Origin of the sequence: Lampropedia puyangensis (assembly GCF_004833285.1) — a bacterium.
Taxonomy (GTDB): Bacteria; Pseudomonadota; Gammaproteobacteria; order Burkholderiales; family Burkholderiaceae_C; genus Lampropedia; species Lampropedia puyangensis.
Genome location: NZ_STFG01000016.1, coordinates 1 through 57,671 on the forward strand (window position 1 = coordinate 1; position 57,671 = coordinate 57,671).

The 57,671-nt window shown below is 56.4% G+C and carries 51 protein-coding genes, 1 tRNA gene and 1 riboswitch (1 of these 53 running past the window's edge); of the genes, 16 read left to right on the top strand and 36 right to left on the bottom strand.

Going from position 1 to position 57,671, the window contains the following annotated elements; translation table 11 throughout:
* On the top strand, positions 1-203 hold a 203-nt coding region (locus tag E9531_RS17655; protein ID WP_211343436.1), incomplete at its 5' end, for a hypothetical protein.
* Between the two features lie 154 nt (positions 204-357).
* Here E9531_RS17655 and E9531_RS12930 read toward each other — a convergent pair.
* The 14 genes from E9531_RS12930 to E9531_RS12995 all read right to left on the bottom strand — a co-directional run bounded on the left by E9531_RS12930 (position 358) and on the right by E9531_RS12995 (position 15,174).
* Positions 358-1,545, bottom strand: coding sequence for a protein-glutamate methylesterase/protein-glutamine glutaminase (locus E9531_RS12930; protein ID WP_136574193.1), 1,188 nt, complete (start codon positions 1,543-1,545; stop codon positions 358-360).
* 142 nt (positions 1,546-1,687) lie between these two features.
* The gene (gene cheD / locus E9531_RS12935; protein WP_136574194.1) at positions 1,688-2,326 is read right to left on the bottom strand and encodes a chemoreceptor glutamine deamidase CheD; all 639 of its coding nucleotides are present in this window, start codon (positions 2,324-2,326) and stop codon (positions 1,688-1,690) included.
* A complete protein-coding gene (locus E9531_RS12940; RefSeq protein WP_244610104.1) occupies positions 2,313-3,197 on the bottom strand; it encodes a CheR family methyltransferase in 885 nt (294 codons plus the stop codon). Before E9531_RS12940 ends, cheD begins: the two co-directional genes overlap by 14 nt.
* A gap of 26 nt (positions 3,198-3,223) precedes the next feature.
* A complete protein-coding gene (locus tag E9531_RS12945; RefSeq protein ID WP_136574195.1) occupies positions 3,224-3,748 on the bottom strand; it encodes a chemotaxis protein CheW in 525 nt (174 codons plus the stop codon).
* Between the two features lie 4 nt (positions 3,749-3,752).
* Positions 3,753-5,798, bottom strand: a complete 2,046-nt coding sequence (locus E9531_RS12950) for a chemotaxis protein CheA (RefSeq protein WP_136574196.1) — start codon at positions 5,796-5,798, stop codon at positions 3,753-3,755.
* 15 nt (positions 5,799-5,813) lie between these two features.
* A complete protein-coding gene (locus tag E9531_RS12955) occupies positions 5,814-6,212 on the bottom strand; it encodes a response regulator (protein ID WP_136574197.1) in 399 nt (132 codons plus the stop codon).
* Positions 6,209-6,676 carry a hypothetical protein gene (locus E9531_RS12960; RefSeq protein WP_136574198.1) on the bottom strand — a complete coding sequence of 156 codons (468 nt, stop codon included), beginning with the start codon at positions 6,674-6,676 and terminating at the stop codon, positions 6,209-6,211. The genes E9531_RS12955 and E9531_RS12960 overlap by 4 nt, the downstream gene beginning before the upstream one ends.
* Before the next feature lie 241 nt (positions 6,677-6,917).
* Positions 6,918-7,133 carry an acyl carrier protein gene (locus tag E9531_RS12965; RefSeq protein ID WP_136574199.1) on the bottom strand — a complete coding sequence of 72 codons (216 nt, stop codon included), beginning with the start codon at positions 7,131-7,133 and terminating at the stop codon, positions 6,918-6,920.
* A 239-nt stretch (positions 7,134-7,372) separates the two neighbouring features.
* Positions 7,373-7,981 (bottom strand): ATP-dependent Clp endopeptidase proteolytic subunit ClpP, encoded by a 609-nt coding sequence (clpP, locus tag E9531_RS12970; RefSeq protein ID WP_136574248.1) that lies wholly within the window; start codon positions 7,979-7,981, stop codon positions 7,373-7,375.
* Between the two features lie 263 nt (positions 7,982-8,244).
* Positions 8,245-9,576, bottom strand: coding sequence for a trigger factor (gene tig, locus E9531_RS12975; RefSeq protein ID WP_136574200.1), 1,332 nt, complete (start codon positions 9,574-9,576; stop codon positions 8,245-8,247).
* 135 nt (positions 9,577-9,711) lie between these two features.
* Positions 9,712-9,798: transfer RNA gene (locus E9531_RS12980), tRNA-Leu, on the bottom strand.
* Between the two features lie 163 nt (positions 9,799-9,961).
* The gene (locus E9531_RS12985) at positions 9,962-10,621 is read right to left on the bottom strand and encodes a VTT domain-containing protein (protein ID WP_136574201.1); all 660 of its coding nucleotides are present in this window, start codon (positions 10,619-10,621) and stop codon (positions 9,962-9,964) included.
* Between the two features lie 114 nt (positions 10,622-10,735).
* Positions 10,736-13,990, bottom strand: coding sequence for an efflux RND transporter permease subunit (locus tag E9531_RS12990; protein WP_136574202.1), 3,255 nt, complete (start codon positions 13,988-13,990; stop codon positions 10,736-10,738).
* Positions 13,987-15,174: an efflux RND transporter periplasmic adaptor subunit gene (locus E9531_RS12995; protein WP_244610105.1), complete on the bottom strand. Its 1,188-nt coding sequence runs from the start codon at positions 15,172-15,174 to the stop codon at positions 13,987-13,989. Before E9531_RS12995 ends, E9531_RS12990 begins: the two co-directional genes overlap by 4 nt.
* Positions 15,175-15,868: 694 nt before the next feature.
* On the opposite strand from E9531_RS12995, the gene E9531_RS13000 reads away from it, so the two are divergent.
* On the top strand, positions 15,869-18,961 hold the full coding sequence (locus tag E9531_RS13000) for a beta strand repeat-containing protein (protein ID WP_211343437.1): 3,093 nt from the start codon (positions 15,869-15,871) through the stop codon (positions 18,959-18,961).
* A gap of 88 nt (positions 18,962-19,049) precedes the next feature.
* On the opposite strand, the gene E9531_RS13005 is transcribed toward E9531_RS13000, so the two are convergent.
* From E9531_RS13005 to E9531_RS13030, 6 genes are all read right to left on the bottom strand, one after another.
* A complete protein-coding gene (locus E9531_RS13005) occupies positions 19,050-20,399 on the bottom strand; it encodes an OprD family outer membrane porin (RefSeq protein WP_136574203.1) in 1,350 nt (449 codons plus the stop codon).
* 37 nt (positions 20,400-20,436) lie between these two features.
* Positions 20,437-20,880 (bottom strand): pseudoazurin, encoded by a 444-nt coding sequence (locus E9531_RS13010; RefSeq protein WP_136574204.1) that lies wholly within the window; start codon positions 20,878-20,880, stop codon positions 20,437-20,439.
* Between the two features lie 3 nt (positions 20,881-20,883).
* Positions 20,884-21,675, bottom strand: coding sequence for an ABC transporter ATP-binding protein (locus tag E9531_RS13015; protein WP_136574205.1), 792 nt, complete (start codon positions 21,673-21,675; stop codon positions 20,884-20,886).
* On the bottom strand, positions 21,672-22,712 hold the full coding sequence (locus E9531_RS13020; RefSeq protein ID WP_136574206.1) for a FecCD family ABC transporter permease: 1,041 nt from the start codon (positions 22,710-22,712) through the stop codon (positions 21,672-21,674). The genes E9531_RS13015 and E9531_RS13020 overlap by 4 nt, the downstream gene beginning before the upstream one ends.
* Positions 22,713-22,754: 42 nt before the next feature.
* Positions 22,755-23,777 (bottom strand): ABC transporter substrate-binding protein, encoded by a 1,023-nt coding sequence (locus E9531_RS13025; protein WP_136574207.1) that lies wholly within the window; start codon positions 23,775-23,777, stop codon positions 22,755-22,757.
* 144 nt (positions 23,778-23,921) lie between these two features.
* Positions 23,922-24,148, bottom strand: a riboswitch (cobalamin riboswitch).
* A gap of 68 nt (positions 24,149-24,216) precedes the next feature.
* The gene (locus tag E9531_RS13030) at positions 24,217-24,636 is read right to left on the bottom strand and encodes a GFA family protein (RefSeq protein ID WP_136574208.1); all 420 of its coding nucleotides are present in this window, start codon (positions 24,634-24,636) and stop codon (positions 24,217-24,219) included.
* A gap of 161 nt (positions 24,637-24,797) precedes the next feature.
* Between E9531_RS13030 and E9531_RS13035 the strand changes: the two genes are divergently transcribed.
* The 3 genes from E9531_RS13035 (at position 24,798) to hpnC (ending at position 27,365) form a co-directional block, all read left to right on the top strand.
* Positions 24,798-25,700 carry a GGDEF domain-containing protein gene (locus tag E9531_RS13035; RefSeq protein ID WP_136574209.1) on the top strand — a complete coding sequence of 301 codons (903 nt, stop codon included), beginning with the start codon at positions 24,798-24,800 and terminating at the stop codon, positions 25,698-25,700.
* Between the two features lie 32 nt (positions 25,701-25,732).
* Positions 25,733-26,254 carry a GNAT family N-acetyltransferase gene (locus E9531_RS13040; RefSeq protein ID WP_136574210.1) on the top strand — a complete coding sequence of 174 codons (522 nt, stop codon included), beginning with the start codon at positions 25,733-25,735 and terminating at the stop codon, positions 26,252-26,254.
* Positions 26,255-26,474: 220 nt separating this feature from the next.
* Complete coding sequence (hpnC, locus tag E9531_RS13045) at positions 26,475-27,365, top strand: squalene synthase HpnC (protein WP_136574211.1); 891 nt, start codon at positions 26,475-26,477, stop codon at positions 27,363-27,365.
* Between the two features lie 32 nt (positions 27,366-27,397).
* Here hpnC and E9531_RS13050 read toward each other — a convergent pair whose 3' ends face one another.
* The 8 genes from E9531_RS13050 to atzD form a co-directional block, all read right to left on the bottom strand.
* Positions 27,398-28,198, bottom strand: coding sequence for an alpha/beta hydrolase (locus E9531_RS13050; protein ID WP_136574212.1), 801 nt, complete (start codon positions 28,196-28,198; stop codon positions 27,398-27,400).
* Positions 28,195-28,992, bottom strand: coding sequence for an ABC transporter ATP-binding protein (locus tag E9531_RS13055; RefSeq protein WP_244610106.1), 798 nt, complete (start codon positions 28,990-28,992; stop codon positions 28,195-28,197). The genes E9531_RS13050 and E9531_RS13055 overlap by 4 nt, the downstream gene beginning before the upstream one ends.
* The gene (locus tag E9531_RS13060; RefSeq protein WP_244610107.1) at positions 28,985-29,902 is read right to left on the bottom strand and encodes an ABC transporter permease; all 918 of its coding nucleotides are present in this window, start codon (positions 29,900-29,902) and stop codon (positions 28,985-28,987) included. The genes E9531_RS13055 and E9531_RS13060 overlap by 8 nt, the downstream gene beginning before the upstream one ends.
* 101 nt (positions 29,903-30,003) lie before the next feature.
* Positions 30,004-30,942, bottom strand: a complete 939-nt coding sequence (locus tag E9531_RS13065) for an ABC transporter substrate-binding protein (protein WP_136574213.1) — start codon at positions 30,940-30,942, stop codon at positions 30,004-30,006.
* Between the two features lie 92 nt (positions 30,943-31,034).
* On the bottom strand, positions 31,035-31,463 hold the full coding sequence (hpxZ, locus tag E9531_RS13070; protein WP_136574214.1) for an oxalurate catabolism protein HpxZ: 429 nt from the start codon (positions 31,461-31,463) through the stop codon (positions 31,035-31,037).
* A 47-nt stretch (positions 31,464-31,510) separates the two neighbouring features.
* A complete protein-coding gene (locus tag E9531_RS13075; protein ID WP_136574215.1) occupies positions 31,511-32,902 on the bottom strand; it encodes an AtzE family amidohydrolase in 1,392 nt (463 codons plus the stop codon).
* Between the two features lie 11 nt (positions 32,903-32,913).
* Positions 32,914-33,123 carry an AtzG-like protein gene (locus E9531_RS13080; protein ID WP_136574216.1) on the bottom strand — a complete coding sequence of 70 codons (210 nt, stop codon included), beginning with the start codon at positions 33,121-33,123 and terminating at the stop codon, positions 32,914-32,916.
* Entirely contained in the window at positions 33,120-34,229 is a 1,110-nt protein-coding gene (atzD, locus tag E9531_RS13085) for a cyanuric acid amidohydrolase (RefSeq protein ID WP_136574217.1), read from the bottom strand. Before atzD ends, E9531_RS13080 begins: the two co-directional genes overlap by 4 nt.
* A 138-nt stretch (positions 34,230-34,367) precedes the next feature.
* On the opposite strand from atzD, the gene E9531_RS13090 reads away from it, so the two are divergent.
* The 5 genes from E9531_RS13090 to E9531_RS13110 all read left to right on the top strand — a co-directional run bounded on the left by E9531_RS13090 (position 34,368) and on the right by E9531_RS13110 (position 40,929).
* Positions 34,368-35,255 carry a LysR family transcriptional regulator gene (locus E9531_RS13090; RefSeq protein WP_158291783.1) on the top strand — a complete coding sequence of 296 codons (888 nt, stop codon included), beginning with the start codon at positions 34,368-34,370 and terminating at the stop codon, positions 35,253-35,255.
* Positions 35,256-35,423: 168 nt separating this feature from the next.
* Complete coding sequence (gene hglS / locus E9531_RS13095; protein WP_136574253.1) at positions 35,424-36,848, top strand: 2-oxoadipate dioxygenase/decarboxylase HglS; 1,425 nt, start codon at positions 35,424-35,426, stop codon at positions 36,846-36,848.
* 124 nt (positions 36,849-36,972) lie between these two features.
* Positions 36,973-37,974 carry a Bug family tripartite tricarboxylate transporter substrate binding protein gene (locus E9531_RS13100; protein WP_136574219.1) on the top strand — a complete coding sequence of 334 codons (1,002 nt, stop codon included), beginning with the start codon at positions 36,973-36,975 and terminating at the stop codon, positions 37,972-37,974.
* A gap of 362 nt (positions 37,975-38,336) precedes the next feature.
* The gene (locus tag E9531_RS13105; RefSeq protein ID WP_211343439.1) at positions 38,337-39,746 is read left to right on the top strand and encodes an FAD-binding oxidoreductase; all 1,410 of its coding nucleotides are present in this window, start codon (positions 38,337-38,339) and stop codon (positions 39,744-39,746) included.
* 277 nt (positions 39,747-40,023) lie between these two features.
* Positions 40,024-40,929, top strand: a complete 906-nt coding sequence (locus E9531_RS13110; RefSeq protein ID WP_136574221.1) for a LysR family transcriptional regulator — start codon at positions 40,024-40,026, stop codon at positions 40,927-40,929.
* A 36-nt stretch (positions 40,930-40,965) separates the two neighbouring features.
* Here the strand turns inward: E9531_RS13110 and E9531_RS13115 are convergent, their stop codons facing one another.
* The 4 genes from E9531_RS13115 to E9531_RS13130 all read right to left on the bottom strand — a co-directional run bounded on the left by E9531_RS13115 (position 40,966) and on the right by E9531_RS13130 (position 47,434).
* A complete protein-coding gene (locus tag E9531_RS13115; RefSeq protein ID WP_136574222.1) occupies positions 40,966-42,663 on the bottom strand; it encodes a thiamine pyrophosphate-binding protein in 1,698 nt (565 codons plus the stop codon).
* A 163-nt stretch (positions 42,664-42,826) separates the two neighbouring features.
* Entirely contained in the window at positions 42,827-43,993 is a 1,167-nt protein-coding gene (locus tag E9531_RS13120) for an alpha/beta hydrolase (protein WP_136574223.1), read from the bottom strand.
* A gap of 26 nt (positions 43,994-44,019) precedes the next feature.
* On the bottom strand, positions 44,020-45,066 hold the full coding sequence (locus tag E9531_RS13125) for an alpha/beta hydrolase (protein WP_158291784.1): 1,047 nt from the start codon (positions 45,064-45,066) through the stop codon (positions 44,020-44,022).
* Between the two features lie 7 nt (positions 45,067-45,073).
* Positions 45,074-47,434, bottom strand: coding sequence for a TonB-dependent siderophore receptor (locus E9531_RS13130; RefSeq protein WP_158291785.1), 2,361 nt, complete (start codon positions 47,432-47,434; stop codon positions 45,074-45,076).
* 538 nt (positions 47,435-47,972) lie between these two features.
* On the opposite strand from E9531_RS13130, the gene E9531_RS13135 reads away from it, so the two are divergent.
* A complete protein-coding gene (locus tag E9531_RS13135) occupies positions 47,973-48,614 on the top strand; it encodes an RNA polymerase sigma factor (RefSeq protein ID WP_136574226.1) in 642 nt (213 codons plus the stop codon).
* A 46-nt stretch (positions 48,615-48,660) separates the two neighbouring features.
* Here the strand turns inward: E9531_RS13135 and E9531_RS13140 are convergent, their stop codons facing one another.
* Genes E9531_RS13140 through E9531_RS13155 form a run of 4 tightly spaced genes read right to left on the bottom strand, consistent with a single transcriptional unit; the run spans position 48,661 to position 51,248 of the window.
* A complete protein-coding gene (locus E9531_RS13140; RefSeq protein WP_136574227.1) occupies positions 48,661-49,623 on the bottom strand; it encodes an aspartate carbamoyltransferase catalytic subunit in 963 nt (320 codons plus the stop codon).
* Between the two features lie 9 nt (positions 49,624-49,632).
* On the bottom strand, positions 49,633-50,148 hold the full coding sequence (gene pyrR, locus E9531_RS13145) for a bifunctional pyr operon transcriptional regulator/uracil phosphoribosyltransferase PyrR (RefSeq protein WP_136574228.1): 516 nt from the start codon (positions 50,146-50,148) through the stop codon (positions 49,633-49,635).
* Positions 50,145-50,600, bottom strand: coding sequence for a Holliday junction resolvase RuvX (gene ruvX / locus E9531_RS13150; RefSeq protein ID WP_244610108.1), 456 nt, complete (start codon positions 50,598-50,600; stop codon positions 50,145-50,147). The genes pyrR and ruvX overlap by 4 nt, the downstream gene beginning before the upstream one ends.
* Before the next feature lie 57 nt (positions 50,601-50,657).
* Positions 50,658-51,248 (bottom strand): YqgE/AlgH family protein, encoded by a 591-nt coding sequence (locus E9531_RS13155; protein WP_136574229.1) that lies wholly within the window; start codon positions 51,246-51,248, stop codon positions 50,658-50,660.
* Positions 51,249-51,452: 204 nt separating this feature from the next.
* Here E9531_RS13155 and E9531_RS13160 point away from each other — a divergent pair, with 204 nt between their 5' ends.
* The 5 genes from E9531_RS13160 to E9531_RS13180 form a co-directional block, all read left to right on the top strand.
* Positions 51,453-54,494, top strand: coding sequence for a DUF2339 domain-containing protein (locus E9531_RS13160; RefSeq protein ID WP_158291786.1), 3,042 nt, complete (start codon positions 51,453-51,455; stop codon positions 54,492-54,494).
* Positions 54,495-54,499: 5 nt separating this feature from the next.
* Positions 54,500-55,960, top strand: coding sequence for a DUF3999 family protein (locus E9531_RS13165; RefSeq protein ID WP_158291787.1), 1,461 nt, complete (start codon positions 54,500-54,502; stop codon positions 55,958-55,960).
* A 290-nt stretch (positions 55,961-56,250) separates the two neighbouring features.
* A complete protein-coding gene (locus tag E9531_RS13170; protein WP_136574232.1) occupies positions 56,251-56,703 on the top strand; it encodes a YiaA/YiaB family inner membrane protein in 453 nt (150 codons plus the stop codon).
* A 130-nt stretch (positions 56,704-56,833) separates the two neighbouring features.
* Positions 56,834-57,355 carry a hypothetical protein gene (locus tag E9531_RS13175; RefSeq protein ID WP_244610109.1) on the top strand — a complete coding sequence of 174 codons (522 nt, stop codon included), beginning with the start codon at positions 56,834-56,836 and terminating at the stop codon, positions 57,353-57,355.
* Positions 57,356-57,379: 24 nt separating this feature from the next.
* Positions 57,380-57,671 carry the 5' end (the start) of a DUF2145 domain-containing protein gene (locus E9531_RS13180; RefSeq protein ID WP_425293594.1) on the top strand. It continues 527 nt past the right edge of the window, so only the first 292 of its 819 coding nucleotides appear in the window; its start codon is at positions 57,380-57,382; its stop codon lies beyond the right edge, outside the window.

Sequence of the window (57,671 nt, forward strand, 5' to 3'; positions counted from 1 at the left end):
AGATTCAGCCTCCACGGATACCGGTGCGATTCAAAGGTGGCATCACCGTTTTGTTCGTAGCCAAACACTTGCATGATCAATGTATTGCCCTGCACATCAATAGCCAAGCCTCGACCTGGTTTGCCGTCTACTTCTTCGCTGATGACCCAAGTACCAGCCTGGGGTGTGAAATCCCTTGCTGCTCAATTCCCAAGGCAAGTTAAGACAAGCAGCGAGGCCAAAACTGTTGGACGTAGGGTTTGTGAGGTTTCGGTATTTTTCATGTCATCTCCTCTTTTTACTAATTCTCAGACAGTATAAATGCAGGTTTTTTTGTTTCAATATTGATTGATTTGATAGAAGTTTGACACTGCAGTGTCATGGCTTCATGTGGTGGACGATTGCTTGTCCGATATGCTGTAGTGGCAAGATGCTGCAGGTAGCACCCAATGCTGCGGCTTCGCGAGGCATGCCGTAGACGATGCTGGTTGAGGCATCCTGCGCAATGGTGTAGGCGCCGCCGATTTTTAGTTCGAGTAGTGCGGCGGCGCCATCTGTTCCCATGCCGGTTAGAAGTGCAGCGATGCAGTGTTGTGCTCCGATGGCGCGGGTGATGGAGCGAAACAGCGCATCGACAGATGGGCGATGGCGGAGCACGGGGCTGTCTTCGCTGATTTGTGCGTAGAGGTTGCCTGCGACGTGTGTGACGCGAAGGTGCTTTCCTCCTGGGGCGATGTAGGCATGGCCGCGTTGTAGTAGTTGGCCTTCCTCTGCTTCACAGACATGCATTGAGCACACGGAATCGAGTCGCTCTGCAAAATTGCGTGTGAACCCCGCTGGCATGTGTTGCACGATTGTGATTGGAGGGCAATCAAGCGGTAGCGCTTGCAAGATAGTGCGAATCGCATCGGTTCCGCCTGTAGATGCACCGATTGCAATAAGCTTGATAGGGGCAGGCTGCGTATTGTGGCGTTGAGTTTTATACGGTGTCGGCCTGCTTGGTTGGCGGGGCTCCAGTCGCTCTGGTTGTGTGATGACTGCTTGCCAAGAAATGAGCTCGGTTTCTGGAGTTGAACGCGAGGCGCTATTGCAATTGTTGTCGTAATTCGTAGTGTGGTGCGTAGGCAGTTGCGCGTGCGCTGCAGCTCGAATTTTTTCAACGACCTCTTGAGCAAGTTGTATAAGTCCATCGGCGACACCGATACTGGGTTTTGCAACAAAATCAATAGCACCCAGTTCGAGGGCTGTGAGGGTGGTTTGTGCTCCGTCATGTGTTTGTGAGGAGATCATGACCACAGGCAGGGGTTGGGATTGCATGACCTGTTGGAGTAATTGCAAACCGCTGATGCCAGGCATTTCGACGTCCAATGTCATGACGTCAGGTCGCAGCTCACTGGCCATGCGTATGGCCATTTCTGCGTGCTTTGCGATGGCAATACAGGTCATATCTGCCTGTGCATCAATAATGGTTTTGAGGAGTTGGCGCACTAGCGCTGAATCATCTACGACCAATACTCTGATTAAGTTTGATGATGGGGTGTTTGTCTGTTGTGATGCAGGGATCATGGCATGTGCACGCAATGCTTAGAGCGTGTTTAGTATTTCCACGCAGACCACGTTGGAGTCCGAAAAAACGCCCCTTGCACAGCCTCTTTTTTTTTTTGAGTCTTGCGCGACTGTGTAGAGATCGTGAACATGTTCTTAGGTCTCAAGAGACGTTGACTGACTGGTCAAAGAGTTCGACCGAGCCTCCTGCATTGCGCGCAGCCAATTGCAGAGCACTGTTGCGTTGTTGCGCGATGTCTTGAGGGGATAGCGTGGATTCGCCAAGGCGTTTGATGAGGGCTTGACCTGTTTGAGGAAAAAAAACCAAACGCCTCGGTTGCCTGCCCAGCAGGTCTTTCGCGACAATGGGGATGCGCTCGGTCATCAGGTAATTCTCTACAAATGTGGCATTGCGCTCTCCCACGTTGCCTGTGCCATTGGGCTGTATCAGTTGTGCCCCGCCGAATATTTTGGCCTGCAGTTGTGTGCGAGGTACGCCCAGTTTCATCAATGCGTTGATGAGCAACTCCATGGCCATGATGCCGTACAGACCTTGTGAGAGCGGATCCGAGGTTTCGGATTCAGGCAGCATGAAATGGTTTATGCCGCCAATGCCTTGTTGAGGTGACCAGATGCATGCCGAGATGCAGGAGCCCAATACCGTGGAGATTAAAACAGGCTCGGCAGTGGCGGCATAGCCACCGGGATAAATCTTGATAGCTGGCCTGCCAAATTCACGATCAAAGTAGCGTTGGGTGGAGCCTTGGCAAAATGTGCGTCTGGGGTGCTCAGCGTTTGACATACACGGTCTTGCCTATAGGTGTAAAGAGGTCTTCATGCTTGCCTAAATGTTCGGCGTGCCCCATGAATAGATGCCCTGCTGGTGTGAGTGCTTGGTGCAGTTTTTCAAGCACTAGCCGTTGTGTGCTTTCCTGAAAGTAAATCAAGACATTGCGACAAAAGATCGCATCGACCTGAGCTACTTGGCTGGGCCAGCGTGGCTCTTGAAGGTTGATCTGGGCAAACGTGACCCAGTCGACTAGCCAAGGCTGGATACGGACTTGGCCAGTATGCACACCGGTGCCTTTTTGGAAATAATTCTTCAAAAATTCCGGCTCCAGACTTTGAACCTTGCTTGCTGGGTAAATGCCTTCTCGCGCCCGGGCAAGCGTTTGTGTATTGATGTCACTGGCCACAATGCGGATCCGTTGCGTCGCGTTGGGCAGTGCGCTGTCGGCAGTCATTGCAATGGAATAAGCTTCTTCGCCGCTTGCTGCTGCGCAACTCCAGATGGTGCAGTTTGTCTGTGGCGATAGTGCTTGTAACCATTGGGCTAAAACGTCGAAATGGTGTGCTTCTCGAAAAAATCCGCTGAGGTTGGTGGTGAGTGCATTGGTGAAAAACTCCCACTCCGGCGCGGTGGCTGCGCGATCGAGTTGATCTAAGTAGTCGCAAAAACGGCGATGTCCCGTCAGTCGTAATCGCTTGGATAGGCGGTTGAATACCATGGCACGCTTACCATCGTGCAGGTGAATACCAGCACGCGCAAAAATCATGGCGCGTATGCGTTGAAAGTCGTGCTCTTGATAGTCGAGCTCACCACCGATCACCGTGGCCTCTGACTGCGGCATAGGACCGGTTGTGCGTTGAGTAAAGCTGCGAGAGTCAGGCACGGCAACAGGGGGTAGGAAGAAGGGAGTCAGGTCGTGAGAGCTGTCGTCTCTGAAGCCGCCTCATGGGCTTGCAGCCAGTCATCTACTTCTTGGATGAGGCGATCTGCATCCAGCAAAATCAGCATGTGCGTTTCACGTTGTACCAAACCGGTAAAGCAACTGCTGTGGATCACGCTGCGCATGGCGGGAACGGGTTCGATTGCGGAGGGCAAGACGTCTGATACATCGGTCACGCTATCGACGACTACAGCCACCATACGGGCGCCTAGTTGCAGCACTACCATCACGGTAAAAGGGCCATACTCAGCCTCGGCGCATTGGAAGCGGATACGCAGGTCCATCACAGGCACGATGGCGCCGTGTAAATGGAGTACCCCTTTGACGAAGTCTGGCGTATTGGCGATGCGTGTAGGGATTTGATAGTGGCGAATCTCGCGTACAAAAGCCACATCAACGCCATACGTTTCCTGCGCCAAGGTGAAGCTGAGGTACGCACTTGTGCCATCAGCGGGCTGGGCGAGAGGGATGGAGAAGCTGGTGGTTGGGCTCATGGCTTCAAACTCCTGCGGCTGTTGTGGGGCGCAACGTACTGGGCTGCGGTGTGGCTGTGTGATTGGGCGCTTGATCGGTGGTGCGCATGTTTTCAGGCCGAATCCAGCCATGGGGGTGGCGAATAGTGGCCAGTTGTGCGACATCCAAAATCAGGGCGACCTGGCCATCACCCAATACCGTGGCTGCCGCAACGTAGGGGATTTTGCGGTAATGGGTTTCCACGCTCTTGACGACGACCTGTTGTTGACCAATCAGGGCGTCGACCAATAGCCCTACTTGATGAGTACCCGCTTGCAGTAGCAGCAATGTGGCGTTGCGTTCTGGCGCGGGCGGCGATTGGCGTGTTACGGCAAAAAGCTGGTCAAGTGCCACTACCGGGTAATACGTTTGGTTGATGTGCAACACGCTGGCGCTATGGCCAATCGTTTCTATCCGTAGGGGTTTGGCAGGCATGGATTCTTGCACTGCGGCTAAAGGGAGGATGTATTGCTCTGAAGCAACCTGTACGACGAGCCCATCGGTGATGGCAAGCGTTAAAGGAAGGCGCAGCGTGATGGTCGTGCCTTGCTGGGGGATGGAGTCAATATCAACGCGCCCCCCCAGATTCTCGATATTGCGTTTGACCACATCCATGCCGACACCACGGCCTGAGAGATCGGAGATGGCCTCAGACGTGCTAACGCCGGGCAGGAAGGCCAGATGCCAAATGTGGCTATCGGGAGCATGGTCAGCCACAACCATTCCGTGCTGTGCCGCACTGGCAAGCAATTTGTCTCGCGACAGGCCCCTGCCATCATCTTGAACCTGGATGACGATTTGGTTGCCATCGGTCTGCGCACGAATCCATAAAGAGCCTTCTGCAGGCTTGCCTATGCGCAGGCGTTCTTGTGGTGTTTCAATGCCATGGTCCATGCAGTTGCGCAGCAAATGCATTAAAGGATCAGTGATGTGCTCGATGATGGCTTTGTCCAGTTCAGTGGCGTCGCCTTCGGTAATAAGGCGCACTTGTTTGTGCAGCCGTTCGGACAAATCGTGCACCAGTCTAGGAAAGCGTTTGAAGAGCTGCGAAACGGGCACCATACGAATGTGCATGACCGTCTCGCGCATGTTGCGAATCAATTCCTGCTGGATATCCAATTGAAGTTGTAGGGCATCGCGTTGATTTTTTTCTAGTTGCAGCACCATTTGTTGCAATGCAGTTTGTGACACGATCAGATCACCCAGAAGGTTGACCATCGCATCTACTCGCTCCATCGGGACGCGCACACTGTGCAGTCCGCTCTCTGCATTGGAGGTTCCTGCCGCTGTGCGCAGGGATGGTGGTGCATCAGCATGGAGATCGGAAATTGGTGGCGCAGCCGAAGCGGGGTCTCCATTGCCGAAGGTTATGGTTTGTGCGTTGGTACTTGCCGCACTTGAAGCCGTTGCTCTAGGTGTTGTGGCGATGGGTTTGGGCGCGCCCGGTGCGCCAGCAAAAAAACCAAAATCATCGTCCTCTATGGGAGAGGGCGTTGGATAAGGTGTGGTTTCGGTTGGCCCAGCTGCAAGCTCTTGTATTGGCGTAGGGGTGAGGGCTGGCGTTTGTGCATTACTCACCTGCGGCTGTGGTGTGCTGGCTTGCCCATCGTGCAGCTGCAATGCCGCAACGGCATGTTCCACCTGCGTAAGCAGCGGGGTTTCAAGTGGCCGGTCTTGGGCATGGTTGGCGACCATCGTACGGATCAGATCCGCGGCGGCCAACATGTGGTTAATGGCTGTGGGCTCAGGGGCGATTAGCCGTTTGCGCCACAAGTCCAGCAAGGATTCCATGTGGTGCGAAAGTTGGGCAATCGCATCGAAGCCGAATGTCGCGGCACTGCCTTTGATGGAGTGCGCGCAGCGAAAGAGCGCGTGAAAGTCCTCATCTGCTGCATGGCCCCAATTGGTCGCCAGCAGCATGCGCTCGAGTTGATCGAGGTTGTCTTGTGTTTCTTCAAAGAACAGCCGGTAGAACTGCCGAAGATCAATCTGCGGCGGTGTGAAGTCCGGTGCATTGAACCGATCAGGCATGCGTGTGCGCGGTTGTTATGTTGCTGAAGGCTCAGCCGGGGTGGTGACTCTGCGAATCACATCCACCAGTCGAACCGGATCAAAAGGTTTGACCAACCAACCGGTGGCGCCTGCGGCCCGTCCAGCTTGCTTCATCTCGTCGCTGGACTCTGTGGTCAAAATCAAAATGGGTGTTTGGCTGTAGCTGGGCAAGTTGCGTAATTGGCGCGTCAGGCCTAAACCGTCCAGGCGGGGCATGTTCTGATCGGCCAATACCAGTGCAATGCTACTGTGCTGCTGTGCTTTTTCCAAGGCATCCTCACCATCCACAGCCTCAATGACATGAAAGCCAGCTTCTTGCAGCGTGAAGGCCACCATTTTTCGCATGGACGGTGAATCATCTACGGCCAATATCTGTATCGGCTCGACACTCATGGGGTTTCTCCTTGAATTCGGGAATGGGTGGGCCAATCGAACAAATCAATACTGCCTGCATCCATGCTGGCTTGTGTGACTGGCCCATGGGCAGGTGGCAATACGCTGGCTTCGTGCGTCTGTAAACCATGTGGCTGCGGTTGCTCCATTAAATCAGTACACGCTTGCAGCCGCGATTGGCAATGGCTAAGCATTTGCGATGCAATGTCTTGGAACTGCATATTCAGCACCGCTTGCGAGAGCAATTGTTTGGCCTCTTGAATATGCCCATCTGCACAGCCTTGGTCTGTGGCTGCTGCGTGGTTGAGGGCGCTGATTGTTCCTTCAAACGCCGCAATCAAGCCCTCGCAGTGGTGGTTGAGCATCACATCGAGTTGGTGCAGGTCTTGATGGGTTGCTTGCAGTGCATCCTGAATCGCTTTCAGGGCAGGCGAGCTGGGCACATGGGCTTGGGTGTAGGGCACAAAAGATTCCGCTCAATCGAGAAGATGCAGGCGTGATCGGTGTCAGCGTACGTTGCAAGCATCATAAGGGCAACGGTAACGGAATGATAACAATCAATGGGCTTTGTGCGTACCCTGCTGATACAGGGCACTCTGCAATGCTCACCTTTTGCTAGGTGGTCATGCGATGGATTTTGCCCTTTGCTGGGTGCATTGAGTAATGCAGCGCCGGATCAAGCAGGGGCGCATTTAATTTTTTGGTTCAGCAGGTAGTTTTTACCAAGTCCAGGTACTCTGCGATGCTGCGGCACTGACTTGCTGATTGTGTGCTGATATTGATGTTGAGTGCCAAGCATGTCTCATCATTGATGGTGGTTTTGTGGCCCCAGTCACGTAGCGGAGCGTCTAATTCCAGCTCTTGCGGGCCCACGCCCATCACTTCTGCTGCAATTTGAATGACTTGCTGATCAATACTCATAGGCGGCTATTGTGCACTCTTTTTGGCAGCGCTGCGTGGCCTCGTGATGCCCCGTTCAAAGATGGTGACAATGCGCGAGTGCTGTGACTGCGCACAAGAATTAGGATCACGTCACAGTATGTGATCATTTATTAATAGGAATCAGACAAAAAAACGCTTGCCTGGATGTGTCCAGGCAAGCGTTCAATACGGAGTTGGTTGTCGTTAGCCGCTGAATTGTGCGATGACAATACTTTTTATTAGCCGCGTTTTTCAACCACCGAGTCGACTAAGCCGTAGTCTTTGGCCTCTTGGGCTGTCATGAAGTAGTCGCGTTCGGTATCGTGCACGATTTTTTCATAAGGCTGGCCTGTGCGGTCAGCCAGAATCCGGTTCATTTGCTCTTTAGTGCGCAAAATATCGCGTGCGTGGATTTCAATGTCTGTAGCCTGACCGCGTGCACCGCCCAAAACCTGATGGATCATGATTTTGGAGTTGGGCAGGGAATAGCGTTTGCCCTTGGCGCCTGCAGCCAGCAAGAAAGCCCCCATGCTGGCTGCAAAGCCCAGGCACATGGTGGAAACATCGGGTTTGATGAACTGCATGGTGTCGAAAATCGACATGCCAGCTGTAACGCTGCCGCCAGGCGAATTAATGTAGAGCGAAATGTCCTTGTCTGGGTTCTCGCTTTCCAGAAACAGGAGCTGGGCCACGACCAGATTGGCGGTTTGGTCATTGACCTCGCCCACCAAGAAGACGACACGCTCTTTCAAAAGGCGGGAGTAGATATCAAAAGCTCGCTCGCCACGGCCAGATTGTTCAATGACGGTGGGGATCAGCCCCAGATTTTGGGTTTCCAGCATGTTCACTTTGGAATCTCCTGTAGATGGAATGACGTCGGTGTTCTGATCAAACAAGGTACAACCCAAAGGCTGCAACAGATGCGTGCATGGTACATGAATAGCGCGCACCTCAGTGGTCAGCGCTAGTCGAACAGGTGTGGCCAACTATGTGGCGTTACATGCCCTTTGGTTTGCCGCAATGCCCAATAAATAAGGGCTTGTGCATTAAACACAAGCCCTTGCTTTTGAATCAAAACGTGGCAGCAGTTCGCTGCCCGTTTATGCAGCCATTAAGCTTCTTCTGTCGCTGGCGCTTGTGGGTTCATCAGCTCTTCAAAACCAATGGTCTTGTCTACAGCTTTGGCTTTTTGCAGCACAAATTCGGTCACGTTGTTTTCAATCACAACGGCTTCTGCATCGGCCAAACGGTTGCGGTCGCTGTAGTACCACTGCACCACTTCTTCAGGCTTCTCGTAGCTGGCTGCCAGTTCTTCAACATGGGCACGCAACTGTTCAGGCGTAGCTTGCAGCTCATTGGAGCGAACCAGTTCAGCCACAACCAAACCCAAACGCACGCGGCGTTCAGCTTGTGGGCGGAAAATTTCAGCAGGGATAGGAGACTGGTCCACATCCTTGATGCCGCGCTGACGCAGTTCTTCGCGGGCGCCTTGCTCCAAACGGGCAATTTCGCTTTGAATGCTGGCGTTTGGCAGGTCCAGCTCGGCCTTGGTCAGCAATGCATCGAGAACGGCTTGCTTGTTGCGAGCTTGCACGCGGAATTTGACTTCACGCTCGAGGTTTTTGCGAATGTCGTCACGCAGACCGGCGACAGTACCAGCTTCAACTCCTAGGGATTTCGCCAACTCGTCGGTCACTTCGGGCAGATTGGCTGCTTCAACCTTGTTCACAGTCACCAAGAAGTCGGCTGTTTTGCCTGCCACTTCAGCACCATGGTAGTCGGCTGGGAATGCCAGTGGGAAAGTTTTGCTTTCGCCCACTTTCATGCCGCGCACGGCATCTTCAAATTCCTTGAGCATTTGGCCTTCGCCGACCAGGAATGCAAAGCCTTCGGCTTTGCCGCCAGCGAATGCATCGCCATCAATCTTGCCTTCGAAGTCCACAGTCACGCGGTCGCCATCTTGAACCGCATCTTCTTTACCGCGTTGGGCAAATGTACGGCGTTGCTTGCGCAGGATGTCGATGGTGCGGTCAATGGCGGCATCGTCCACGTTCACGTTCACGCGGTCGATTTCCAAATCGCTCAGGTCGGCAATCTTGACTTCAGGGAATACTTCGAAAATGGCTTCAAAGTCAACAAAGCCTTCAGCAGAGCCTTCTTTTTCGCTGATGCGAGGCTGGCCTGCCACGCGCAGTTGTGCTTCATTGGCAGCTTGGTTGAAAGCGGCGCTGACTTGGTCGTTGAGCACTTCGTACTGCACTGAGTGACCGTAGCGCTGGGCGACAACGGACATCGGTACTTTGCCTGGACGGAAGCCGTCCATTTTGACTGTGCGGGCCAGACGTTTGAGGCGCGACTCCACTTCGCTTTGAATGGCGTTGACAGGCACATTCAGCGTAATTTTGCGCTCGAGTTTTTCCAGTACTTCAACATTCACTGCCATGAGATGGGTCCTATAAGGCAGAGCGGTGAGGGCCCATGAGATCACCGCTGCTGCAATGGCCCCTATGTTGTCTTCACGCACTCAAAATATGTGAGCGCACCTGCAAAAGCAGTGGGTGCGCTTTCTTGTAAAAGGTGGTGCGCGGGGGGGGACTCGAACCCCCACACCATTGCTGGCGTCAGGACCTAAACCTGGTGCGTCTACCAATTTCGCCACCCGCGCACTTATTTTCGCTAAGCCACCCTTACTTGACGCAACAAAACGCCAGTAAGGAAAATCTGACCCAGTAAAACCGGGCAATTCTACAGAGGTTTGTGCATCTCGTCGCGTAATTTCCCTATTAAATCTGTAAATTGCTTTCTTTTGCTTGTCTTGCTTGGGCGCTTTACGGCTGGATTGGTGCGGTTTGTTCTTTCCTGCCAGCACGCCAGGCACCAAAAATGGCCAGCAAACCGGGGACCAGGATCAAGCCCCAAATAATTTTTTCAAGGTGCTGCTTTACCCAGGGCAAATTGCCGAAAAAGTAACCTGCCGTGCAAATGCCTACAACCCACAGGAATGCGCCCAGTACGTTAAAGGCGGTGAAGGTTGGGCGATGCATGCGGGCAACGCCGGCAACAAACGGGGCAAAGGTACGCATGAAAGGCATGAAACGCGCCAGTACCACGGTGATGCCGCCGTAGCGTTGGTAGAAGGCATGGGCGCGTTCAAATGCTTTGCGGTTGAACCAGCGTGAATTTTCCCACTGGAAGACCTTGGGGCCGAGGTGGTGACCGATTTGGAAGTTGCATTGATCACCCAGGATGGCTGCTACGAGCAAGACTGGGATAGCGATGGAATAGTGCATCAGGCCTGCGCCACACAGCGCGCCAACGATGAACAATAGCGAGTCGCCTGGTAGAAAAGGCATGACGACCACACCTGTTTCTACAAACACGATTAAAAAAAGAATCAGATATACCCACGCACCATAGTTGGCAACGAATGCCTCCAAATATTGGTCAACATGGAGAATGAAGTCGATCAGAAGTGAGACGATTTCCACAATAACTGTCCTGGTTGGCAGCGCCGCACTAGCGGGCTACCGTATTTGCATAAATGGCGGGGAGGGCACGATTGTGCACGTGAATCGGTGGCTAGGACCCACTCCCGTCGTGTTTCAGCCGTGAGCTGCTTCTGGTACTACGCCGGGTGTGTCGCGGCGAATTTTGAACCATGCCGCGTACATTGCAGGTAAGGCCAGCAAGGTCAAGATGGTGGCGATGATCAACCCCCCCATGATGGAGATTGCCATAGGTCCCCAGAACACACTGCGCGAGAGAGGGATCATCGCCAGCACTGCGGCCGCAGCGGTCAGCACAATCGGGCGCAGGCGGTGCATGGCTGCGTCGAGAATGGCTTGCCAAGGGGCAATGCCTTCGGCGCGTTCGAGTTCAATCTGGTCAATCAGAATGACGGCATTACGCTGGATCATGCCCATCAAGGCGATGACACCGAGCAGCGCGACAAAGCCAAAGGGCTTGCCTGAGAGCAGCAGCGCCACCGCAATGCCTGCAATGCCCAGCGGACCAGTTAAAAAGACCAGCATGGCACGCGAGAAACTGTGCAATTGAATCACCAGCAATGTAAAGACAATGAACAGCATCAGCGGGATACCGGCTGCAATTGAGGCGGAGCCTTTGGAGCTTTCAGCAATGGCACCTGCAACTTCGATGCGGTAGCTTTGGTCGCCTTTAGCGTGCCACTGGGCCTCAAGCGCTCGCAGTTGCGGCAGCACTTCGTTGGTAACGGTAGCGCCTTGCATGCCATCAATCACATCGCCTTGCACGGTAATGGCGTACTCTTTGCCGCTGCGCCACATTACGCCCCATTCCCATTCCAGTGCAGGTTCTGCAATTTGAGACAGCGGAATTGCACCGCCTGTGTTGGTGCTGATGTAAGCGTTGCTCAGGGCCGAGAGTGACTCGCGTTCATTCAGAGGTGGGCGTAGAACGATGCTGATGAGCTTGTCGCCTTCACGGTATTGGCCGATGGTTTCGCCCTCCAAAATCATTTGCGTGCCGCGCGCGATGGACTGGCTGTTCACGCCCAGTGCCAATGCCTTGTCTTGATCGACATTCAAACGCCAGGTTTTGATACGTTCATTCCAGTTGTCGTTTACCCCTCGCAGATGGGCGTTGTTGGTCATGGTGGTTTTGACTTCATCTGCGTATTGGCGCAGCGTTTGAGGGTCTGGGCCAATCACTTTGAACTGCACCGGATAAGGCACTGGCGGTCCCATGGGCAGCAGTTTGATGCGGGCGCGTACTTCAGGAAAGTGCGCGGCCATGAATTGCGGCAATTGCGCCATCAGGGCATTGCGCTCTTTTAGCGAGGTGGGTTTGACAATGAACTGCGCCACATTGGTTTGCGGAAAGATTTGATCGAGTGGCAGGTAAAATCGTGGCACGCCAGAGCCGATCCAGGTCGCGACATTCTCCACCCCGTCCATGGCCATCAATTGCGCCTCAGCGCGGGTCGCTACTTGCTCAATTCCGGTGAAAGAGGCGCCTTCGGGCAACCAAATGTCCAGCATGATTTCGGGGCGACTGGAATCCGGGAAGAACTGTTGCTGCACCTTGGTCATGCCCAATAGTCCGGCGGCAAACAGTGCCAGCGTTGCCACAATCGTGGTCCAGCGGTGTTCCACACACCAATCGACCATGTTTCGGAAGGTCTGGTAAAAGCGCGTGTTGTACACATCGTGCTCATGCGTAGAAGTCTCTTGCGCTCCTTCTGCCGCAGTTGCAACCGCTTGGTTTTTGCCATTGGCCGGGTGGTTGGCGTATTCATCGTCTTCGCGGGGCGCAACGTGTGCCGGGGGCTTGAGCAGCCAGACCCCGAGATACGGCACAAAGTACACCGACACAATCCACGACAGCAGCAACGCCACCACCGTCACGCCAAAAATTGCAAAGGTGTATTCCCCGGTCATCGACTTGGCAATGCCAATAGGCAAAAAGCCTGCTGCCGTGATCAAGGTGCCAGTCAGCATGGGCTTGGCTGTAATGTCATAAGCAAACAGCGCAGATCGGAACTTGCTGTAGCCTTCTTCCATTTTGCGCACCATCATTTCTACGGCGATGATGGCGTCATCCACCAGTAAGCCCAGCGCAATGATGAGTGAGCCCAACGAAATCTTGTGCAGGCCAATACCCCAATACAGCATGGCTAAAAAGGTCAGCGCCAAAACCAAGGGAATGGTGATGGCTACGACCAAACCTGGGCGCACATCCAAGACGTAACGGCGCCAGAGTGGGTGTTGCCCTGGACGTTTGTGCAACCCAAGACTGAGAAAACTCACCGCCAGCACAATGGCCACGGCTTCAATCAGCACCTTCACGAACTCATCGACCGCAGTAGTCACGGCGTCGGGTTGGTCTTGCACATTCTGCAATTGCATCCCTGCTGGCAAGTTGCGGCCAATGGTATCGGCCAAGCCATGCAGTGCTTTGCCCAAGGCCACAATGTCGCCGCCTTTGGCCATGGAAATGCCCAGCGCAATCACCGGTTGGCCTTGAAAGCGTACTTTGACAGATGCCGGGTCTTCATAGCCACGCCATACCTGGGCAATATCTCCCAAGCGCAATTGTTGCCCAGAAGCGGCGCGAATGGGCATGGCGCGCAGGTCCTCCAGCGCATCGAACTGGCCTTCCACGCGAATGCGCACTTGTTCGCCCACGGTGTAAACGCTGCCCGCCGGTGAGACGGCATTTTGCCGCCCCAGTTGTGCAAGCACTTCAGGCATGTTCAAACCCAGCTGCGAGAGCCGCTGCTGAGGGGCCTCAATGAACAGGCGCTCCTCTTGTTCGCCAAACAACTCGACTTTGGCCACATCGGGCACGCGCAGCAATTGCTGGCGCACGTCATCGGCTTGGGCTTTGAGCTCTGCATAGCTGTACCCTTGGCCTGAGAGCGCGTAAATCACGCCATACACATCGCCAAAGTCGTCTATGAAGAATGGCCCCTGCACCCCTTGTGGCAATTGGTAGGCCATATCACCGATTTTTTTGCGCACCGTGTACCAGATGTGCTGCACCTCAGAAGGTGGGCTGTTTTCTGCCAACTGGAAGATGATTTGCGAGACACCTGGTTTGGAATAACTGTCGATCTTGTCTGCGTAAGGCACTTCTTGCAGGGTGCGTTCCAAGCGGCTGGTGACTTGCTCGGCCACTTGCTCTGCTGTGGCGCCTGGCCACTGGGTTTGCACCACCATGGCGCGGAATGTGAAGGGAGGGTCTTCATCCTGCCCTAGTTGGAAATAGGCAAAGCAGCCCAGCACCATCAGCACGATCAGTAAATATCGCGTCAGTGCCGGATGGTCCAGCGCCCATTTCGAGACGTTGTGACGGGAAACTGCAGGGCTGGTGCTCATGGCTGGCCCCTTGCAGTGTTTGCTGCATTTGCGCCTGCGTTTGTGTCTGTCTTATTCATTGCTGCTGGGGTATCTGGAATATCGCCTTTGAACACACTGACTTTTTCCCCCGCTTGCAGCACATGCACGCCTGCCGCTACCACACGTTCGCCCACTTGTAGCCCGCTTTGCACCACCCATTCATTGCCATCGGCGCGGGCAATGTCGATGGTGCGCGCTTGCACGGTTTGATCGTTGCTATCAAATACCCATACCGCGCTTTGCCCTTTAGGATCTTGCCAGATCGCAGTGCCCGGAAGACGAATACTGTTGGCGGTGGTGTTGGCCACCGGCCAATCAACAGTAACGGTTGCCCCCAATGGGGGCTGGGATTCACCCAGAATCTCCACCTTCACCGCAAATGTGCGCGTCGCTGGGTCGGCACTGGCGGCGATTTCGCGCACGCGCGCAGCTTGTGGCGCTTGGTTAGCCGCCCACGCGCGTACGGTCACTTGCTGGCCCGCCTGCACTTGCGCCACCCGTTGCTCAGGCACGGCGAAGCTCACATCGCGCGCGCCGTCCAGCGCCAAACGCACCACGGGTGTGCCAGCTGCCACTACTTGGCCAGGCTCTGCCAAAGTGGCAATCACAATCGCGTCGGCATCAGCCTCAAGCTTGGTGTACTGCGTTTGGTTGCCTTGCGCGGCCATTTGGGCCTGGGCTTCTGCTACCCGCGACTCGGCAGCTTTCAGGCCTGCTGTGCGACGGTCCAGTTCGGCGGCGCTGATGAAGTTTTGCGCGCGCAATTCTTGGAAGCGTTTCAAGTCTGCTTGCTGCAAGTCACGCTCCGTGGTGGCTGCACGCAGTTGCGCTTGCGCCGCTGCCGCCGAGAGCTGGTAGTCCGTCGCATCCAGTTGGGCCAGCAGTTGGCCTTTGTGTACAGATTGGCCTTGCTCTACCGGGCGAGAGAGCAATTTTCCAGCAACGCGAAAGCCCAATGCGGTTTCCGTACGCGCGGTGACGGCACCTGCATATTGAATGGCACTTTGCTGGCTGCTGGGCCCTACCGTTACCAGCTTGACTGCCCGCACCGGTGGCGCGACTGCTTCTGGTTTAGAGCAGGCCATTAATGCAATGCCAACCAGTGCAAAACAACTCAAACGCAAAGAGAAGCGGCGAACAAGGTGCAGAGGCATATGGCGCATGTCTGTGGTTTCTGAATGAAAAGGCGTGTACCAAAAAGGAGGCACAAGGCTGGAGAGGAAGCCGTGAATAGGTTGCGAGATTTTGGCTGATTTCATGCCGATAAACAGGTTCCGTAAAACCCGAAGGGGTTTGTCGCGCATGTCTGCGGCCAGGCAATTCGCAAAGGGGGCAACGCTACACGCAGTGGTGTGGCCCGTCAATACATGGGCAGATGTCTGCGTAGGCCTGCTTTGTCTCGCACGCCAAGCGTGTTGCTCTGTATGCCGAACATGCGCCACCAGTGTTTGGCCATTGTTGGGCGCTCTCGCGCTCTAATTGGGCTTGCTTGGATGTGTGTGGACGCCATGGCACGTTGGCTATGGGCTCGCCGCATGCTTGGATTGCCTCGCTGCGCAAGGGCGTCCCGTGTAGACGAGACTTGCACTATTTTCATTCGAGGATACGTTTTAATGACAAATTACGTTTAAAGTATCTAATTGTTAAAAATCGCGACGGCGAACCATGTGCAACGCGGTAAATACACACCACTGGCAGCAGTGTTGGTACTTGTTTTGCTTTCGTATACACAGTGCGGCACAACCAGCCCCAACGCCGCAGCAATCCATTGAAAAGACAATCTTCATGCCATCAACTGCCATTCATGCCAGAACTTTCGCAGTAAAAGCCGTAAGAATGCTTTTACTTTTATGTTGGATGGCGTTATTTACTGGCCACGCATTGTTTGCCAATGCCGCGGTCGCAGCCCCAGTCGTTACCACATCTGGCGGCACCACTGCCTATACCGAAGGCTTTCCTGCAGTGGCGATTGACCCCGGCCTGGTACTGACCGACGCCGACACGCTCTACATGGCTTTTGCCACGGTTTCCATAATCGGCAATTTCCAGAGCGGGCAGGATGTATTGGCTTTTATTGCCCAGAACGGCATTAGCGGCTCCTACAATTCTGGAACCGGTGTACTGACTCTCACGGGGAATGCCACCATCGCCCAGTATCAGGCGGCGCTAAATTCTGTGACTTACCACAACAGTTCCAACAACCCAAACACCAGCAACCGAACCATCAGCTTTGTGGTAAATGACGGCACAAGCAACAGTGCGCCTGTCACCAAAACCCTTAGCATAACCGCGGTAAACAGTGCGCCAACATTGACAGCTACACCAGCTAACCCCTCCTTTACTGAAGGTAGTGGTGCGGTCACCTTGTTTAGCGCCGCTTCAGCCAGCACCATCGAGTCTGGCCAGAGCTTTCAATCCGTCACGCTCACGGTCACTAACCTGAGTGATGGCGTCTCTGAACAGCTCGAGGTGGATGGAACGTCCATTGCCCTTGTTAGCACAATGAATCCAGGAACAACAGTAACGAATGGCCTGACCTACAACGTGAGTCTGGCAGCGGGTACGGCAACGGTCACGTTGAGCAACGGTACGTTAAATTCCACCCAGTTACAGACTCTGGTCAATTTCATAACTTACCGTAACATCTCGCCGGATTTCAACAGCTTGGCGCCTAGGGTGGTGACCATTACCAGCCTGCAGGACAACGGCGGCACAGCCAATGGTGGGGTGGACACCATCAGCCTGTCGCTGGCAGCAATCGTGTCGATGGACGCCGTGCCTCCCGCAGTGCTAGGGATTACCATCGCTTCTCCTCCCGGGAACGGAGCATCGCAGGTGACCTTCCATGTTGATTTCAGCAAGAGAGTCTCGAATGTCGATGTAACGGATTTTGAGCTAAGCTCGACTGGCTCAGCATCGGGGACGATTAGCTCAGTCATCCATTCAGCTAATCAAGCGGATGTGACCGTTACTGATTTGAGAGGGGTGGGTTCTCTCAGGCTGGATTTGCGGGCGACCCATAATATTGTGGACCGTTGGAATAGTTTTATTTACGGGGGTTATACCGCGGGTGCTATCCATAATGTCCTGGTTTCTATGGCCCCGCCTGCGCCAACCATAGGCACTGCCACTGCAAGCAATGGACAGGTTTCGGTTTCTTTTACTCCCCCGGGTAACAATGGCGGCTCGCCGATTACTGGGTACACCGTCACGGCCAACCCCGATGGCATCACAGCGAGCGGTCCGGGGACACCGCTCACTGTGACAGGCCTGACCAATGGTACTACCTATACCTTCACGGTAACGGCGACTAATGCGGTTGGAACCAGTACGGCATCGGGAGCTTCCAATGCTGCCACGCCAAAAGGTAACCAGACGATTACCTTTGCCAATCCCGGGGCTCAAAACTTTGGTACTCGACCAACACTGACTGCTACATCAAACTCCGGTTTGCAGGTTTCCTTCAGTTCAGCAACGACTGGCGTGTGTACGATTACCTCGGATGGAATCCTCACCTTTGTGGGCACAGGTTCTTGTACTATTGAGGCACATCAGTCAGGCAATAGTGCCTGGAATTCGGCAACAGTGAGTCAGACCTTTACGGTAAATACGGTGGCACCTGGCGCACCCACCATAGGTACTGCGATAGCGGGTAATCGCCAAGCAGACGTAACCTTTACTGCTCCCGCCAGTAATGGTGGGGTGAATATCACAGGGTATACCGTGACCTCTAACCCTGGTGGTTTTACTGGAACAGGTGCAAGCTCGCCGATTACGGTGACGGGGTTGATCAACGGTACGGAATATACCTTCACGGTCACTGCCATTAACGAGGCCTCATTGACGGGGAGTGCGTCAGCAGCTTCCAATGCAATTACCCCAGCGTCTCCGCAAACCATTACGTTTGCCAACCCTGGAGCGCAGAACTTTGGCACATCGCCAACGTTGACCGCAAGCTCCACCTCTGGTTTAACCGTTAGCTTCATTTCCTCTACCACCAACGTTTGTACTATCACGAGCGGTGGTGCATTGACCTTTTTACGTGCCAGTACTTGTACCATTTATGCTAATCAGGCAGGGGATTCATCCTGGTTTCCAGCCCAGGTGTCCCAGACCTTCACGGTCAACCCGGTAACTCCAGGCGCTCCCACCAACGTGGCGGCCACTGCGGGTAATGGTCAGGTGAGTGTGGCCTTTACCGCACCAACCAATACGGGGGGTGTGGCGATTACCGGTTATACCGTTACTACCAGTCCGGCAGATGTACCGCCTGTTATGGGAGACGACTCACCGATAGTGATCACTGGTTTAACCAATGGCACGTCTTATACCTTCACGGCCCAGGCCACTAATGAGGTTGGGACAAGCGCCAGTTCTGCGCCCAGTGAACCTGTTGCGCCGGTGTTGTTGGAGGTTGAATCAGCCGATGGAAGCGTTCCTGGGATGGCGGGTGTAGCAAGTGCAACGCTGTCAGGAGGTGGTGCCACTTGCACCTTGACTTCTGAGAGTGGCTTTGGTGAAGTGACAAACGTACCGCCCAATACCACCTCCACCCCCCATGGGCAGTTTTACTTTACCGCCACATCGTGTGTGGGGGCTGTCACTGTCAGCCTGAACTACCCAGAGCCATTGCCTGAAGGCGTGCGTTTCCGTAAGGCAGATCCCCAAAGGGGTTGGTTTGATCCGCAAGATGCGGCGACCTCGTTGGACCTGACGCTCAGTGCAGACCGCCGAACGGTGACTTACAGCGTGACGGACAATGGACTGGGCGACAGTGCGCCTGACCAACTTGGTGTGATCGTCGATCCATTGGTCCCGGTATTGGTGGCCGCACCAGGTGCGCCTAATCCTGTTGCGGTACCCGTGTTGGATGTCTGGAAACTGGCGCTGTTGTCTGCACTTGCTGCTTTGATGGGGGTGCGACTGGGGCGACGCCGTCAAGCTGCATAAACTCGCCTCAAACAAAAAAGGTGACTGAAAGCGGTGGAGGGGCCATCAAGGCCTTGCATTCACCGCTTTTGTCTGTGCGGTAGCCACATCAAAACAGCTTGAACGGGAACTCGGCCTGTAACTTGATTTGGTCGATGTTGGCTTCGCCTTGCGCAGCGTTGGTGCGATGCATGCTGTAGCGCAGTTGCAGGTTCAGGCCCTTGGCCCTGCCGCTAGGCACGGCATAACGCAGCACTGCATCGCGTTCCCAGTGCTTGCCGTTGTGGCCGCTGTAACCCAAGTAGTTGGCATACACACTGTTGAGGTGGTTGTTGTCAATGCCAGAGCCTCGGGTGTAGGCGATGCCTGCGCTCCAGCCGGGGCTGAGGAGGGTTGCCAAATCCAGTTCGTACTTGATTTGCCATGAGGCCTCTTGTGGCCCGTTGAAGTCGGAGAGTTGCATGGCGTTATCCAGCCAGATGGAGCCGCGGTTGACGTAGTCAAAAGGGCTGTTTCCGTGCACTTTTTGGTAACCCACGCCGATCTTGTGTGGCCCGGTTGCGTAGGTGCCAAGCAAGCTCCAGGTGGTGTTGTTCACTTCGCCCGATTGGGCCTGGCCCGTGTCGGTGTTGCGATACAGATTCAGGTTGACGGAGAGGGCACGATTGTTCTCCAGTGGCCGTTTGTAAAAGCCTCCTAGGTACCACGTGTTCCAGTTGTCTTCGTATTGGCCAAAGTAGCTGCTCAATGAGAACGTTTGCCCTGCGGGACTCCAAGCGCCGCCCATGAAACGGAACGCATCACCTTGGGCGCCGGAGTAGTTGGCCTGCAATGGGTTATTGCTTTTGCGGGCGTTGCGGTCGGCCCAGCCTGTGAAACGCCCGGCTTGCAGGGCCAACGTAGGAATGTCGCTGCTGCTGATTAGCCACCCACGGTTCGATTCGGGTAGCAAGCGCGAGTCAGAGCTGCTGAAGATCGGGTTTTTCGTGCGGATTTCACCAAGCTTCAACTCTGTGGAGGACAGGCGAATTTTCAGTGCGGCGCCTGCCCTGCCAAAGCGATTGGGAATGCCTTGCCCATCTTTGGCTACATAGCGCGGCGTGGCGCGGGCGCTGTTTGCATCGGTGCCGAGATTGATGGCGCCATAGGCTTGTGCATCCAGGCCAAGCCCTATGGGGCCACGTGTGTAGCCCGATTGGTACTGCAGCATCAACCCATAGGCCGATTCGGTCGCTTGCGTTTTGCTGCGCTCACCATTGGTCGCACGGAATGTGCTGCCATGCTGGTAGTCCAGTTGCTCGTACACGTAGCGGTTGAGCATGTTCAGGCTGCTGCCTGCAATGAAGCCTTGGGCATCATCTTGCGTGCCAGCATGGGCAGTTGCCAGGGTGGCCAGTGTTGCTGCGGCGATGCAGAGATGGCGCATGGGGGCTGCAGGCGCAAAGGGGCGGTGGTTCATAGCTTTAATGGAGTGGGTTTGCTGGGTGCGCTGGCCGTTATGGGATTGTGCGGGCGGCAATGTTCTCAAAGCGTTGCTTGGCGCGTGCGGGCGCGTCGGCAGGTACGTTCAGTGCAGACAGCGGCGCATCGCCCACTTGCACCAGCATCACCATGCCCATGGCGTAATGGGGCAGGCACTTGATGCCATACAGCCCTTCTTGGGTGAAGGTGACTTCGATCTCTTCGTTGATCTTGCCCTTGAAGGGGCTGGCGCCTTCGGGCAGCATGCCTGCAATGGAGGCCGCATCGTGGCCGTTACTGCTGGCCAAAAACTTGATTTTGTCGCCCGGTGTGAGTTTCACAAAGTCAGGTTCGTAGACCATGGCACCTTGGGCGCCGCGGTTGAGCATTTTGACTTCATAGGTTTCGGCATGCGAGGCCAATGCAAACGAGAGGCCCAGCAACAAGGGCAGGGTACGGGTGAAGGGGCGCAAGGTCATGGTTTAAGAAGAAGACAGAGATTGGAAACGCAGCACGCGCGTGCCATCGAGTGGGTCGATCAGTGTGCGCATGTGGACTTTGAAAATGTCCTGCAGCAAGGCGGGGGTGAGCACTTCATCTGGGGTGCCCACGCGCACCAGTTGCCCCTGGTGCATGACGGCCAGCCGATCGCAGAGCAGGGCTTGGTTGAGGTCATGCAGGGCCACAACCTTGGCAATGGGCAGCGATTGCACCAACTGCATCAGCGAGAGCTGTTGGTGGATATCAAGGTGGTTGGTGGGCTCATCAAGCAGCAGCACACGCGGTTGCTGGGCCAGCGCGCGGGCAATGTGCACGCGCTGGCGCTCGCCCCCCGACAAAGTGTTCCAGGCGCTGCGTGCTTTGTCTTGCAGTCCTACCGCGGCAATGGCTTCCCGGACTGTGTTGTGGTCATCAGGGGATAGTGGTTGCAAGGCGGAAAGCCAGGGTGTGCGCCCAAGCTCGACGGCATCCCAGACTTGGATGGCGTCGAGTGTTTCTGCCATCTGCGACACCAGAGCCAATTGCTGTGCAATGGCGCGTCTGGAGAGATGGCGCAGGGGGCTGCCATGCAGCAAAACCTCGCCTTGGTCGGGTGCGAGTATGCCTGTGAGCAAGCGCAGCAAGGTGGATTTGCCTGAACCATTGGGCCCAATCAGCCCCAAGGTTTCACCTGTATGCAGCGCAATGGATACATCGCGCACGATTGGCACGCCTTTGGCGCGCCAACCGATGTGCTGGGCTTGTAGCAGCAAGGGGGCGTGTGCGTGCGTCATGGGCGGGCCCCTTGCCCTTTGAGCAATATGCCGGCAAACACAGGGGCACCCACCAAAGCGGTAATCACGCCAATGGGGAGCACCTGGCCTGGGATCAGGATGCGAGAGACGACGTCGGCTGCGATCAAGAACACGGCGCCTATCAGTGCGCTGGCGGGAATTAATCGGCTGTGGCGAACGCCAACCAACATGCGTGCGGCATGGGGAATGACCAAGCCTACGAAACCAATGGCCCCCACGATGGAGACCATCACTGCAGTGATCAAGGCGGCCACCAGCAACAAGGTCAATTGCACGCGCCGCACAGGCACGCCCAGCGAAGCGGCCGACTCACTACCAAAGGTGAAGGCGTCCAAGGCACGGCAATGCCACAGGCACACCACAATACCCACCAAGGCCACGGTCGTGGAGAGCACCGTGTCTGCCCAACGCACGCCACTGAGGTTGCCTAGCAGCCAGAACATGATGCCGCGCGCTTGTTCGGCACTACCCGATTGGGTGATGATCAGCGAGGTGAGGGCGTTGAACAGTTGTGAGCCTGCAATACCAGCCAGCACAATCTGGCCACTGTTGCGCAAGCCGCCGCTGCCTGCTGCATGGGCCAATAGTGCCACCATCGTGAAGGCGCACACGGCGCCAAAAAAAGCGCCCGTCGTCATCGAGATAGCGCCCGCGCCCAGGCCCACCACCGACACCAGCACCGCTCCGGTTGAGGCGCCCGCTGAAATGCCCAATAAATAGGGCTCTGCCAGCGCATTGCGCAGCAATGACTGCAGCATCACGCCAGAGATGGCCAGCCCTGCACCACAGCCTGCCGCGACCAAGGCGCGGGTAAGCCGGTAATTCCACACGATGCCCTGGTCGATGGGATCGACCACATACTGGGTGCCTACCAGCTTGTTGCTGAGTACCTCATACACCACGCGCACGGGGATGACGGTTTCTCCAATCGCTATGCCCAGCAGCACGGCTGCGAACAGGATCGCCGCGGCAATGGCGCCGCGCACCAAAAGGCGTGGCAGATGCGGTGTGATCATGCGGCGTAGAACCCTGGCGCTCTTGTGTACTTGGGTGCCAATTTAGGGGGCCTTGGCTTGTAGTTGGAGTACGGCATCGGCAATTTGCTCCATGCCATCGACTAGGCGGATAGAGCCTTGCAGGGCATCGGCATCGACAACCACGATGCGGTTGTTCTTCACGGCATCCATGTGTTGGGTGACGGGGTCACTTTTGAGGAATTCCAGTTTTTTCTCGTAGTCGTCAGCAGGAAAGCGGCGGCGATCCATGCGCGCGATGATCAAGATAGATGGGTTGGCCTTGGCGATGGTTTCCCAGCCCACGGTGGGCCATTCTTCGGCGGAGCTGACGATATTGCGCAGACCCAGCGTTTGCATCATGTAGCCTGCCACGCCTTTTTGTCCCGCCATATAGGGGTCAATGGCCAAATCGGCACTGGAGAACCAAAGTGCTGCGGTCAGGTCTTTGTGTGGGGACGCTTGGACTTTAGCCACGGCTTGGGTTTGGCGTTGGGTAAGCGCTTGTACCAGCGCTTGGCCACGGGGTTCAACATCAAAAATTTGGGCCAACTGGTGGATGCTTTTGTACAAGGCCTGCACATCGTAGGCGGCTGTTCGGGTGCCGTCTGCGCCGGTTAAGTTGTTCTTGCCTTCGCAGTCTGAGGGCATGGCGTAGGTAGCAATGCTCAGGTCGTGAAACTGTTCGCGGGTGCCGACCACGCCGTCTTTGCCCACCATCCATTCAAATTGTGACACTATCAGCGCGGGGCGCTTGCCGATCACCGATTCAAAGCTGGGATCGTTGTCAGCCAAGCGCTCGACCTTGTCGTTGATGCTCTTGAACTGGGGCAGCACAGGGTTGAACCACAGGGAGGTGCCTACGAGCTTGTCGCCCAAGTCCAATGCGTAGAGCATTTCCGTGCCTGCTTGCCCGATTGTGACGACTGAGGCGGGCGCTTTGTCATAGGCCACGGTGTAGCCGCAGTTCTCGACGTTCAGCGGGTAAGTGGTGGCTCCAGCCACAAAGGGCAGTAGGCTCAAGGCGCTGGCTAGCAGGGTGCGCGGAGTCAGTAGGGGCATCGGCATCGAATGGGTCCTTCCAAAGTGGTGCGGGACCCCATGGAAGCAACAGCCAGCACGTGTGACAAGCGCCCGCACAAGCGCAGGGCCGGTGTGCAGGAAAACCTCATATGCTGAACGCTGTTCACTTCCCGGACACCCCGCCGGCAATGACTATGTTGCGCTCTGGCAGGTCTCCTGACTGGCCATTCATCGCCTGCTCTGCGCCTTCCCGGATTGGACATCCAGTGACTTGTTTGAGAGCCAGCTCATGACCTACAGTTGCGGGGGCAGTTCCATTTCATGGGCGTTGGCAGTTGAGCCAACACCACTGGATTCCCTGTTGTGCAGCACGCGACTGAACAACTTCTTACGAAACCAAAGCGGGGCGATTCTAACCCGTGTTGGTACCGTTTTGGGTGCATCCCTGCTTGAGGCGCGCGCAGGCAAGAAAATACCAATGTGTCTATTGATGTGGTTGGCTTGCGTCTTGCCGGTCTGCCGGGTGGTGGACGCCGTCATACGTTGGAACGTGTTCAAGGGTCAACGGATTCACGCCTTCAAGGCAAGCGACGTTGTACCCGTATTCGTGGGGGGTGGAGCGGCGTTGATGGTGTGTATAAATGCCGCAGTGCGAGCAGAAGTAGTGTTTGGCCGTGAATGTGTTGAATTGGTAGAGCTTCAAATATTCTTGGCCTTTAAGGATGCGAATGCCATCCAAGGGGACAGAAGCCACAATGGCACCTCGGCGTCGGCACAGGGAGCAATCGCAGCGGCGCGGATTGACGACTCCGTCAGGAAGACTCAATTCCAGCACCACCGATCCGCAATGGCAGGAGGCTCTGTGTTTCGCTTGGATTTCTACGCCGCCGATTGTTTTGAGCATGTTGTTGATACTCCCATGTGGTGTGCTTGGATACGGCCGGGCGCTTCACTGCACGGCCTTGCAATGCCTGTTGGCAATTCTGTAGATTAAACCCTTTGAATGGTTCGTGGCGTTAATCTACGCTGCTGTTGGAATGCGATGTTACCCATAAGGCCATAGCCATGTACCCCACCGCTATCTTTGAATTTCTCGATGTGATACCGATTCCGGCATTGGCCGCTGAAATGACGGGGGATGACAATTCCTTTAACCACCCACGCTTTCTGAATGCAGCTTTTCTCGCGCAGATTGGCTACACCCTGGATGAAATTCCGGATATTGAACGTTGGTTTGAAGTGGCTTACCCCGATCCTGTGATGAGAGCACAAGTGCGGCAAGAGTGGTACCAAGCCATCCATGAAAGCTTGGCGCAAGGCCGCCAGATTGCAGAGACCAGCGCACTGATTCAATGCAAGAGTGGGCAGCAGCGTTGGTTTGTGGTCACTGCGCAGGTGCGGCCAGAGAGCATGCCCAATATGCATATCGTGACGTTTCGCGACATCCACGATTTGAAAATGCTGTCAGATGAAAACCATTTCCTCTCTCATACCGACCAGTTGACCCATGTATCCAATCGCCGTGCAGGCCAGCAACGGCTTGAGGCTGAACATGCGCGCTTCACGCAAGCAGCGGTGCCATTTGCCTTGATCATGTGCGATGTGGACCATTTCAAATCCATCAATGATCAAATGGGGCATGTTTGCGGAGATTACGTGTTGCGCAAAATTGCTGAAACACTGCACATGCACGCAGGCAATTTGGATGAGGTCGTGCGCTGGGGCGGCGATGAGTTTTTGCTTGTTGTGCCCGCTACAGGCGTAGAAGAAGCGGCGGCGCTGGCTGAACAGTTACGCATGGCGGTGCAGTCTTTGAATTGTTCCTGGGAGGGGCAAACATTCAGTCCCACATTGAGTGTTGGCTGTGCTGTCAGTGCGCCAGGGCAATCGGTGGTTGCATTACTCAAAACAGTAGACGCTGCCTTGTACGCCGCGAAGCAGCAAGGCCGAAACGCCGTTTGTTTTTAGCCTGAGCAGCAGGCCTTTCGCCCGTACAACCTATGTTTGAACAATTGTCTTTTTCCATTCGGCGTGTGCACGACGTGCAGCGTGTGCTGGATTTTCAATTGCACGCAAGGTCGAGCATGTTTGGGGCGCGTATGGCGGCACAGGGTATGCCACACGATTTGCAGTTTTTTGATGCGGTATACGGCACTGATAGCGGGTGCATGCTCGCTGCAGTGGATGTGCACGGCGCTGTGCTGGGAACGATCGGTTACCGTGCGTATGACCACCGGTTTGCGCATCTGAATCTACCCAAAGAAGTGCTTGTAGCCGAGGTGGTCCGTTTATTTGTACAGCCAGCCTATCGCCAGCATGGGCTTGGTTCCGCGCTGTGGCTTGCGTTGCAGTGCCATGCCCAAGGGCAGGGGTGCGAGATGCTGTATCTCCACACGCATCCATTTCTGCCAGGAGCGCAGGCGTTTTGGTCTAAGCAGGGGTTTGTGGTTATTCACCGAGACCAAGACCCGGTGTGGCAGAGCATCCACATGCAGATGGCCATTCCTGCTGTACGACGCTGACAACAGCGCCGATCATCGGTGCAAGACTCAAAAGAAAACGGGCAATGCCGCAATGCGTTTTTTTTAGGCCTTGCGCTTCCGGTTGGAGCCCAAAAGCGCGCTGCTGTGTTAAAAACCATCGCCGGGCAGATAGTCCGACTGCGGTTTTTGCCGCGCATCGCATCTTTTGGGACTCCAACGCGGTCTGCGTGGAGGTCGTAAACACGTTCTAATATGGGCTATGCCTCAAGACACCGCTGCATACAAGCCCATTGGGCACTATGAAAATTTTCCCGTGGCCACGTGGTTGTGCCCGGCGCATCTGCGTGCGCCCGTGGCTGCCATTTACCACTATGCGCGCACGGCTGACGATATTGCCGATGAGGACGATGTGGCCGTAGCCGAACGGCTGAGGCAATTGCGTGAATATCGTTTGTGCCTATGGCAGGAGATGGAGCCGCCTGCGCATTGGGCGCCGTTGTTTGCGGCCTTGCACCAGCAAGTTGTGGCGTTTGGCCTGCCGCTGCCCTTATTGGATGCCTTGCTCAGCGCCTTTGAGCAAGACGTGAAAAAAACCGCGACCGGCCAAGGCTATAGCGACCAGACTGAATTGCTGGATTACTGCGACCGTTCTGCTAACCCGATTGGACGCTTGCTGCTGCATTTGCATGGTGTGGATGATGCCATGGCCTTGCAACAAAGCGATGCCGTGTGTACCGCGTTGCAGCTGATCAATTTCTGGCAAGACCTGCAGCACGACATTCCACGAGGGCGTTGGTATGTACCAGAACGCGATGCCAGTGCCTTTGGGGTGTCACGCCCCATGCAGCAGCAGGCCATTTCGCAGGGGCAGCAGCCACGCGCCTTGACGGACATGATGGCCCATTTGGTCGGCTGGACGCGTGAGTGCATGCACCAAGGCATGCCTTTGGTGCAACGTTTATCAGGTCGTGCGGGTTGGGAAATTCGTGTGGTGATCCAGGCGGGCTTGCGTGTGCTGGAGAAGATGGAGCAAGGCGGCTACCGCTGTTATGTGGACAGGCCCACCATCCACAAGGCAGACGCCATGACTTTGCTGTGGCGTGCCTGGCGCATGCCTTCTACGCGTGTGCGGCCACACACCACTGGCTAAAACGCGTAGAAGGGCTGGTGCGCAGACTGCTTTTAGGCTTGCAAAAGCGCTTGGAGCAACGCCCCCTCAGAAGCGGCCAGCGCATTCAGGATGCTGAAGTGGTCAGCCCCTTCTATAGCCAATGCACGGGTGTTGGTGTAGTGCGCATAGGTGGTGCTTTGCGCTTGCAGGGCAGGCAATTCAGCCGTGCCGTAGGCCGTTATGAATGGTTTGTTGGGCACTTGGGCGCGCAGCGGGCTGAGCGTCAAGGCGTCAGCTTCATGCAATTGCAGCGCAGCATTTAAATACGTGTGGCAGATGGGGGCGAGATCGTAAATGCCACTGATGCCAAGGCCTGCAATGACTTCGGGCCTGTCCATGGCCATGGCGGTCAAATGCCCTCCGGCGGACCAGCCGCACAAACGGATGCGGCCACTGTGCCCTGCGGCCAGCGCTTGTGTGCTCACTGCTGCAATGCCTTGGTGCACTTGGTCGATGATGGTGTGCAAGGCTGCTTCAGGCGCCAAGGTGTAGCCAATGAGGGCCGCACTTGCACCTTGCGTCAAGGCCCCTTCGACCACGAAGCGGAAGGTGTCTTTGTGCCGCATTTGCCAGTAGCCACCGTGGATGAACAGTACGGTGTCTGACCCGGTGGGGCCACTGAAAAAGTCGAATTGCTCGCGAGGTGTGGGGCCATACCTTTGATTGAGCAAGGCTTGTGGCAGCTTGGCCACCAGCGCGCTGCGGGCTTCAAAAGCTTGCAGTTGTGCGGCGCTGTTGGCGACAGCGGCAGTGTTGTCGTAGGCCGCGTCACGCGCGGATTGTGGCAAGGCCAGAAAAGTATCCAGTGTCATGCGGCTTTTGCGTGCGAGACGTGGCTGGTGAGCATCTCGGTGAGCTCTTGGCGCACATGGTTGAATTCTGGCGCGGTGATGTGGCGAGGCCGATCCAGCGGAATGCGGTAATCGCGCTCAATGCGGCCCGGCCCTGCGGTCATCACGACGACACGGTCGGCCAGCAGCACCGCTTCTTCGACCGCGTGGGTCACAAAGATCACGGTCAGCTTGGTGCGCTCCCAGATGTTGAGCAGCTCTTGCTGCAGCACTTCGCGGGTCAGCGCATCCAGCGCGCCAAACGGCTCGTCCATCAGCAGCACGTCGCAATCGTTGGCCAGCACGCGGGCAATCGAGACGCGTTGCTTCATGCCGCCTGACAACTGGCCGGGGAAGTGGTCAGCGAACTTGGAGAGGCCCACCATGTCCAGATAGTAGTCCGACAGCTCTTTGAGCTTGGCTGCGGGCAGGCCGCGTTGTTTGGGGCCAAAGGCAATGTTTTGGCGCACCGTCAGCCAGGGAAACAGGCCGTAGTCCTGAAACACCATGCCGCGCTCCGGGCCGGGGCCTTCAATCGGCGTGTGGTAGAGCCGCGCAACGCCAGAGCTCGCATCTTCAAAGCCACCAATGATGCGCAACAAGGTCGATTTGCCGCAGCCAGAGGCCCCAATCAGGCAAATGAATTCGCCTTTTTGGATCTCCAGGTTGACATCCTTCAACGCATGGATGGGCTTGCCATTGAGGTTGAATACTTTGCTCAGGCCGTGGATGTTCAGAATCGGCGCGGAGCGGTCGGTCATCGTTGGTTTAGACATTGTGCTGCGGGCTCCATTTGAGGAAGTGGTTGTTGAGGCTCACCAAAATGCGGTCGGTGATAAAGCCTGTCAGGCCAATTACGATCATGCCGGCCATCACCACATCGGTGCGCGACAGCATGCGGCCGTCCATGATGGCTGCGCCCAGACCCTGGGGTACGCCGGTCATCTCACCGACGACGATCAGGAACCAAGCAATGCCGTGGCCCAAACGCAGGCCGTTGAAGATCGAGGGCATGGCCGCAGGCAGGACGACTTGGCGGAACATTTGCGCGCCACCACAGCCCAGCATCGCAGCGGCTTCAAACAGGCGCGGCTCGACCGAGCGCACGCCAAAGGTGGTGTTGATGACAATCGGGAATACCGCACCGAGGAACACCAGAAACACCGCAGCATTGGGGCCAACGCCAAAGAAAATCATCGACAGCGGCAGCCAGGCGGTGACCGGAATCGGGCGCAGCATCTGCAAGGTCGGGTCAATAAAGCGGCGCGCCGTGGTGTTCTTGCCAATGACCAAGCCCAGTGGAATACCAATTAAAACGGCGAGGCCAAAACCGAGGTAGACGCGTTCGACCGATTTAATCCAGTGAACCCATAAGGTTTGGCTGAATGCATCGTCGTAAATGCCGCCGAACATGAAGTCCCACAGCATCAGCGCAACTTCCTTGGGCGAGGGCACCAGCATCGTGCCTGAGAAGCGCACAGCCAGATCCCAGGCGATCAGCAAAGCGATTGGCAAGATGATGGGCAAGAGCCACTTATGGAGCCAGAGCTTGAGGCGGCTGGGCGCGGGCGGCATCAGCAGCTCTTCTTGGGGAGACACAGTTTTGGGGGGATTGGTGCCTGCGCTCGCTTGAGGCGCCAGTCCAGCGTCTGGGCTGAGCGTGACTTTGGCGTCAATGGTGGCCATCGTATTCATCCTGCTTTTATCATTCGGGGGAGGTGCAGGCACACTGCCTAGACACAGGCAGTGGCCGCACACCTCAAGCTCAAATCAAGGAATATGAGAACTTATTTCGGTGCGAGATCGGTATTGATGAAGGTCTCGTAGTTGGGCAAGCGGCGAATTTGCTTGCGCTCGAGCATCAGCGAACCGTAGAACTTGGCGCGATCCACGTAGGCGTCGTCAATCTTCCAGGCCAGCTCGACGTTGTTGGCCGCCAGATCGGCCAGCTCAGGCGAGAGGCCCAACACAGCGCCGGCTTTCTCGATCAAGGCAGGGCGGTTGCTGTTGGCAAACTCGGTGGCTTTTTTGTGGATCTCCAAAAACACTTTGACGGTTTCTGGATCGCCCTTGATCTTGTCGGAGTGGGTGGCCATCACCATATTGATCGAGCCTGCGGGCGTGCTGTAGGGCAGCTCCAAAATTTCACCCACGCCGCGTGAGACACTGATCGACGGGCCGGGTTCGGCGCCCACATACGCGTCCACATCGCCGCGCTCCAGCGCACTGGCCATTTCACTGAACGAGACACGAACCGATTGCACGTCTTTGATCGTCATGCCCTCTGCTTTGAGGCGCTCCAGAAACACGGCTTCTTGTGTGGTGCCCGGCAGAACGCCCACGCGCTTGCCTTTGAGTTCCTTGAAGCTGCTGATGCCAGCGCCTTTTTTGGCCACGATGGCCATGCCGCCATTGGACTGCGGGGCAATGATGGTGACCGGTTCACCAGCGGCTGCGCCCAGAGTGGCAGCGGCCAGGCCAAAGGTGCCGAAATCGACCGACTTGGTCACGATGGCGTTCTTGCCGTCGGTCGGGGTTTCAAAGGTCAGCACTTCGATCTTGTAGCCAGGGGGCGTGAACTGGTCGTAGAAGTAAGGGGTAATGCCGTGAATCAACTTGAGTGTGCCTACTTTGATCACTTTGTCTTGGGCTTGCGCAGGAGTCGCAATCGACAAAGCCAGTACGCAAGAGGACAGGGTGGCGAGTAAGAGTCGGCGAGAGAGCATGGTGTTTCCTTAGCAGTCTTGGGTTGAGGTCAACGATGAGGGGGATCGGTTGTTTGGAATACCTTCTTGTACACAAGATCGTGTACAAAACGTTAAGCAAGGGGCGTGCCACTTGTGTCGGGGAGCAATGCTGGCGCTGCCGCAGGCGTTTGCATCACGCTGACGTGGGCAGACACCACGCGCCAGCCTTCGGGCATACGTGCCCACACTTGGCTTTGCCTGCCAATGCGGTCAGAGCCTGTGCGTTGGAATTCGATGTTGGTGGTGGCCAAATCCAGCCCGTATGTCGTGATGGCTGTGCGCAAAACAGTGCGCGCTAAACCTGCTGGCGAGCGTGCATGGCGAAACTGCGCAATCGCGTCGTAGCCATAGAGGTTCTCGCTGGCGCCGTAGCGAATGGTGTGCGGGCTGTTCCAGAACAGTGCATCAAGCGTTTGCACATCGTTGCTGACCAAGGCTTGTTCGTAACGTGCAAATACAGCGCTGACTTCTTCGACGATGAAGGGAATATTGATGTCCATAAGGGGCTTTCGAAGGAGGGAAAACGTGCGACCAAGCGGTGCACGGTTCAGGGCGTTTGCACCAAACTTGGGCGCAACCCGGCGACACCCTGGCTTTGCAATTGGTAGGCTGCGCGCAGGCACAGGGCTTCATTCCACGGAGCAGCGATCAACTGCACTCCAATGGGTAAACCTTGGGTGGTTGAGGGCCACATCGGCGCTACGGCAACGGGGCAACCCGCAAATGAAATAGGCTGTGTCAGCAGCCCAATGGCGGCGCGGCAAGGGTGGCGCTTGCCTGCCAGTTCCAGCCATTGCGTCCCAATTGAGGTGGCGGCAACCGGGGTGGCTGGTGCAATCAGCACATCCCAGTGCTGAAACAGGGCGGTTACCTGATCGCGATACCACCGGCGAAAGCGCTGGGCTTGCACATACCACGCTGCTGGCTGCAGTGCGCCGGAGAAAAACCGATCGACTGACAGCGGTTCAATCTCGTCAGCGCGGGTACGCAAATCATCCAGATGGAGGTTGCTGCCCTCACTGGCGGTCATGATGAAGGCGGCTGCGCGGGCGGCTTCAGCGGCAGGCCAGGTCACGGTTTCTTGTGCCCCGAGGGTGCGAGCAGCCAGTGCAGTGACTTCGCGAGCGGGATCGCTGGCCAAGTCATGGAAATAACCGTCCAATATGCCAATGCGCAGTCCGCTCAGAGGCTGCTGCAAGAGCGAGGCTGTGGGCTGAATGCGGGTGGCGTGGCACGCAGGGTCTAGCGCATCAGGGCCTTGCATCGTGTCGTACGAGAGGGCCAGGCCCTCCACGCTGTCAGCCAATGGGCCGAGGTGGTCGAGGTTGTGCACAAAAGGGAATGTGCCGCGCCGGGTGAGGCGTCCGAAGGTGGGTTTGAGCCCCCAAGTGCCGCACAGCGAGGCGGGAACCCGAATCGAGCCATTGGTATCTGAGCCCAGCGCCAGCGGCACACAGCCAGCAGCCACTGCAGCGCCACTGCCGCCCGAGGAGCCGCCAGCGATGCGATCGAGTGCATGGGGGTTGTGCGTAGGGCCAAAGAACGAGTTCTCGGTGGTGAAACCGTAGGCATATGCATCCATGTTCAGCGCCCCAACCAAAATGGCGCCTGCTGCGCTGAGCCGCTGCACCAATTGGGCGTCGGCCGTTGCTGGTGCTGCATTGGTATGGATTTGTGCGCCCGCTAGGGTAGGCAAGCCCTCAATGTCAAAAAGATTTTTGACGGCAAAGGGCAAGCCAGCCAAAGGCGGCAAGGTGTGGCCTTGGCGGCGGCGTTGGTCCAGTGCATCGGCTTGAGCCAACGCACGTTCTGCTGTGGTGGCGGTGAAGGCATTGAGCTGGCCGTCTACGCGGGCGATGTGCGCCAGTGTGGTTTGCACCACTTCGCGCGCGCTGCGCTGGCCACTGGCAACAGCAGCCAGTATCTCGGTTGTGTGCATGGTTGTGGGCATCAGCAGTCCTTCGCAGGAAATGGGGCAGGGCAGTAAATGGCGGCTGGCTCATCGTGGGCACCCAGTGCGGCCGCTTGCTCCAGCAAGCGCGCCATTGCGGCAGTGCGTTCGAAATGCTCCGCGACGGCGTGGGCGCGTTCCTCTGATAAGGGCAGCGCCAGCAAGGCTGCAGCCGCTTGCACGTAGGCCAATGTGGCTGGGGAAGTCATGCGGCATCTCCTTCGGATGTGAGCCTTGCCACCACGGCCACTGGCCCACCGCCTGCAGGGCCTTGGTGTTCGGCACCGCCTGAGACATACACCATGCCGTGGCCAGCGATAGAGGCCACCACCGCACCGGTGACGGCGCGGGCATGGCGGGTGGAGTGGATATCGGAATCGACCAGCATGGTGTGGCGTTGGCCCCTGACCAAACCGTCCGGGCTGGCTTCGGTTTTGGCAAACACGTTGACGATACAGTCCAACTGGCCAGCAGTGCTTGGCAGGGCCGCAATCGCGCTTTGTATGGCTTTGGCATCGATGGCATCGACCATGACAGCATGCGCAATGGCCAAGTTGCTGCTGGCCCGCTCACTCATGCCCAACACGATGACCACGTTGTGGTCGATCTCAATGCCAGAAGAGGCAGAGGCGACGGCGGAAAACAAGTCCCAGCGCTGCAAAATCGCTTCGTCATCCACGGCAGTGACGGGTACTTCCTGAGTGGCCAGCGCCACCCCTAAAGACGATGCTCCGCGTGAATACGCCATGGATTCATACGTGTCGTGTGTAACCACGCTGGCGCCACGCGCTTGCGCATCGGCGATTTTTGCCGAGGTCAGCAACGGACATTTGATCTGTACAAAGTGCACATCCTCCAGCGCGGTAATGCCGCCGTCGTGCATCGCTTGTGCAACAGCCTCCTGGGTGGCGAGCACTTGGGCCATGCGGCCAATTTCTTCAGGGAAGAAGTCGCGGGTAAAGGCAATACCGATGCTCATGCGCTTGCCCATGCCGGGCGCGCGTGGTTGTGCCGGTTTGCGGGTGAAGACCGTCCAGTGCGGGGACAGTACCCCTTCGGTGCCGCCGGACATCACAAAAGCCACACGTTGCTCGACATCGGCGGGTGTGCAGCGCAGCCATGTGGCGAGGCATTGGGCCAAGGCGCGGGTGGCGTACTCGCGGGTGAAGTCGTTGACGCAGCCATTGCCTTCGGTCTTGCCCATGACGGCCACAATGTCCTCGGCCACGATGGCGCCAGAGCGCAGGAGGTTTTCTAAGCCCGAGGTGTCACCCGGGCCACTGCAAGCAATTCGAAAAGCATCAATGTGGTGCATGGTCATTCCAGTCTTCAAAACAGATGCTGCAAACGCAGCAATGCCTGTGCCAGATTGGTGCCATTCGAATACTTTTTGATGCACAACGTGTTGCCGTTTTGGCAACGAGATGGCATGGCGATTGCTTGCTCATTTGCCATGCAACATCTTCGTTTTTTACAGTATGTCGATGCCGTGGCGCGTTGCGGTTCATTTCGTGGTGCCGCGGAGCGGCTGCATGTGGCCGCCTCAGCGGTGAACCGTCGGATTCAGGATATCGAGGATGAATTAGGCGTTTGCCTGTTCGAGCGCCTGCCTCGTGGTGTGCGTTTGACCACTGAGGGTGAGCTGTTTGTGGCCTATGCGCGGCGCAGGCAGGCAGATTTGGAGGGGGTGCTGGCACAGATGCAGGCACTCAAAGGCTTGCAACGCGGAACCGTCAAGCTGGCCATCAGCCAAGCCTTGGCGCCTTCCTTTTTGCCCCGGCTGATGGGGCAGTTCCAACGCAGCCACCCCAAGGTAGATTTTGAGGTCAAGGTGCTCGATCATGCGCTGGCCATCGAAGCCTTGCAGGGGTTCGAGGCGGATGTCGGCATGGTCTTTAACCCGCCGGTGCGCCACGGCTTGGATGTGTTGGCCAAAATGCCAGCACGCACCTGCGCCGTGATGGCGCAAGGGCACCCGCTGGCACAACGCGCATCGGTGGGGTTGAAAGAGTGTTTTGCCTATCCCGTGGTGATGCCCGACGCTTCCTTGGCTGGCCGCGCCATTTTGGATCGCGTGGTTTCTGCTACAGGTTTGCATCCCAATGTGGTGCTGCAGGCCAATGCCTTTGAGTTGATGTTCGGTTATTTGCGCCACTCGCAGGCAATAGGATTTCAAACGCGGGTAGGTGATGAGGCGCCACCGGGTTTGCAGTGGGTGCCTATTCAGGAGCGCCGCTTGCATGCAGGCACTGTCGCGCTGTTGGCGCTGCCGCAGCGGGTATTGCCTGCCTGTACTGCCGCCTTTGCACAGCATGTGGCGCACTGCATGGCAGAGGCCTAGGGTTTGTGCGGATCTATTCCATCTCGGAATGGGTGATGTTCAATTTATTGTTTGCTAGGTCTGGGCGTGGCTCCTAGTATCGGCGCTCTGTTCATGCATGGCGGTGGCTTGACGCACAACGTATGCATGGCGCTGTTTGCTTGTCTTTCTCCAATGAACACCCCCACTATGGCCGCTACCCACGCCCACGATGTTTCAGGCTCTTTTGTCTCGCCCGATGAGGTGCGCACGCGCTTCTCACGCGCTATGTCGGATATGTACCGCGACGAAGTACCGCAATACGGCACCTTGCTGGATTTGGTGGGCGAGGTGAATGCACAGGTTTTGCAGGCGCAACCTGCTGTGCAGCAAGACATGGAGCGTACAGGTGAGTTGGCGCGCTTGAATTTGGAGCGTCACGGTGCCATTCGACTGGGCACTGCGCAAGAACTTGGCACGATGCGCCGTTTGTTTGCCGTGATGGGCATGCACGCTGTGGGTTATTACGACTTGTCTGTGGCCGGGGTGCCGGTGCACGCCACGGCCTTTCGCCCGGTGACCGATGAGGCCTTGCACAAGAACCCTTTTCGGGTCTTCACCTCGTTGCTGCGTTTGGAGTTGATTGCTGACGAGGCCCTGCGTGCCAAGGCCGCAGATATTGTGGCCCAGCGTCAGATTTTCACGCCCAAGGCGCTGGCCTTGATCGAACAGTGTGAAGCTGCAGGTGGTTTGACGCACGCACAAGCCGATGCTTTTGTGCAGGAGGCGCTGGAGACATTCCGCTGGCACAGCGATGCCACGGTAGATTTTTCGACGTATGAAAGTCTGCAGCAGTCACACCGCTTGGTGGCTGATGTAGTGTGCTTCAAAGGGCCGCACATCAACCATTTGACGCCGCGAACCTTGGACATTGATGCCATACAAGCGGCCATGCCTGCGCGAGGCATTAATGCCAAAGACGTGGTGGAAGGCCCGCCACGTCGCCAATGCCCGATTTTGCTGCGCCAAACCAGTTTCAAAGCACTGGAGGAAACCGTGCGTTTTACCGACCATACCGGTTCGCACACAGCCCGTTTTGGTGAGATTGAGCAACGTGGCGTGGCGCTCACGCCCAAAGGCCGTGCGCTGTACGACCAACTGTTGGCTCAGGTGCGCAGCATGGAGAACGCAGGCAGCGCTGCACCCGATTATGTGCAGCGTCTGGCGCGCACGTTTGAGCAATTTCCCGACGACCATACTGCCATGCGCGAACAAGGTCTGGCCTACTACCGCTACGCATTGACGGCGGCTGGCCAGGCACAGGCTGCAGAAGCCTTGGCGCTGCTGCAAGCGCCAGAGCCTGCACTGAATGTGCTGGTCGCGCGGGGTTGGGTGCAGGCCCACCCGATTACGTATGAAGACTTCTTGCCGGTGAGTGCCGCCGGTATTTTTCAGTCCAACTTGGGCGGACAAGAACAGCGCCAGTACCAAGCCAATGCGGCCCGGCAAGTGTTTGAGCGCGACTTGGGCGGCACAACGTTGGATGAATTGGCCTTGTATGCCCAGGCGCAGGAGCGCTCTGTCGACGCCGTGCTCCAGGCATTGATGGCGCTGGTGGTAGCGCCGGCGCATTAATGCAAGCCAACAGCAGCAAGAACATCGGCAAGCTGGGCAGGCCACGTGCCAGCACAAGCTTTTTATAGCGCAAGACCCATACCAATAGACCCCACCCGTGTGTAACCCCAAAAAGGAGACAACCATGTCCAAGTTCCAGCTCACCCGCAAAGCTTTTCTTCATTCCATTGCCGCGCTTGGCGTGGCCGCCAGTGTGGCGCCCTTGTCCGCTTGGGCTGCGGACACGTACCCGAACAAAGCGATCCGTTTGGTGGTGCCTTTTGCACCAGGCGGTAACACCGATTTGATTGCACGCATCTTGGGTCAATCCCTGTCTGAAGAACTGGGGCAGCCTGTGGTGGTGGAAAACATCTCCGGTGCCAATGGCTCAATTGGTGCCAGCCGTGTGGCCTCTGCAGCCAAAGATGGCTACACCCTGTTGTTTGGTACGGCGGGGACTCAGGCCATCAACCAAAGCCTCTACAAAAGCCTGAGCGAGAAGAACCTTGACGATTACGAGTACCTGGGTTTGGTGGCCTACATTCCGAATATTTTGGTGGTCAACGAAGAGCGCGTACCTGCCAAAACGGTGCAAGAGTTTGTGCAGTTTGGCAAGAACCATAAAGACGGCCTCAGTTACGGCACACCCGGCAGTGGCTCAACCATCCATTTGTCTGCAGAAATGTTTGGCACGGCTGCAGGCCTGAATTTGCTGCATGTACCCTATCGTGGCAGCGCCCCCGCATTGGCCGATTTGATGGGTGGGCAGTTGGACTTCATTTTTGAGAACATCACCCCTGCCTTGCCTTTTGTGACTTCTGGAAAGCTCAAGGCATTGGCGGTGGCTTCTGAAGAACGTGTTCCTCTGCTGCCCGATGTTCCAACCATGATTGAAAGTGGTTACGACCAGTTCGTGACCGGAACCTGGAATGGAGTGCTGGCGCCTAAAGGTACACCTGCAGAGATTACTGCCCTACTGAGTGCAGCGGTTCTCAAGTGCGCACAAGACCCCGGCTTTAAGAGCAAGGTCGCTGAAATGGGCGGCCAACCTCGTGCCATGGGGCCAGAAGAATTCAAACGCTACACGCAAGAAGAATACAAGCGCTGGAACACGGTCATTGAACGCGCAGGCGTAGAAAAGATGTAAGAACGTTTTACGATCTTTTTGGGGATCGCGTTACATCCCAAAAAGATGCACCGGAGCTTGAGAAACCGCAGGCGGGCTTGTTGCCCGGCGAAGCTTTTCAAGCTTCAGGGCGCCTTTTGGGCTGTAACCCGAAGGGCAAGGTGCAAAAAAGTGCATTGCTGCATTGCTCGTCTTGCTAGACCAACAGTCTGAGCTGCGCCGCACGCCTTGTGCTGCCTCTTTTTTGCGTCTTGCGCGACCCCAAAAAAATCGTAAACACGTTCTAAGCATGGTGCTAACGCACTGTGGTTGCGTGAGGGCACATGTTTGTGCCAACACGCTCTTATACCAACCTATAGACCTTCATAAGCATTGAGATTGTGATGCAAACGCCATTGATTGCTGCTCTGCAGCGCATCGTCGGGGAGGCCCACGTATTGCTGGGTGATGCCACCGCGCAATACGTGACCGATTGGCGCCAACGCACCCATGGCCAAGCCTTGTGTGTGGTGCGCCCAGGCAGCACTGAAGAAGTGTCGCAGGTCGTCAAAGTCTGCGCGCAAGCGGGAGTTTCCATTGTTCCGCAAGGCGGCAATACGGGCTTAGTTGAGGGCTCCATCCCGCAGGACACAGGCCAGCAAGTGCTGCTGAGTTTGCGCCGCATGCAGGCAGTGCGTGCAATCGATGCGCACAATATGACCATCACCGTCGATGCGGGCGTGGTGCTGCAAAGCCTGCAAAAACAAGTCGATGAGGCTGGTTTTTTGTTTCCCCTGAGTCTCGGGGCAGAAGGCAGTTGCACCATTGGCGGCAACCTGGCAACCAATGCGGGCGGCACGCAGGTTGTGCGCTATGGCAATACGCGGGACTTGTGCTTGGGGTTGGAGGTGGTGACTGCTGATGGCCAAGTGTGGGAAGGCTTGCAGGGCCTGCGCAAGGACAACACCGGTTACGACTTGCGCAACCTGTTCATTGGCAGCGAGGGCACCTTGGGCATCATTACGGCAGCGACCATGCGCATGTACCCCAAGCCTGCAGCGCAATTGACTGCATGGACGGCGGTGCCCACGCTGGAAGCAGCCAGTGCCTTGTTGGCCTTGGCACACCAGCATCTGGCATCAGCCCTGACGGGGTTTGAGGTGATGAACCAGCAAGCTTTGGCGTTGGTGGATTCGCATTACCCGCACCTGCGGGTGCCGATGTGGCAAGACAGTCCATTCTGTGTGTTGCTCGAAGCCTCGGACAGTGAATCAGAATCCCATGCGCGAACGCTGTTTGAGCGGTTGCTGGAAGAGGCCATGGAACAGGAGATGGTGGCCGATGCCATCATTGCGGAGAACCTCAAGCAGGCACATGACCTTTGGCATATCCGTGAGAGCATTACGCTGGCCCAAGCGGCTGAGGGCGTGAACGTCAAACACGATATTTCCTTGCCCGTCTCACGCATCCCCGCGTTTGTAGAGGAAACCGATGAGGCCTTGCGCGCGCTGGTGCCTGGTATCCGCTTGGTGAATTTTGGCCATTTGGGCGATGGCAACTTGCATTACAACACCCAGGCGCCTGAGGGGGGCGATGCCGCGGCTTTTGTGGCGCAGTTTGAAGGCGCCATTGGAGATGTGGTTTACCAAGCGGTGCTGCGCCATGGCGGGTCGATCTCGGCTGAGCACGGCATCGGCACGCTCAAACGTGACAAACTGCCGCATTACAAATCACCCGTGGCTTTGCAGCTGATGCATCGCATCAAGGCAGCGCTGGACCCCGATAACCTGCTCAACCCGGGGCGGGTACTGTAAGCGGCAGTTCGCGATTGCGATGTGCGCTTGCAAAGCAATTGTGAAAAATGCTCGTGAAAAACGCCAGTGCGGTTGCATGGCAACGGGATTGGAATTGCATGTGGATTGGCGTTGCTGCAATCGACCAATCCATTGCGCGCAACCGCTGTTGGCCATTGCGGCGCTGGAATTGGCGCTTTTGACAATGCATGTTGTATCTGATCCGTACTGCCTTTGAGTCAAGGTTATGTGGACTATGCCGCACACAGAAGACAGCGTTCGCGCACAATGCGGACCTATGTTCGCCCGCAGAGACCTTCCCCCCACTTCCTTGCTGATCGCTTTTGAAGCGGTGGCTCGGCTGTTGAGTTTTACGGCTGCCGCTGCCGAGTTGCATCTGACGCAAAGTGCGGTCAGCAGGCAAGTGCGTGCACTGGAAGATTTTGTGGGGACGGCTCTCTTTATTCGTGAGCGCCAGACCGTCAAACTCAGCGGGATAGGGCAGGTTTATGCGCAAGAGGTGCGCGAGGCGCTGGCACGCATTACCAGTGCAACGCTGGCTTGCAAGACCAATCCGCAAGGGGGCGCGCTGAATTTGGCGATTTTGCCGACTTTTGGCACACGTTGGCTTGCGCCACGGTTGCCTGATTTTTTTCAGAAGCACCCAGGAATCACCTTGAACTTGAGCACCCGCTTGGCCAAGTTTGATTTCCAACTGGATATGCAAGATGCCGCAATTCATTTTGGGCAGGCCGACTGGCCGAATGCCGAAAGTGCTTTTTTAATGCACGAAACCGTGGTGCCCGCATGCAGCCCGGCATTTCTGCAACGCCATGCCATTGGTCGCGTGCCTGACCTTGTGGAGGTGCCTTTGCTGCACTTGGCTTCGCGGGCCCATGCTTGGCAGCGTTGGTTCGCAAGCAAAGGCATGGAGCTGCCTGCTATTGCTGGGGCGCACTTTGACCAGTTTGCCACCTTGGCGCAAGCCGCAGTGGCTGGTGTGGGCGTGGCGCTGTTGCCGCAATTTCTGATTGAGCGGGAATTGCAGCAGGGCGAACTGGTGTGCGCAGTCCCGAACTTGCCTGCGCTGCAAAGTGTGGGCGCTTATTACTTGGTATGGCCTGCACGGCGTGCGCATTTCCCACCGCTGCAAACCTTCAGGGCGTGGCTGCAAGAGCAGGCACTGCAGTTCACGGCGGTGTGAAGCCTCAGGCGTGGCACTTTCGTGCCGGTGCGCCGATCAAAGATCCGATGTAGACAAGCGCATGTCTGGTGTGATCTGCATTGGATCTGTCATCAGTTCCAACACGGCAATGCCGCCGTGTTGCTGTGCCCGTGCCAATGCGGCTGGAAAATCTTCTGTTCGGGTGACTTGTTCGGCGTAGGCACCAAATGAGCGTGCAAGAGCGCAGTAATCTGGCCCTTTGAGGCGCGTGGCACTGACACGACCGGGATAACGTTTGGCCTGGTGCATGCGGATGGTGCCGTACATACCATTGTTGACCAACAGCACAATCAGCTTGGCACCAAACTCGGCTGCTGTGGCCAATTCTTGTGGGTACATCATGAAGCAGCCGTCACCCGCTGCACACACCACCGTGCGTTGCGGGTGGCGCAAAGAAGCCGCAATCGCTGCAGGCAGGCCATAGCCCATGGCTCCGCAAATGGGGGCCAATTCGGTTTTGGCTTGGCGGTAACGGTAGTAGCGGTGCAGCCACACGGCGTAGTTGCCTGCACCATTGGTCATGATGGTGTTGGCGGGTAAGGCTTGGCTGGCATGCAGCATAACTTCGCGCAAGTCCACTCCGTTGACGGGCAAAGCAACGGCCGGGCGACTGGTGAATACGTCAAAACCTGCGCGGCCATGTGCGGTCCATTCGCTCCAGTGTTGCGATGCCGCAGCGATACTGCTGCTGGTCACTGGCGCGTCCAACAAGGCTTGCAGCAGGGGCAATGGTGGCGCGGCAATGGCCAGATCGGACTGGAATACGCGGCCGAGTTCGTGCACATCGACGTGGCAGTGCACCAGCTTTTGCGCTGGACGTGGCACCTGCAGCATGTCGTAATCGGCCGTGGCGGTATCGGTCAGTCGTGCGCCCAGGACCAAGATTAAATCTGCTTCTTCCACCATATTGCGCACACTGGCGCTCATGCCCAGACTCAGGTGCCCCACATAGTTGGGGTGGTTGTTATCCAGCGCATCCTGGCGCCTGAATGAACTGGCCACGGGCACATTCCAGGTTTGTGCAAAACGCTGCAGTTGCGCGCTGGCCGCGGCATCCCACTGGCTTCCGCCTGCAATGACCAGTGGCTTGCGGGCTTGCAGTAGCAGTTGGCAGACTGCCTCAGCAGTGGGGGCTGCAACTGCCGTCGGCTCAATGGCTGTTGCCTTGCAGGCTGCCACGTGGGTAGTCACCTCCAGCATGTCTTCGGGCAGGGCCACCACGACAGGGCCGGGTCTGCCCGATACCGCTGTATGAAAGGCCCGGGCTATCAATTCGGCCATGCGGTCGGCATGGTCTACTTCAATCACCAGTTTGGCAAACGGGCCAAAGACGGCTTGGTAATCCATTTCCTGGAAGACATCACGGCCTTTGTGTTCGCGTGCTATTTGCCCGATGAATAAGATCATCGGCGTGGAGTCTTGCTGGGCGATGTGTACACCAATGCTGGCATGGGTTGCGCCTGGGCCGCGTGTGACCATGCAGATACCTGGCTTGCCGGTGAGCTTGCCATCGGCTTCGGCCATGTTGGCTGCTGCTCCTTCGTGCTTGGTCACCACTACCTCAATGCCTTTTTCGTCATACAGCGCGTCCAGCACTTCCAGATAGCTTTCGCCGGGAATGCAGAACACACGGTCAACACCGTGTAGCGCCAGTGCATCGACGAGCACGCGGCCAGCGCTTTGAGAATGGGCAGATGTAGTGAAGTGCGTCATGGCAAACAAGCGCACACACCATCGTGCATGCGCAAACTGGTTGAATTACCGGCCAGATGCTAGGGCGCAGGAAGGCGCTTGGCAAACAATCATTGCGTGTGCACCTATTCCGCAAGGGAATGGCTCGATTGCTGCGTGCACACCTACTGTATTCAACATGTGCTTAGAGCGACTGCAGGTGGCTGGGGGTGTTTCCCAGAAAAAAGCCCACGGCATCGTTGATGGACGGTTGCATCATCGAGGGGTGTGATTCATCTTCAAATTGGTGGTAGAACACCTGCATGCCTTGAATGCGTGCCAGTGCTTTACCAGTGTCTAGTGCTTGGCTGGCGGGCACGCTGGCGCGGCCACTTGCGTTGGTGCTGTTGACGTTTGCGTTATTCAAGCGCGTATTGGCTGTGTGGGCAGAGCCATTGCTGGCATTGATTGGTGCTGCGGTGTTCGGTGTGGTGTTGCTGGTTTGGGTTTGCGCATCGCGTGCGCGGGGTTTGCTGGAAGAGCGCTCAATGAGCACTTTCATGGGATCAGTGAGCTTGTTGCCTGCAAGTTGCAAGGTTGAGAGAAAGGCAGCTTCGTGGCGCAGCAATGAACCCGCATTCCACCAGATAGAAGGATCGGCAGCAATCCAGGTTCGGAACAAAGCCGGGCGTGTGTACAAAGCATACAAGCACAGCAAGCCACCTAAAGAATGGCCGTACAAGCCTTGCTGCAGCTGGTCCAGCGGCAATTGCTTGGCAATAGCACTGCGTACATCGTGCGCAACAAAATCCAGAAACACGTCTTGCCCACCTGTGCGGGTGCTGCCTCTTCCGCCCATGGTGGCGGGGTCCGTTTGCGGTGTGTAATCGTAGAAACGGCGCTGCACATCAAAACGCACATCTGCAGGGTAACCCAGGCCGACCAATACCGTTTGGGCTGCGCGTTCTGCGGCGGGGCCTTGGCCTTGCCGTAAACGCTCTAGTGCATGCCATGCCATGGGAAAAGTCGCATTGCCATCGAGCAGAAACAGCGCGCGGTAGCCCGATTGGGGTGCTGGCGCAGCAGGTTTGGCCAGGTAGATGCGCCATGCGGGCTCATCAGCTTGGCTACTGCGCAAGTCAAAGTGGCTCACGCGTGGGTCGTCGATCTGCTCGGGAGCGCCCCCTGCATAGTTGCGGCGTGGTGATGGTGGTGTGCTGGATGTGGGCGCAGCCGCTGTTTGTGCGCTTGCCGACGTGGTTTGCGCTTGTGCTGCTGTTGCCAAAGGCAAGGTCCCTAAGGCAGCAAGACTGCACAGCACCTCACGCCGACGCAAGCCGTTCAGTGGGAAAGGGGTGGACTGTTGGTTCATGGTTTGCAATAGACGTGCATGGTGTTCTACACCGTTGCAGGGCTGGTTTGGCGCTGTTGGGCTGTTGCAGGCAAGCGGCCCAAGGCGAATAGCACACCATCCTCAACGAGGGGACCGAGCATTGAGCCGTGTGAGGCTTGTGCTTGTTGGCGATGCCAAATGGACAGTCCCTCCAGCTTCGCCAAGGCGATGGTTGGGTTTGGGCGATTGGGCGATGGTGTTCCTGAATTTTCAGTCAGCAAGCGCTTGCCAGGGGACAGACGACCTCCTGCTGCGCAGACGCCTGCAATGAACGCCGCTTGTTCTTCCAATAGTGATCCACCGTTCCACCAGAATGAGGGGTCGCCGGCAATGAAATTCTGGAACCGTTGAGGTTCCCGGTAGAGCATGTGCATAGCAAATTGGCCGCCCATAGAATGGCCCAGCAAGCTCTGTGCTTGCGGATTCAATGGTGTTTTTTGCCCTACGGCATGGCGTAGCTCTTGACCGATGAATGTGCGAAATTGATCGCGGCCGCCGGTTTCCAATTCTGCGCCGCGTGCGCGGCGAAATTCTTCGGCAGTGTAGCTGGTGAAGTCTTGGTAGCGGCGTGGTGTGTCAATGCGCAGGCCAGAGGGATATCCAATTCCAACCAGTACCAAGGCATCCAGTTCGGCAGCGAGCTCGGGCTGAGCCTGCTTGAGGCGTTCTATCGCGTGCCATGCAAGCGGGAAGGTGGCATTGCCATCGAGTAGGTATAAGGCTGCTGCCCCTTCTTTGGGGACCGGGCCACGCGGCAGCGCCAAATGTATTTGCCATGGCTCCCCTTTACCAGAGCTTCCCAGCGGGAAGGATTGCACTTGCGCATGGCTAATGGTTTCTGCCGGTTGTTGGTTGCCGCGAGGCCCACCACCGGCATTGCTTGTGGTGTTTTTTTCTGGGGCATCCGCGCCGCGCCCGCCAGAGCGGGGTTGCTCGCCGTCCTGGCTTGTTCGCGGTGCTACTGAGGTTTGGGATGTGGCGACACCTGCAAGGCTGAGTGAGGCCAAGCCCAGCAACGCTGCGCGACGCTTTATCAGTGAATGTGCAGTCATTGTTGGTTTACCAATCGTATGTGAGGTTGGCAGATACAGTCCGGCGAGCACCATAGAAGCATGATGATGCGCCAGTACAGGCCACAGTGACTTTGTCAAACAGATTGGCCGCATTGAGGCTGAACTTCATACCTTTCCATTGGGCATCCAGTTGACCTAAGTCGTAACGCAGCGATGCATCCCAGATGGTTTTCGAATCGTTTTTCCACGTGTTGGTGGTGTTGCCATAGCTTGAACCGGTGTAGCGCGCGCCCAAACCAAGGCTTAAGCCAGGTGCAGCGCGCCAGTCACCACGCAAGGTGATGATCTGGTCAGGCACTCGGGCCAAACGCTTGCCAAGGTCGGTGCTGTTGCTTTCGGTCACCTTGGTGTTTTGGTAGGTGAACGAGCCAGACGTTGTCACGGTTGGTGTTACTGCGTACACACCCTCAAGTTCCAGCCCGCGAACGCGGCCTTCCCCTGTTTGCACATAGCACTGACCACCATTGCACAGGTGTTCTGGATCAGGGTCAGGGGTAGAGATGTTGCTCTGCGTGATTTCATACACCGAAGCCGTAATCAGGTTGGATGACCCCGCTGGCTGGTATTTCACGCCCATTTCGGCTTGTTTGCCCAAGACCGGGTCAAAACGCTTGCCAAAGTAATCCTCGCCAGATGAAGGCTGGAACGAGGTGGAGTAGTTGGCAAATGGCGCGACGCCATTGTCAAACAGGTAGGTGACCCCAACGCGTCCAGTCGTGGCTTCGTTGCGGTTGTCTGTGCGGGTGTTGCGAGTGAGGTTGACTACTTTGTCTTTCGCCCAGTCGTGGCGCAAACCGGCTGTCAATGTCCATTTTTCCCAGAACAGTTGGTCCTGCAAGTAGAGGCCGTGTTGGTAGCGCCCTGTTTCCTGACTAGGCTTGCGCTCTCCAATCACAACAGGCTGCCCATAGACAGGTTCAAACAAGTCAATCGGGCCTACTGTGCCGCTGGCAGAATCAAGATGGATATCGGTTTTTTGGTAGTCGAACCCGGCGAGCAAAGATTGCACGAAAGGTCCTGTCTCAATGGTGTAGGCAACGTTAGTGTCAATGCTGATGCCATCGCTTTTATTTTTGTTGGAGCTGGCCGTGCCGGTCATAGTTCGCCCATCGGCGCCCAACGTGCGACGGCCAGCGCCATCGCTGATCATGTCCACTTTGATGTAGCGCACGTTCTGTCGCAATACGCCAGCGTCACCAAAAAACTGCTCAAACGAATACCCCAGCGCAGTCTGGTTACGGTCGTAGCGGTTGTAGTCCGGTTCACCCAAGAATCGGCTCGTGGGCACTGTTCCATAAGGTGAGGCAGTGGCAATACCGGCCGATGGCAGGAACTGGTAAGTGGCGCCGCCACGGTCTTGCTGGTAATTGCCCAGCACCGTTAAAGAGGTGCGTGCAGAGGGCTGCCAAGTCAAACTGGGGTTGACGAAGATGCGATTGAGATCGACATGGTCAACCTGTGTGCCTGTATGCGAGGCCGAGCTGACCAAGCGGTACAACAAGGTTTTGTCCTCGTTCAGCGGCCCACCAAAATCCATATTGGCGCGAATCAAACCCCAGTTGTCTGTCTGCAAGCCAACTTGGCGTTGGGTGGTTTCAGGAGGGCGTTTACTGCGCATATTGACCACCCCACCGGGGGCCACTTGCCCGTACAAGGTTGAGATAGGGCCGCGTACGACTTCGACACGTTCGACGCCGTAGCTGTCAAAACGGGTTGATAGGGCCGATGCGCCGCTGCTGCTTCCTGGTGGGCGCAGGCCATCCAAGTACAAATTGTTGGCGAAGCTGCCTGTGCGGAAGCCGCGCACCCAGATTTCGTCTACACGTGAGTCCGTTCCGTTCGTGCCAATATCCACGCCTGCCAGATAACTCAGTGAATCCTGCACGGATTGGGCACCCATCTGGTCCATTTGCTCACGCGTGACCACTGAGATGGAGACGGGGGTTTCAACGAGTGCGGTATCTGTTTTCGTTGCACCAACTGCGCGGGTGGCTACAAGGCCTTGTTCATTGGCACCGCCTAGACCTTGCGCAGTGACCACAACTTCCGGTAGGGCTCCTGCCTCGGCTTGGGATTGTGGCGCGCGTGGTTTGGCTTGAATCACGATGCTGCCGTTGTGTTCAATGGCTTCTAGATTTGAACCTGCCAGTGCTGCACGCACCGCCTCCAGCGCGCTTAATGTCCCATTGATTGCAGGTGCTTGGTGCGTGGACTCCAAGGGGGTTGCAAGCTGCATGGGTACGTGGGATTGCGTGGTGATGGCATCCAATGTGCGCTCAATGTGTTGCGCTGGCAGGTTGTAGTGGGCATCGCTTGCCTGCGCAAGGGCATTTGTGAATGCACCCATTAAAAATAAAGAGGCAAGTGAGACTGATGTGTATTTAAGTTTTGTGTTGTGATGAACCATGGTGCTTAGGCAATCGGCCTGAACGTTGTCCTGCTGCAGTGTCAGGTGTAGCGTACAGACGGCAAGATGTTGTGATGGACAGAAAAAAGGAATGCAGATAGGCGTGGTCAACACTTTCTCTGATTCGTCACTGCATGGCGACTCTTTTGGCTCGCTTGTAAGAACGTAAACACGTTCTAAGAATGATGCATTCATAAAGACGAACGAATCCTTTGAAATGCGGTGCTGTTTACGTTTTGTTTCTCTGTAAAGAGAGTCCGTAACATCGGTATATCTCTGTAATGGAAATTATTCTGATTTAGAATTGTTAAGTATTAGTAAAAATACCGAGGCGCGAGCATGTCCTCAAGTCCTATTTTTGTTTTGTCTTTTCTCAGATGACCCCCCATGCAATGAAAGGCTTTGCATGCTTGTACCTAGGCACAGCTGAAGTGCAAGAGGGTTGCGAGCAATGAATCCCTAGCGGAGCAGTGGGCTTGTGAATGAGCAGAAACACGACGGTGCGGTCGCAACCGAACTCGAGGCGATTTCAGTATGTTTTGAGCAGATGTACCCCAAGTTGAGGCGGTTTTTCGAAGCCAAGACAGGCAACATCGATGATGCGGTGGATCTGACGCAGCAACTCTGGCTGCATATGTACGAAAAAGCCAAACAAGGGAATATGCTGAAAAACCAAGAGGCCTATATTTTTGGCTCAGCACACAACTTGCTGAAGGACTTTTGGCGCAGTGAACAGCGTCGTATGCAGTTAGATGGCGCCTTGTTTGATGTGCAGCGCGTACCTGAACTGGCGCCAGATGCTGCAGACTGTGCCAGCAGTCGTGAGTTGCTTGGCCGCGTTCAAGCGGTTCTGCAAACATTTCCGCAGCGCACACGCGAGGTTTACATTGCCCATACGGTGTTAGGCGCCACCAAGCAAGAACTGGCACAGCAGTATGGTGTGGACCGCAGCACAATCGACCGTTGCTTATGCCGAGTTGCGGACGTCGTAGAGCAACTGCGGGTGCGCCATCGCGATCGTTTTCATGACAGTGCTTTGCCCCCTGCAACCACCTTTCTTCCACAAGCAATGAATTCGTATCTGAACAAGATGGGGCTTGAAAGAAAAACGACCCTGTAAAGGGCCGTTCTGGTGCGGATAAGACGCTTGCGCGCTGGGCGGGAATTTATGCCTCATTGCCTGCCACGATGGACATGGCAGCCATACGCACTGCAATCCCGAATGTCACTTGCGGCAGGATCACGCTTTGCTTGCCGTCTGCGACGTCAGAGTCAATTTCCACACCGCGGTTGATGGGACCTGGATGCATGACGATGGCATCAGGCTTGGCCCAGCGCAATTTCTCCTGGGTCAGGCCAAAGTTGTGGAAATACTCTTGGCTGGAGGGCAGCAGGGCGCCACTCATGCGCTCATTCTGCAAGCGCAGCATGATGATGACGTCGGCATCTTTAATGCCTTCTTCCAGGTTGTGGAATACACGAGCGCCCATCGCAGAGAAACTCTCTGGCGCCAAGGTACGAGGACCCACCACGCGCACGTCAGGGCAACCCAGCGTGGTCAGCGCATGGATGTCAGAGCGCGCTACGCGTGAGTGCAGGACATCGCCCACAATCGCCACTGACAGATTGGTGAAATCCTTTTTGTAGTGGCGGATGGTGTACATATCCAGCAAGCCCTGTGTAGGGTGGGCGTGGCGGCCGTCGCCTGCGTTGACCACGTGCACGTGAGGAGCCACATGCTGGGCAATCAGGTATGGGGCGCCTGACTCACTGTGGCGCACAACGAAGATGTCTGCTGCCATGGCGGACAGGTTGGCCACGGTATCCAGCAGGGTTTCACCTTTTGCGGTGGATGAGCGTGTGATGTCTAGCGTAAATACGTCGGCAGACAAGCGCTTGGCTGCAATATCAAACGTCGTGCGTGTGCGTGTGCTGTTTTCAAAGAACAGGTTGAAAACACTTTTGCCCCGCAATAGGGGGACTTTTTTCACTTCACGGTCACTGACCGACACAAACGTGCTGGCGGTGTCAAGGATGTGGGTGAGGATCTCGCGCGAGAGGCCTTCGGTGGAGAGCAGGTGAATCAATTCACCGTGTTTGTTGAGCTGAGGGTTGTGGCGGGCCAGCATGGTGGTGTTTTACGCTTGTTCAATGGCAAAGTGCAAACCGCTGTTGTCTTGGCGGGCCAGGGCCAATTTCTGGCTGGCGGGCAGGGACAGGCGAGCGGCTGCGTAGGTCGCTTCGATAGGAAGCTGGCGTCCGGCACGGTCAACCAGCACAGCCAGTCGAACGCGGGCAGGGCGTCCGTAATCAAAAAGTTCGTTGAGCACAGCACGGATGGTACGGCCGGTGTGCAGCACATCGTCAAGCACCAGAATGTCGGCGCCATTGACGTCGAAGTCCAGCGTGGTTTGCGCGCTGGCAGTAAGGCCCCGCTGCGCAAAATCATCGCGGTGCATTGAAGACGACAGCGTATTCACGCTTTGGGGCAGGTTGAGGTCTTGGATGAGTCGCTCAACCAGCCACACGCCACCAGAGGTGATGCCTGCAAGCTTGGTGTCTTTATCCAGCAAGCGCGAAACACCGGTGCGCAGGTCGTTGTAGAGGCTTTCGGCATCGAGCGCTAAAACGCCGGAGGAAGAGATGTCCGTCATGGCAGGCTCCTTAAAAACTGAGTGAGGATGATAGCGGCAGATTGCGCATCGACTTGGCTCTCGTTGGCACCATCGGCCAACGCCTCGGTGGTGCTGTAGCGCTCATCGACCCCAAAAATGGGCAGATTGAAACGACCATGCAGGCTGCGCATGAATTTTCGTGCGCGAAGCGTGTTCTCGTGTTCGGCCCCATCGGGATGGAAGGGGATGCCTACTACCAGTGCGTCGGGTTGCCACTGCGCAATGTACTGCTGCGCCAGTGGGAACTGCGCTTTGCCTTGTGCGGCAATCAGGCCGACGCCATTGGCAGAGGCCAGCATGCGCGTGCCAAAGGCGACGCCAGTGCGTTTGGTGCCGTAATCAAATGCGAGAAAAGTTCCCATATGGGCCGGTACGCTGGTGCATGGCATTGGCAGGCCGATGGTTTCTGCAAAAGAAGTATTGCTGGTCATGGCATTGCCTTAGGGCAGCAGCAAGGCAGTGCAGCACGGAAATTGGTGGAGTCGGCTTTATGCATGGCCAGCCGTGGCAACCAAGCGCAGTGGGTCAACACCCAGTAGTTCGAACGCTTTGGCATAGCGTTGGTTGGGGTGGAGGTTGAACAGCCAATCTGCATCGGCTTGTACAGTCAGCCATGCGTTGGCAGCCAATTCACTTTCGAGCTGGCCTTCGTCCCAAGAGGAACAGCCAAGCGCCATCAACGCTTTACGCGGGCCAGCGCCGTGGCTGAGATCGTCAATGACATCTTTGGAGGAAGTCATGGCCAAGCCTTGGATGATGGGCAGAGTCGATGCATAGCGCTTGCCTTCTTCGTGCAATGGCGCCTCGTGCAACACAAAGCCGCGATCTTGGTGCACTGGGCCGCCCATCAACACGGGCAAGTCGGCCAGATCATTGCGGGCCAGGCTCAGCTCCAATCTTGAGAACAGGTGCCGGACATTCAAGTCGGTGGTTTTGTTGACAATCAACCCCAACGCACCTTTGTCGTTGTGCTCACACAAGTACACCACACTGCCACCAAACAAATCGTCTTCAAGGCCTGGTGTTGCAATGAGCAGATGGCCTGTGAGGTTGGTAGGGGGCATTGGCGTGGAAGGCATGCCGTGATTTTAAGACAACACTGGAGGGCAAATCTGGAATGGAACCCACATTCGATCGACGCGCTGTGCACCATGGTGGGTTCAGCCGCGCACGCCAAAGGCACCTGTGGTATCGAAAAATGCGACTTCAGCGAAGGCGTGGCGCGCCACTATGATGCGCAGTTATGGTGCAGCCATTCACGGTTGCAGGAGGAGGGACTGACTATGGTGATATGGGGAGCAATTTGGGGCGCGTTCATCGGGTGGCTGATAGGGTATGGCTGGGAGCTTTCCAGTCCGCTGATTGGCAGTGTTGTCGGCATGCTGGCAGGGTTGACGTTACGTCGCAGTGTTCGCAAGGAGTTTGCGCGCCTGCAGAAAGACCTGCAAACGAGTACGCGTGCGCAAGCACAGGTTGTGTTGGATGCAGCCCGAGATCCCGTTGAGGAAGAAGCCTCGCGCAGAGATCGGCGAAGCGAAGATAGAAGTGTTGGTGGTGCAGCAGACTCTGCAGCTATTACTGCTGGCGTGTTGTCTGTTTCCACAGTGGCTTCCACACCAGTGAGGCAAGAGCAAGATCCTGCTTCTTGGCATCAAGCGGCTGCGGCAGCTCCCCTTGCCCGCTCGGCACAGCCAGTAGCCGCCAATCCTTTCGCTCCTGTAGCGAAACCAGACGCCATTGCAGGGCAAAGCACAGCAAGCCCACATTCTGCAGATTCCACTGCCGAATTTGCCCCCTCTCTTTATAGCTCGCCTTCGTGGGTAGAGCGCGCCTTCAGCAAGGTGCGTGATTGGCTTACCGGTGGCAATACCGTGGCCAAGGTGGGAGGGCTGATGTTGTTTATTGGTCTGGCCTTTTTGGCGAAATGGGCCGCAGACAACAGTATGTTTCCGCCGGAGGCACGTCTGGCAGGCATTGCCATAGTGGGGATTGGCTTGTTGGTGCAGGGCGCACGGATGGCTAAGGAGAGATTCGCCAATGCAGGCGTTTTGGATGGCGATTCAGGTGACACGAGTTACCGTTTCCACTATGGCATCTTGCTGCAGGGCTTGGGTGTTGCCATCCTCTATTTGGCCATTTTTGCGGCTTTCAAGCTGTATGGTTTGTTGCCATCATCAGCGGCATTGGCGTTGATGGTTGCTGTGTGTGTGCTTTCCAATGTGATTGCATTGCAACGCCATGCACAGGCCATGGCTTTTGTCGGCTTTGCCGGTGCTTTTGCAGCTCCGGTATTGCTGTCGGATGGCTCTGGTAACCATGTGGCGCTGTTTTCGTACTACCTGCTGTTGAATATGGCGATAGCGGGCTTGGCATATTTGCGCCCATGGCGAGCCGTTCATCTGCTGGGCTTTTTGGCGACTTTTGGTGTGGCATCGGCCTGGGGCGTGCTGCGGTACACGCCGCAGTTGTATGCGAGTACACAACCTTTTTTGCTGGCTTTTTTTGTGATTTATTTGGTTGTTGGCTTGCTATATGCCTTGCGCCATAGCGCTGCGCGTGCGCACAAAGTCGATGCGTCGCTCGTCTTTGGCTTGCCTGTGGCGGCGCTGGCTTTGCAAATTGAGCTGGTGCGCGATACCGCGTATGGGGCCGCTTGGTCCTCGATCATTGCGGGGGCTTTGTATATCGGGCTGGCATGGGGGCTGCACAAACGTGCGTCTGAGGCTGCGCATTGGTTGGGTCGCAGTTACGCAGCCATTGGGCTGCTGCTGGTGACCTTGGCTGTCCCTCTGGCCGTTGAGCCGCAGGTGACCGCGGCAGTCTGGGCGTTAGAAGGGGCAGGCATTTATTGGTTGTCACGCCAGCAAAACAGCCGTTGGGGGTGTGCATTTGGTGTCCTCATGCAGGCGGTAGCAGGGGCCATGATGCTCCATGTCTTGGATAGGCGTTATTACGGGCTGACTTATGGGCTGTTGGACCAGCCTGTGTCGTGGCCATTTGCTAATGCAGATTTTCTCTCATCCCTTTTACTCGCTGGTGGTGCATTGGCTATTTCGTGGTGGACACGCAGCGACCCTTGGCGCTTTGGTTCAGGCAAGGCACAAGCCTCAAGGGAGCAACACGCCAACGCTGTTGTCAGTGTGGTGCTGTTTGTGGTCGGCTTTGGATGGGCTTGGCAGGGACTTTGGGCTCAATTGCAGTATGGCAGTCGACCTTTGTTCGGTCTAGGCATGCTGCATGCCGTACGCATATTGGGGTTTGTGGCGCTGGTGTTGCTGGCGCAATGGGCTGCACAGCGCTTCGCATGGCGCGGAGCCCGTTTGCCTGCGTATGCTGCGTTCCCCGTAGTCGGCTTTGGTATTTTGCTGGCCGTGGTTGAGGCTTCCTGGGGATGGCGGGAGGTGCTCTTGTGGAGTGTGGTTGCTATGGGCTATTTGGTTGTGCTGTACCGCGCAGATCGCAGCGCGCCACTGTTGTACTGGCGCGTGGTGCATACCGCGAATGTCGGTTTGGCGCTTCTCTTAGCGGGGCGCACTCTGGCTGCGTTGGTCGATTGGGCGCGATTGTGGCGCTCGGATTGGTACGCAGTGGTGGGAGTGGTCAGCGCCATTGCCGTGCTGTTGCTGCTCAGTCGCGCAGTGTGGTGGAGGGCGCAGCGTTCTCAGAATGCCAAGTCAGCGGGTTGGCCATTGAATCGCTTTCGACGTGATTATCTGCTGCATGCAGGCGCAGGCGTGGCTGCGCTGGTGGGCTTGAGTACGCTGGCACTGGCCTGTTTGGTGCGTGGCGATGTGCAACCTTTGCCTTATGTGCCGCTGCTCAATCCGATTGATTTGGCAGCACTTCTGGGTTTGGGTGCATTGGTGCTGTGGCGGTTGCGCGTAGAGCAGGCTGATTGGATTGACGCTGAGTCGGCATGGAAGTCACGCATGGGTTGGGCTGTCATTGCTGTGCTGGGGTTTGTGGTGGTCAATACCGTTTGGTTGCGCGTGGCCCACCATTTCTTTGCGGTACCTTGGCGGGCCGATACGTTAGCCCAATCGTTTGTGGTGCAAGCTGGTTATTCTGTTTTGTGGACGGTATTGGCTTTAATGACCATGGTTTTGGCGCGGCGTCGGGCGCAGCGTGTGCTGTGGCAAGTAGGTGCTGGGCTGTTGGGGTTGACGGTGGTCAAAATGCTATTGGTTGATTTAGCCAACAGCGGCGGGGGTGAACGCATTGTGGCGTTCATTGCAGTGGGAGCGTTGATGGTGGCGATTGGTTACTTCGCCCCCATGCCTGCTGCCCGCACAGCGGTTGTGGCTCAGGGTAAGGAGTCATCATGAGCGGTATGGGGATAACTAGATGGGATGCCCGAACATGGGGGCGCGGCGCTGTTATTTGCGTAGGGCTGGCGTGCAGCAGCGTGCTGAGCGTGTCGCTGCCTGCGCAGGCACAACCCGCAAGCCGGTTCGCATGGTCTGCAGAATTGGTGATGCCCGCACACGCTTCCATGGTGCGCGCTAGCGTGCCAGTGGCTGTGTTGGCAGGGTTGCACTCCGATCAGGGCGATGATTTGCGTGTGGTCAATGGCAGCGGAGCGATGCTGCCGTTTGCGTTTGTGGAGGAGAAAACGGGCCAAGTTCCAACACCGGCTCCTGCGAAAGTGTTCAAAGGTTATCCCTTGTACGCCCCTGCGGCATTGGCCCAGCAAACGCCTGCTTTACGCATTATTGAACGTGATGGTGAGCGCATGGTGGAGCTTGCAGGGGCTTCTTCTCCTGCTTCGGCACAGGCGCAAGAAGCGCAAGCTTTGCGTGGTTTGCTCTACGACACGCGGGAGGTCAGTGGTGCGGTGCGCAGCCTTTCCATCCGCGGCGACTTCCCCCGCAATACCTTGCTGCAAGTGAGCGTTATGAGCAGCCATGATCTGAAAAATTGGCACCTTGTTGCGCAGGCGCAGCCCCTGTTCCAGTTTGACGAGAACGGGCCGGTCAATTCGCGCATTCGCTTGGAGACGCCTTTGCAACTGCAAGGGCAATATCTGCGGCTGAGTTGGGACAATGGCGCTAGCCTTGCTGAGGCCTTGATCGAGCTGGAGTTTGAGCCTGCCGTGGCGCCATTGCCGCCTCAAACATGGCCATTGGGTACACCCAGCAAACAAGCCGAGGATTTCATGCAGTGGAGCTTGCCTTCGCGCCATGCAGTTCAGGCTCTCCGTTTGCAAGCGGTAGGGGCCAACACACTCTTGCCCGTGCGCATACTCACCCGCAATAGCGAAAACACGCCTTGGCGCTGGGTGGCAGACACGGTGGTGTACCAGCTCGCCGATACGAATGTTGACCCTACCGGGCCTGCTTTTGCCAGTATGGCAAGCCAAAGCAACCCTTCATTGCCGTTGCATGCAGCCTTGGGGTCACAGCTGCGTATTGAACCTGCCAATGGCTACACGCTTGCAAACAATCCAATCCAAGTAGCGCTGGACTATAGCCCCATGCAAGTGGTTTTTGTGGCAACTGGCGAAGCACCGTTTCAGCTGCTTGGCGGTGCTGATGGCGTGCAACCGATGCGTTTGCCGTTGAGTACCGTGATGCCGGGTTACCAAGCGGGCATGGAAAACCGCTTGCCCGAGGCACAAGTGCTGGCAGTTCAGGGGTCTGCACAAACATTGCAAGGCCCAGGTCTGCGACAAAAGTGGTGGAATCAGCGCATCTTGCTGTGGGTGATTTTGGGTGCTGCGGTGCTGGTTTTAGGGGCCATTGCTTTGAATGTGTTGCGGGCTACTGCCGCCCCCCCGCCCGATGTGCGTTAGTGTGGATGTGCGCCAGTGGCACCTGCTCTTGCCATGCTTTGCATGGTTTGGGTTCTGAATGGTCTCTGCTTGCGCTCTTAATCCCTATGCATGTCCTTATGTATCTACATATAGGCTATAGGCACGTTCTGATGTGAGAGGGGAATTCTCAGCATGGTATGCGTATTAGGTATTAAAAAATGATGCCTTTCTTCTCAAAAAAATCGATAAGGGCCAAATAACGCATCATTTAGGTCTTGTTGCCATGACGATATCGCCATGTTTGATCACCTCTTGGAAAGGACATGGTTATGGCATCACCCCTTTTGGGCGTTCAACGTGACACAGCCCAATGGCACTGGCAAACATGGATTTCTTTTGGTCTTGCTATCGGGCTCAGTGCCATTGGTTTGTTGTATTTACCTGGGCAGGCGATTGAGAAAGCCTTTATGGCCATGGGCTATGTCTTTTGCTTGAGTACGGCGTTTGTGCTGTCCAAATTTGTCCGCGATGCCCAGTCCCCATGGGCGCAACAGCAAGACACCCCACTGTGGCGGCTGGTCGTATGGGGCAGTTTTGCTTTTGCAATGGGAATTACCGCCTGGGGTTTGCTGAATTTGACAATCAACCCGACCTACAAGGCCTACCTGGCGGTAAGCTGGCTTTTCATGATGAGTAGCGGTTTCACGTTGGCCAAGATGCTGCGCGACCGCCATGAAGCGGACTGCCAATTTGCCGCACAACCTACCGTGCCCATGTCATGAGCGGCTTTCATTGCAGGTGGACTAGGGGAGTGTTCTTAGTGCGACCACAACACCTGGCTGATCAGCTTTTGAATATGTTTGTTTTTCGTTTTCTCGATTTTTGCTTTAGGTCTTTATTAAGGAGATTTCCATGCATTCTTTTCTATCGCCTGTTGTAACCATGAACCGGCTTAACGCCCGTGGCCAGCGCTGCGAACCATACGTGCGCAGTCGATGGTTGGCCCCCCTCTTGCTGGCGCTGAGTTTGCACGGAATGGCGCTGCCATCGGCTTGGGCGCAAAGTGAGGCCTCTGGGGATCTTTCGGTATTGCCGCTTGCCTCCATCGTTGTGACCGGTTCTGTGGCTTCGTCAGCTGCTTCCGAGGTCGCTGATGCCTCTGCAGAATTGGCGGTGAGTGGGGCCCAATGGACGGTCACGGCTATTGAAACGTCAGCAAAAGGCACGGTATTGGTGTTGCAGCGCACCTCTGATGGCGTCCGTATCTCTATTGCGCTGGCGGCTGACGCGGTGCAAGGTGTTGCTTATAGCGTTGGCAGCGTATTGACCACGGCGGTCATCAGCACAGGCGTGGTGCTATCCGTCTCCGGGGAGGTGTTGGCGTTCATCCCCAACGCGGTTGGCAATGCTTTGATCTACAACGAGCGTTTGTGAATAGGCGCAAAAAAAGGAGTCAGGATGTTATTGAACCCATTCTTTCTACCAGCATGGAGTGCCAAAGCTGCATTGTGTTTACTGGTCGGCTCGATGACCACTGCTGCCTATGCGGGGCGCTCCTGTGAAGATCAGCGTCCCAATGTGCAGACTGTTGTGCAGGGGCTGAACTTGGCCGAGCAAACAGCGAAAGCGTTGGATGCCAGTGGTGCCAACGTCGTCTTACTGGCCAGAGCTGGGCAAGACTTATCCCGGTGGAATTTGCAGTACTCGCATGCGGGCTGGGCATACCGTGATGGACAAGGGCATTGGCGTG

Bases quoted from the DNA above. Each gene is read 5' to 3' on its own strand.
- E9531_RS12930 (WP_136574193.1), bottom strand. From the start codon at position 1,545: ATGATCCCTGCATCACAACAGACAAACACCCCATCATCAAACTTAATC.
- cheD (WP_136574194.1), bottom strand. From the start codon at position 2,326: ATGTCAAACGCTGAGCACCCCAGACGCACATTTTGCCAAGGCTCCACC.
- E9531_RS12945 (WP_136574195.1), bottom strand. From the start codon at position 3,748: ATGAGCCCAACCACCAGCTTCTCCATCCCTCTCGCCCAGCCCGCTGAT.
- E9531_RS12950 (WP_136574196.1), bottom strand. From the start codon at position 5,798: ATGCCTGATCGGTTCAATGCACCGGACTTCACACCGCCGCAGATTGAT.
- E9531_RS12955 (WP_136574197.1), bottom strand. From the start codon at position 6,212: ATGAGTGTCGAGCCGATACAGATATTGGCCGTAGATGATTCACCGTCC.
- E9531_RS12965 (WP_136574199.1), bottom strand. From the start codon at position 7,133: ATGAGTATTGATCAGCAAGTCATTCAAATTGCAGCAGAAGTGATGGGC.
- tig (WP_136574200.1), bottom strand. From the start codon at position 9,576: ATGGCAGTGAATGTTGAAGTACTGGAAAAACTCGAGCGCAAAATTACG.
- E9531_RS12990 (WP_136574202.1), bottom strand. From the start codon at position 13,990: ATGAGCACCAGCCCTGCAGTTTCCCGTCACAACGTCTCGAAATGGGCG.
- E9531_RS12995 (WP_244610105.1), bottom strand. From the start codon at position 15,174: ATGCGCCATATGCCTCTGCACCTTGTTCGCCGCTTCTCTTTGCGTTTG.
- E9531_RS13000 (WP_211343437.1), top strand. From the start codon at position 15,869: ATGGCGTTATTTACTGGCCACGCATTGTTTGCCAATGCCGCGGTCGCA.
- E9531_RS13005 (WP_136574203.1), bottom strand. From the start codon at position 20,399: ATGAACCACCGCCCCTTTGCGCCTGCAGCCCCCATGCGCCATCTCTGC.
- E9531_RS13010 (WP_136574204.1), bottom strand. From the start codon at position 20,880: ATGACCTTGCGCCCCTTCACCCGTACCCTGCCCTTGTTGCTGGGCCTC.
- E9531_RS13015 (WP_136574205.1), bottom strand. From the start codon at position 21,675: ATGACGCACGCACACGCCCCCTTGCTGCTACAAGCCCAGCACATCGGT.
- E9531_RS13020 (WP_136574206.1), bottom strand. From the start codon at position 22,712: ATGATCACACCGCATCTGCCACGCCTTTTGGTGCGCGGCGCCATTGCC.
- E9531_RS13025 (WP_136574207.1), bottom strand. From the start codon at position 23,777: ATGCCGATGCCCCTACTGACTCCGCGCACCCTGCTAGCCAGCGCCTTG.
- E9531_RS13030 (WP_136574208.1), bottom strand. From the start codon at position 24,636: ATGCTCAAAACAATCGGCGGCGTAGAAATCCAAGCGAAACACAGAGCC.
- E9531_RS13035 (WP_136574209.1), top strand. From the start codon at position 24,798: ATGTACCCCACCGCTATCTTTGAATTTCTCGATGTGATACCGATTCCG.
- E9531_RS13040 (WP_136574210.1), top strand. From the start codon at position 25,733: ATGTTTGAACAATTGTCTTTTTCCATTCGGCGTGTGCACGACGTGCAG.
- hpnC (WP_136574211.1), top strand. From the start codon at position 26,475: ATGCCTCAAGACACCGCTGCATACAAGCCCATTGGGCACTATGAAAAT.
- E9531_RS13050 (WP_136574212.1), bottom strand. From the start codon at position 28,198: ATGACACTGGATACTTTTCTGGCCTTGCCACAATCCGCGCGTGACGCG.
- E9531_RS13055 (WP_244610106.1), bottom strand. From the start codon at position 28,992: ATGTCTAAACCAACGATGACCGACCGCTCCGCGCCGATTCTGAACATC.
- E9531_RS13060 (WP_244610107.1), bottom strand. From the start codon at position 29,902: ATGGCCACCATTGACGCCAAAGTCACGCTCAGCCCAGACGCTGGACTG.
- E9531_RS13065 (WP_136574213.1), bottom strand. From the start codon at position 30,942: ATGCTCTCTCGCCGACTCTTACTCGCCACCCTGTCCTCTTGCGTACTG.
- hpxZ (WP_136574214.1), bottom strand. From the start codon at position 31,463: ATGGACATCAATATTCCCTTCATCGTCGAAGAAGTCAGCGCTGTATTT.
- E9531_RS13075 (WP_136574215.1), bottom strand. From the start codon at position 32,902: ATGCACACAACCGAGATACTGGCTGCTGTTGCCAGTGGCCAGCGCAGC.
- E9531_RS13080 (WP_136574216.1), bottom strand. From the start codon at position 33,123: ATGACTTCCCCAGCCACATTGGCCTACGTGCAAGCGGCTGCAGCCTTG.
- atzD (WP_136574217.1), bottom strand. From the start codon at position 34,229: ATGCACCACATTGATGCTTTTCGAATTGCTTGCAGTGGCCCGGGTGAC.
- E9531_RS13090 (WP_158291783.1), top strand. From the start codon at position 34,368: ATGCAACATCTTCGTTTTTTACAGTATGTCGATGCCGTGGCGCGTTGC.
- hglS (WP_136574253.1), top strand. From the start codon at position 35,424: ATGGCCGCTACCCACGCCCACGATGTTTCAGGCTCTTTTGTCTCGCCC.
- E9531_RS13100 (WP_136574219.1), top strand. From the start codon at position 36,973: ATGTCCAAGTTCCAGCTCACCCGCAAAGCTTTTCTTCATTCCATTGCC.
- E9531_RS13105 (WP_211343439.1), top strand. From the start codon at position 38,337: ATGCAAACGCCATTGATTGCTGCTCTGCAGCGCATCGTCGGGGAGGCC.
- E9531_RS13110 (WP_136574221.1), top strand. From the start codon at position 40,024: ATGTTCGCCCGCAGAGACCTTCCCCCCACTTCCTTGCTGATCGCTTTT.
- E9531_RS13115 (WP_136574222.1), bottom strand. From the start codon at position 42,663: ATGACGCACTTCACTACATCTGCCCATTCTCAAAGCGCTGGCCGCGTG.
- E9531_RS13120 (WP_136574223.1), bottom strand. From the start codon at position 43,993: ATGAACCAACAGTCCACCCCTTTCCCACTGAACGGCTTGCGTCGGCGT.
- E9531_RS13125 (WP_158291784.1), bottom strand. From the start codon at position 45,066: ATGACTGCACATTCACTGATAAAGCGTCGCGCAGCGTTGCTGGGCTTG.
- E9531_RS13130 (WP_158291785.1), bottom strand. From the start codon at position 47,434: ATGGGTGCATTCACAAATGCCCTTGCGCAGGCAAGCGATGCCCACTAC.
- E9531_RS13140 (WP_136574227.1), bottom strand. From the start codon at position 49,623: ATGCTGGCCCGCCACAACCCTCAGCTCAACAAACACGGTGAATTGATT.
- pyrR (WP_136574228.1), bottom strand. From the start codon at position 50,148: ATGACGGACATCTCTTCCTCCGGCGTTTTAGCGCTCGATGCCGAAAGC.
- ruvX (WP_244610108.1), bottom strand. From the start codon at position 50,600: ATGACCAGCAATACTTCTTTTGCAGAAACCATCGGCCTGCCAATGCCA.
- E9531_RS13155 (WP_136574229.1), bottom strand. From the start codon at position 51,248: ATGCCTTCCACGCCAATGCCCCCTACCAACCTCACAGGCCATCTGCTC.
- E9531_RS13160 (WP_158291786.1), top strand. From the start codon at position 51,453: ATGGTGATATGGGGAGCAATTTGGGGCGCGTTCATCGGGTGGCTGATA.
- E9531_RS13165 (WP_158291787.1), top strand. From the start codon at position 54,500: ATGGGGATAACTAGATGGGATGCCCGAACATGGGGGCGCGGCGCTGTT.
- E9531_RS13170 (WP_136574232.1), top strand. From the start codon at position 56,251: ATGGCATCACCCCTTTTGGGCGTTCAACGTGACACAGCCCAATGGCAC.
- E9531_RS13175 (WP_244610109.1), top strand. From the start codon at position 56,834: ATGCATTCTTTTCTATCGCCTGTTGTAACCATGAACCGGCTTAACGCC.